We start from the raw sequence: 50494 nt of genomic DNA, 5'->3' as shown, positions 1-50494 counted from the left end.
CGGGCCGTTTTGATTTGATCGACGTTGAACAGCCCCTCCGGCTTCGAATGCTTTGCCAGGGCAACCTCCAGCGATGCATAGTCGGCCGTGCGGTGATGGTCCAGGTTGTTCGTTCCAACAATCTGCCGCATGAATTTCTGAAGCAGATAATTCTCTTCGTTGGTGAGTCGAGGAGAACCCAGGGCTTCGACGACCTCGACGGCCGTCGCGTAGCGGCCGAACGGCGCGGAGACTTGAACCCCTTGCACGTGCGGTGCCAGAGCCCGAACGGTCTCCTGCGCGATGGCGATTCCCTCCGCCCTGGCTTTCTCCTGAGTATCGGCCCCGCGCATTCGCTCCAGAACGGCCTCGGGTACCCGCACTCCCGGTACCTCGTTGTTCATGAACTCGGCATTCCGGTAGGACGCGAGCGGCCACACGCCGGCGATCAGCGGAATGCGGACGTGCCGAATCCGCTCGAGAAACGCGAGGAGCTCTCCGACCTCGAATACCGGCTGGGTGACGACGAAGTCGGCGCCCGCGTCCACCTTCCACTCGAATCGCGAGATCTCCCTCGGGATGTCCACCGCTCCAGGATTGAGCCCGACGCCGGTGAGGAACGACGTGGGTTCCCCGATCGGGTTCCCACCGACATCCATCCCCATGTTGAGTCGGTGGACCATGTTCACGAGTCCGATGCTGTCCACGTCGAACACGGCCGTCGCGTCGGGGTAATCGCCGAGCTTCGGCGGGTCCCCCGTGATCACCAGGAGATTCCTGAGGCCCAGGGCGTGGGCCCCGAGGAGGTCCGACTGCATTCCGAGGAGGTTCCTGTCGCGGCAGCAGTAGTGGATCAGCGTCTCGATCCCGATCTCCCGCTCGAGCCGGACGGCCATCGCCATTGGGCTCATTCGAGCGGTGGCCCGGGGACCGTCGGGGATGTTGATCGCGTCCGCGCCGTGGTCGCGAAGGAGGCGCGCCCCGTCGAGATTCTTCGCCAGTTCGTGGCCACGGGGCGGCAGCATCTCGACGCTCACCACGAAGCGCCCTTCCGCGAGCGCCGCTCCGAGGCGCGAGCGGCTCGCGATCGGCGGAGGAGCTGCGGCGACTTTCACGGCCGCGGCGGCGCGAGGGGCCGCCGCGATCCTCCGCGGCGCCAGCGCGCGCACCGCTCTCCGGATCTGCTTGAGGTGCTCCGGCGTGGTACCGCAGCATCCGCCGACGATCCGCGCGCCCGCCCCGATGAAGCGGCCCGCGTAGCTCCCCATGTACTCCGGACTGCAGAGGTAGAAGTTTCGGTCCTCGACGACCCGGGGCTTACCGGCGTTCGGCTGTGCGACGATCGGTAACGTCACCGCGGACGCGAGGCGCTCGACCGCGTCGAGCATCGCTCCCGGGCCGACGGAGCAATTGACGCCCACCGCGTCCACCGGCAGCGCCGCGAGGGCGGCGCCGAAAATCTCGGGGCTCACACCCTCGAGGCTGTTCCCGTCGTCCTGCAGCGTCATCTGAACGACGATCGGCAGGTCGGAGACGCTGCGCACCCCGCGCACCGCCGCCTCGGCTTCCGCGAGATCGTAAAAAGTCTCCAAGGAAAACAGGTCGACGCCACCCTCCGCTAGGGCAGCGGCTTGCTCGGCGAACAGCGCCGCCGCCTCCGCGGTGGACGTCGGTCCCCAGGGCTCGATCCTGAGCCCCAGCGGGCCGATCGCACCGGCGACGAAACCGTCGGCGCCGGCGACCTTCCTCGCGAGCTGGGCGCCGGCGGAGTTGATCTCCGCCACGCGGTCGGCGAGGCCGTGCTTCGTCAGCTTCACCCGATTGGCGCCGAACGTGTTGGTCTCGATGACGTCCACTCCGACCGCGAGATACTCCTGGTGGACCTCCTCGACGACGAACGGGGCGGAGAGGTTCAGCTCGTCGAAGCATCGGTTCAGCGTGATTCCGCGGTCGTAGAGGCGGGTTCCCATCGCGCCGTCGAAGACCACGACGCGCTCGGACAGGAGGCGCCTGAAGTCGCGGCTCGCCATGAGCTCCTCGATGTTCTTATAGTCGCTGGCGGCGGCGGGAGTCAAACCCGGGCGAGAAAACGACATGGGGCCGCCGAGGGTTCGGCGGCCCCTGCTCGATGCGAGAAGCGCGGGAACGGAGCGACAGGCTACTCGAGGACGCGGATCACCACCCTGCGGTTCTGCGCCCGCCCCTGTTTGGTCTTGTTGTCGGCCACCGGCTTCGACTTTCCGTACGAGATCACGCTCATCGCGTGGAGCGGCAGGCCGTCCTTCTCGTTCAGGTAGGTCATCACGGCCTTGGCCCGCTTCTCGCCGAGCTGCATGTTGTAATCGTCGCTGCCGATGTTGTCGGTGTGTCCCTCGATCTCGAGGTAGACCGTCTTGTCCATGGACTTGACCTTCGCGGAGAGGTCGTCGAGGTCCATCGCCGCCTCGGACGGGACCGCATCCTGGTCGAACGAGAACTTGACCCGGTCGTCGGACAGCGTCACCGTCCAGAGGACCTTGCCCCTCGCCAGCTTCTCGGCGTCCTGAGCCTTGTTCATCGCGGCGGAACCGATCTCCACCGCCTTTTCCGCCGTTCCCTTGACCTCGGAGATTCGGGTGTCGGTCTCCTTGCGGAGGTCGCCGACTCGCCGCTCGTTCTGCTCGACGCCGCTCTCCACGCCTTTCATGCGGGTGTCGGTCTGCTCCTGGTCCTTCCGGTAGACCTTCTTGGTCACGCAGCCCACCGAGACTGCGAGGACCCCGATGGCCAATAGGGCCACAACCGTCGTCGTTCGCTTGCGCATAGCCTGCTCTCCTTGAGTGCTCCCCGTCCTGCCTGCCGTTGGCGACGCCGGTCGGGGAGTCCGGGTGCCTTCTCGAAGCATCCTCGTCGAGCCCAGGGGGCTTCGACGTTCCGTAACTGTATTCCGGTCGTTACGAGACTGCAACAGCCCCCTCCGACCAGTAGCTTTCAATCGTCGTGCCACGCATGAGAGCCGAGAAGTGGCTGAAAATAGGGCTTTTTCTCAGCGGGAGCACGTGTAAGAATGACGCGACCGAGGAACGAATTGCCTGGCTTGAGCACCCGTGGACGCCATCGGACCCGGCTGGATCGTCCGGTTCAGGGCGTGGCGTAGTACCCGGTCCGAGTGTGAACCTGGTATCGGCTCTTCCGGGTCACCAGCTGGATCCGGCGATAGGAGCCGTTCCACAGCGTCCGGCTGGGAACGTAACCGATCAGGTACTGGTGGCGTAGCTCTTCGTCGATGCGGACGACCGCCTCTTTGAGCTCGTCGGGATCGTGGACCGCGAAGAGCGAGCCGCCGGTCTCGTCGGAGAAGCGGGTGAGGACGCTGAAGTTGGTGGCCAACTCCTCTTTCATCGGCAGGAGATCTCGCGGCAGCGAGGAGAACCCCACCGTATAGATCGGAACGCTGGCTCGCCGCGCCAATTCGATCGCCTGGTCGAGGCTCGTTCGACTGGCGTTGTCCACGCCGTCGGTGATCAGGAGGATCGCCTTGCGCCCGTCGGTTCCCGCCTGAACGAGCCCCGGCGCCGCGGCCACCGCGTCGTTGAGCGCGGTCTGGCCGTATCCAGTCTGCACCATGAGCCTCTGCAGGAAGCGCTCGCGGTCGTTGGTGAACTCGGTGATCCAGGCGACTTGCTCGTCGGCGAATGCGATCAGCGCGAACCGGTCCTGCGGCCTGAGTCCGTCCAGGAAGTAGCGTATCGCCTCCTTGGCCGCATCCAGCTTGCCGCTGATCCTCATGCTCCCCGAAACATCCAGCATGAACGCGATGGAAACCGGCGCGTCGGATTCCACCGAGACGAACTGGATCTTCTGGGGGATGTAGTCTTCCATCAACTGGAAGTCATTCGCGGTGAGCCCCTCGATGACCCGCCCTTTACGGTCCTCGACTTTGGTCGGCAGCAGCACGAGACGGATCTTCTCCACCTCGACGTAGCCGCTCAGCACGGGATCGGTGCTCGATGCGCCCGCGGTAGAGGCCGCAGCCGTCGCGAGGGCAACTTCCCCTCCTCCGGCGGAAGCGTCCGGTGCCTGGCCCGCAAGGGCCAAGCTCATTCCCCAGAGAAAAGTGAGCGCCGTCGTTGCGATCGTCCTGACGTTGCGTGTTCGAAACACAGAGTTCTTCCTCGGGCCCCCGCGATCCAATTTGCAATTCCGAGGCCAAGACGTCAAGTGACCCCAGACGCTCAGATCATGAACGACCCTGAAAGGTAACCATCGCCGTCGAATCGTCCTCGGAACGGGACACGCCGCCAACCGCCGCCCGGCACCGTCGGTCCCCGTAGCTCGAGCGCCCCGTCTTCGCCGGACCGCGCCTCGAGCCCGGAGACGAGCCGCCCCACGGTTCCCGCCCGGAGCCCGTCGGGCTGGCCCACGGCGACGAGCCCGCCGGCCTCTGGGAACGCGAGCCCCTCGAGAAACGGAACCCCCAGGTGGAGAAGGAATAGACATTCCGCGACCGGAAGCGGCTCGCCCAGAGACACGAGACCGGTCAGGCGGCCGCCGAGGGCCTCGCGGATCCGGCGTATCACCAGCAGATCGGCGACGCGCCAACCCCAGGTCGTCGCCGACGGGAGCCGTCCCGCCAGGAGTTCCGCCTCGGACCGCCTCTCCCCTTGCCGGAGCGCGAATCGCAAGAGCCGCTTGCCTAGCCAGCTCGTCGCCCCGGTGGCCAGCTCGAGGTGGGTCCGAAGCGCCCCGGCGAGCGAGCGTGGCAGGACGGCCAGCTGCGGTCGGACGCCAGCCAAAGCCGCCCCCATTCCATCCGCACGGGAAACGTGCGCGAGCTTGGCACCGCGCGCGAGGCACGCGAGAGACAGGGCGAGATGGGTGGCGCTCTGCGCCGAAATGGACGAGAGCACGGTTGCGCCTCGTTCGATGCGAAGAGCGGCGGCGACCGAATCGGCCGCCGCCAGGACGTTCGCGTGGGTAAGGGGGATCCCGGCGAGTCCGCCGTGGAGCAACATCGCGGGCGCTCCAGCTCCCTCCTCCGCCGGCCGAGTCAGGAGGTCCGGCGACCGTTCCAGCGCATTGGCGCCGACCGCCCGTGCTCCGGCGACCGTCAGGGCCGCCGCCCGATCTTCTCCGGCCTCGCGAAACAGCAGGACGAGGTCGAGCGCCGGTAAGTCCGGCCGGATCGAGAGGATCCGGTCGAGGAGCGTCTCGTCGGAAACCAGGATTTGGCGCGCCGACGTGTCCCTGAGGACATCGAGGAGCCCGTTCCCGGCGTCACCGGGCTCGAGCGGCACCAAGGTCGCCCCAGCGCGGATCACGGCGAGGAAGCCGAGGAGCAACTCCTCGCCCACGTCCGTGAGGACCGCCACGCGAGAGCCGGGCTCGAGCCCGTAGGTCACGAGCGCGGCCGCCAGCTCGAGCGACCCGCGGTCCAGGTCGGCGGCCGAGACGTCGCGCCGGCCCGGGTCGTCCCGGACGAGCGCTGGACCCGGGTGGTCGCGAAACGCGGCCGCAGCGAAGTCGACGAGCGATCGGGAAGACATGTCGGAACGAGGAGCACCGCCGTCTTCGGGCGCGCCGGCGAGGTCACCTGCGCGTCCCGCGAACGGCATCACGGAATCAGAATCGCCATGTGAAGCTCGCGCCGATGAGGTGGACGAAGGATTCGTACTTGCCGTCGATGACTCCATCCACCGTTTGATACGGGTTCTCGCTCGGCTTGTGGGCCGGGGCGCCCTTGGCGTCCCGGGTCTGGAAGAAGAGCGGCATGTAATAGACGTCGGCGTTCCAGTGCTTGCCGCAGTAACCGTAACCGAGCGTCACCGACTTGCGGTCGCCATCCGGGATCGAGGGACGCAGGGTCTCGTCGGGAATCGGGTTCTGGTCCCATACAGCACCGAATCGAAGCTCATGCGGGCCCGCGATCTTCCACGCCGCGCCGAACCTGGCGGCAACCGTGTTCTTCCAGCTCTCGGCCTGGTCGATATCCGCAACGACCGGGATCGGGCCGGCGGGCCCGGGAACGCTCGTGTTCTTTTCGAAGTTCACCGCCAGCTTGTCGAACGTCGACCACTGGGCCCAGCTCAGATCGAACTCGAATGCCCAATTCGGCACCCCGGTCCACGCGAAGCCGGCCGCGGCCTCCGCAGGGAGATCGAGCGTGGCCGTGCCGGGACCGTTCGGGAACAGCGCCGCCAGCAGGGGGTTGATTCCGGAGAATTTCACGTTTCCGTCGATCTTGGGGGATAGCGCCGCTCGGTACGTGAACCCAAAGGACCACTTGGGGTCCTTGGCGTGAACCGCCAGGTTCCATCCGAACGCGTTGCCATCGCCGCTGAGATTCGATCTTCCCACCACCGTCCCGGGTTCCTGGCTGAGCAGGGCGCTCTGATCCACGTCTCGCGAGAACTCTCTGATGTCCGCAAGCATGTAATCCGCGCCGATGGCTAGCGACCACCGATCATCGAAGGCGTAGGCGAAGTTCGGGTTGACGACGAACGTCATCAGGTCGGCCTTGCGGCTGGAGAAGACGACGGGGCGATCCTTCCACTCGGTAACGAGACCGAACGGGGTCGTCACGCCGACTCCCCACGCCATCTTGCCGTTGATCTTCTGAGTGAAATAGAAGCTCGCTGGAAAGGCGTTGTTCTGCTCGGAGTCGAACCGGGTCGGCGAAATCACCGCGTAAGGCGCGTTGTACGTGGGATCCGTAGAGGTGAACTTCGTGTCCTTTCCGATCGTGATCAGGCTCAGGCCGAACTGGACCTGCATCCCGTCGAAGCGGGTCAGGGCAGCGGGGTTGTACCAGTTGGCCGCCGCATCGTCCGCGCGGGCGACCCACGCCCCCGCCTGGCCGGAGGCCTTGGCGCTTTGCTCGTAGATGCTGAAGCCGGAGGCCATCGCGGGAAGCACGCCCGCGAGGATCAGCGCCGTCCCGAGGATCCACGGTGTCCCACGTCTCATGTTTGCCCCCTTGATATTGGGTCCGCATCCGGGCCCCACGGCACGCGCCGCAGCAATGGGCGCCGGAAACCGGGCACAAACGGCTGGCAGGATAACATGGCCCCGATCCACGCCCCGCCGCTTTCTGCATCGATGCAGCACGAAAGACGCCCCGACGGGCCCACTCCACGAGAGCACCTTGACTCTACCCCCGGTTCCCCATATAAAGACGTCTTTCTGGTACCGGGCCGTCGAGGAGGTCCCGCCGCGAGGCTTGTGCGACCGTCGGGGCCGAACGGAGGCGATCACTCATGTCGTGGAAGCGGTCGATTGCGATGTCGGGCCTGCTCGTGGCCCTCGCCGTGCTCGGATCCGTGGCGTTGGCGGACGAAACCCCGGGAACCGAGCCGAAGCCCGAGGGAGGCGAGAAGCCTGCCCAGGCAACTCCTCCGGCGGCGCCGGCCCCGGCGGCCCACTGGTGGGGCGACCGCTTCTCCCTCTACATCGAGGCGAACACCGGCGGGGCCTCGAGTTCGCGCAAGATCGATTCGTCGATCACGACGTCCGCGGCCATCCTCGCGACGAACAATCTGGATCTGGGGAGTCTGGATTACGGCCGCCTCGCCATCGGATGGAAGCTCCCCGCGGAGAAGGGGATGTTCCAGCTGGTCTGGAGCGGCTACCGCGAGACCCGCTACACGTTCAACGCCGTGGGATACGAGGCGGATGCACTGGCTCGGATCGGAGGGCAAATCAATCCGAGCAGTGTCCCCATCGGCTCGCCGGTGGCCTGGTGGCAGGTGCAGGTGAAGAACGGCCATCTCCTGGCGCACCAGGGCATCCCGATCCTGGAAGCGGACGGGACGATCTCCTACGAGAACGACAACCCCGACCTCAACACGTCCCTGTCGACGGAGGTCGCCGACGACCTGCAGAATCGAGTGCAGACCCTGGACTTTCTCTTCCAGCGGGAATTCGGCGGACGCGTGTTCCGGGGCCGCTGGTCATCCGGCTTGCGGTATTTCACGTACAAGGGTACGGTCCCGGCCACGGCCTGGCTCAACAACGCGGATTTCGGCGGGGTCGGGTACACCGACGGCACGTTCATCCGCCTCCTTCCGATCGCCGAGAGCGCGTCGGGCGTGGGCCCGACGGGATCGCTGGAGGCCCAGTACCGCCTCTTCCGCGCGCGCGTCGTGTTCTTCGCGCAGGCCCGCCTGGCGTTCGTCTACCAGAGTCTCGACGCGGACACCGGAGACTTCTTCACCCTCGCGCAGGACCCCACCGCCGGGAGGATGTATCCCGTCCCCTCCAGGCTCAAGCAGAGCCGCACCAAGACCTCGTGGCAGGTCGCGGGTGAGGCAGGCGTCCGGGTGCGGATCCTCGAAGGCGTGCAGTTCGAAGCCGCGGCCGGGCAGAACTCGTTCCAGGATTGCATCCTGCTGCCGACCCAGCTTCTGATCCCGACCACGTACACTGCGGCCCCCTTCGGGACGTCCGCGCTGTACAACACCCGGGATTTCCTCGTCAGCGTCTGGCGCGCCGGCTTCAGCTTCCAGTTCTAGCGGCCCGGGAGCGGTGTATCATGGCCGTCCCGCCGTCCGGCGGGTTTCGACGAGGGATGTGCCGTGCGCCGCCGGTTTCGTCCGACGCTCCTCCTCCTGCTCCTCGCGGCGTGCGTACCGGCTCGCGCGTTCGCGACCGAAGCGGACATCGGCGAGATCCTCCGGTTCGCAGCCGAGGTCGCGCAGAAGGGCGACTGGCGCGAGGCCCGCTACCGGTGGGAACAGGCGGCCAAGATCGAGCCCGACAACCCCCACGTCCTGAACAACCTCGCGGTCGCGCACGAGGTCCTCGGCGACGGGGACGAGGCGAAGCGGCTCTACGAACGGGCGATCACGCTCGGCGGCGGCGACTCGCGGATCGAAGACAACGCCACGCGCGCCGCGTTGTTCCGACGCACCGCCAAGGGCCCGGACGCCGGCAAAGATGGCGGGGCCCAGTCGCCCGTCCAGGACGCCCAGCCCCGTCGCAGCCGCCGCGGGGGGATTCGCGTGCCGGTGAAGCTGCCGCTCCCCGCCCGGCTCGATCTTTCCGGGGAGAAGAGCCTCTTGGTGGCGGGATTCCTCAGCAATGAAACGGACCTCCTGGACACGGGACGGGAGATCGTTCGTTTCCTGCGCGCCGAGTTCCACAAGCATACCGCGCTCAAGGTCCGCGACGTCACGCCGCCTCCGGCGGTGCCGGAGCAGACGGTCGAGGACCTGGTGGCGAACTCCGAGTTCTGGAAGCACCTCGGACGGGAATACGAGGCCGACCTGGTGCTCTCGGGCGTGGTGCGGTACGGGCGGCGCGACGCCTCGGGGTTCGGCGACGTCGACTCGGTCAGCCCGGTGACCGGCCAGAAGGTGCGCCAGACCCAGTTCATCGAGCAGGAGCAGTTCACCTTCGAGATCGAGGTCTTCTTCTTCGACGGCGCGACGGGCAGCCTCCTGTTCCGCGACCGTTTCCAGAGGAGCGCCATCTACAAGGGGCTGGCGAACGACCCGATCACGGCTTTCTACGAGCTCAGCGAGACGATCGCCGGCGATGTGCTCGCCGTGGTCTCGGCCAGGACGCGGGAAGACGTCCGGGTGATCTTCAAGAGCTAGGGGCCGAACCCGTTTGTCACGGGGGCACGGCGGCAGGATAATGGCCGCTCGCGGGAGATGTCCATGAACACCTCGCTCCGCTGCGCCGTCGTCCTCCTCGTCGCTTCCGGCCTGGCGCTCGTCCCCGCCGAGGCGCAGTTCGGACAGAACAAGATCGCCTACGACCGGTTCGACTGGAAGACCTATTCGTCGCCCCACTTCGACGTTTACTACTACGGGACCGAGGCGGAGCTCCTTCAGGACGTCGTCTCGTACGCCGAGAGCGCCTACCTCAAGATCAGCAAGGACTTGGACCATGAGCTGAAGGTGCGGATTCCCCTGGTGATCTACAAGACCCACGCCGAGTTCGAGCAGACCAACATCACCATGGAGGATCTGCCGGAGGCGGTGGGAGCGTTCGCCGAGCCGATGCAGAACCGGATGGTCGTTCCGATCGACGAGCCGCCCGACCGTCTCTACGCCGTCATTGCCCACGAGCTGACCCACATCTTCCAATACTCGATCTTCTTCGAGGGATACCTCGGGCGCGCCCTCCGCTCCAATCCGCCGGCCTGGATCATGGAAGGAATGGCCTCGTACCTGGGACAGGACGAGGACAACTTCGACCGGATGGTCATCCGCGACGCGGTGGTGAACAACATCCTTCCCCCGGTGCAGGACCTCGTCTACCCCTCGTTCCTGGCCTACCGGTACGGGCACGCCGTGTTCGACTTCATCGAGAAGGAATTCGGGAAGGAGGGGCTCCGGAGCTTCATCTACGAGTACCGCAAGGTTCTTCTCACCAACAACCTGGAGAAGGCGGTCAAGGAAGCGTTCGGCTGCGACATGCCCGAGTTCAATCGCAGGTTCAACCGGTACCTTCGCAAGAAGTACTTCCCGGTCCTCCTGGACAAGAAGGCGCCGGAGGATTACGGCAAGGAGATCGGCCTCAAGAAGGAAGGGGTGTTCACCTTCTCACCCACGCTCTCGCCATCCGGCGAGCTGGTCTCGGCGCTCGCGACGCCGAAGATGGACCTGGACCTCATCGTCCTCTCCGCGGAGGACGGATCCCTCATCAGGAACCTGACGAAGGGGTGGACCAATCGCTACCAGTACCTGGTCGCGGAGGCGTTCAGCGGCCGGCGCGACCTCTCCTGGTCGCCCGCGAGCGACCAGATCGCCGTGTTCGCGCGGAAGGAGAACGCCCGCCCGCTCCTCCTGTTCGACGGGCTCACCGGCAGGCTGACCCGGATGATCCGTCTCCCGGGGATCGCGCAGTGCAAGAGCCCCGTGTTTTCCCCGGACGGCAAGCGGGTCGCCTTCGAGGGGAACAAGGACGGGGTCGTGGACCTGTTCGAGATGGACATCGCCACCGGGTCGATCCGGAACCTCACGCAGGACGAGTTCTTCGACGCGAATCCCTGGTACGCCGCCGACGGAAAGACGCTCGTTTACAACCGACGGATCGGGAGCTACTGGAAGGTGTTCTCCGTCGACCTCGAGGACCCGTCGAGGAAGACCCAACTCACCTTCGGTCCGTCCAGCGACCTCCAGCCTGCCTACTCGCGGGACGGCAAGACCCTGTTCTATTCTTCGGACCGCGGTCCCGGCGGGATCTTCAATATCTACGCTCTCGACCTCTCGTCGGGTGAGATCCGCCAGTACACCGATGTGGTGGGCGGCTGCTTCTCGCCGGTGGAGATGGCGGAGAGGAACGGCGAGCCGTACCTCGTGTTCACCGCGTTCTTCGAGGGCACGTTCCGCCTGTTCCGGATGCCTCTCAAACAGCCCGAGGCCCGTTTGGCCCCCGCGGCCGCGGGAGAGGCCGCGCCGGAGATCCACCCCTTCGAGCCTCCGCTGGCCCTAACGCTCGACGCGGGAAAGATCGGCCCCTACCGGCACCACTGGGAGGTGGAGGCCCCCTACATCAGCGTCGGCGTCGCCGACAACGGGACGATCCTCTCGAACGCCGCGGTCCAGTTCTCCGACCTCCTCGGGGACCAACGGTTCAGCATCCAGGCGTCCAGCGTCTCCAGCTACTCGAACACCGAGGTGATGTACATGAACCTCCGGCACCGCCTGCGCTGGGGCGCTGCGATCTACGACTTCCGGGATTATTACGCGCAGGTGTCCTCGAGCGGTTTCACCTCCCGCCAGGATCAGGTCCAGAGGACGACGGGCGCGACGTTCTTCGTGCAGTATCCGATGAGCCGGCACTACCGGGTGGAGGGCTCCGTCGGGTACCTCGACCGCTCACAGGACTACATCCTCGGCATCAGCGGTGTCGACCCCAACACCGGGCTCGCGGTCCTGGATACCGTCAACATCAAGGACCGGTTCGCACTCTTCTCCACGTCGCTGACCGGCGACACCACGCGATACCAGGAGTGGGGGCCGTTCCAGGGGAAGCGGTTCGACGTCGGCGTCACGTACGGCGCCGACGCGGGTGGCACGATCCCCGGGAACCTCGTCGAGTACTCGCTGGATTTTCGCGCGTACAAGCAGCTGACACGCCGGTCGCTCCTGGCGTTGAGGATCGCGGGGGTCGACAGCGCGGGGGGCCGCCCCACCTACTATGCCCTCGGCGGGATCAACCAGCTCCGCGGGTACAACTTCCGGGACTTCTTCGGGACCCGGGTCGCGTGGAGCAATCTCGAGCTGCGCTTCCCACTCGTGGACCAGCTCCGGTTCCCGTTCGGCGCGATTCGCTCGATCCGCGGATTCCTGTTCATGGACGTCGGGGCGGCCTGGTTCAACGACGGTTCGTTCTACGACCCCGAGTTGGCGGGGGTCGGCGGAGTCCGGAGCGGGGTGGACATCAACGGTAAGCCGGTCCAGTTCAAGTTGTGGGACTCCGCCAACGGCCGCTTCCAGGACGGGCGTGGCTCGTACGGCTGGGGGATCCAATTCCTGTTCATCGGCGGGCTCCAGTTCAACTGGGCCTGGTCCCAGAGGATGGCGTACACGCGCTACGATTGCCAACTCGACCCTAACAACAACTGCCAGTTCGACGCGAATAACAACCTGGTCCTCGTCCCTCGCAAGGCCGACACCGGCGGGGTGAGGACGGAGTTCTACATCGTGTTCGATTTCTAGTCGCCGCGGGTCGCGGCCGGCCCGGCCTCGCGCCGCTCACGCCTCGAATCGGGAGCGGCCGCGAACGGCAAACCCAGCGCTGAGCAGACCGACCAGCACGCCCACGCCGGCGACCAGCGCGACGGCCCCTGCGGGCAGGGGGCGGCCCGCGAGAATGTCCAGGACGACTCCGGGCCGCGGTCCCGCCGACGCGACGGCGGCGCGCCGAGCGCTCTCGACGAGGAAGAGTGCCATGGAGGACGCGGCGAGCCCCTGGACGAAGCCGGACACGAGGAACGGCCCGCGCACCAGGCTCGGCGGCGCGCCGACCAGGAGCATGATCTCGATCTCTTCGCGGCGGGCGTAGACCGCGAGCCGCATCACGCTGGCGATCACGAGAATCACCGCGGCGAGAACCGCCACCGCCGCGCACGCTCCGGTGAAGCGCGCCATCCTGAGGATGCCATCGAGCCGGTCGAGCCAATCCAGGTCGAACCGAACCTCCTCGACTCCCGCGAGGCCCGATGTCGCTGCGACCGCCCGGCGCGCCGCGGCGGCCGCGCCCGGCCCGGGGGCGACGAACGCCTCGATCGAGGCGGGCAGAGGGTTCGTCCCGAGGGCCGAGGGCACGTCGGACAGCTCTCCGAACGACTCACGAAACCTGACGAGCGCCTCGTCCTTGGTGACGAGGCGCACCGCCGAGACGCCCGGCGTGGCGGAGAGTCGGCTCGCGATCGCCTTGCGCGCCTCGTCGCCGGCGTCGTCGCGGAGGTAGACCCGGACCTTTACGTCGGTCCGCCACCCGTCGAGCCGCGCGCCGACGTTGTGGACCACGAGCAGTGCGGCGCCCGCGAGGGACAGGACGGCCGCGAGGGTCACGATGGCGAGCAGGTTGACCCCCGGGCTGTGGCGCCATTCGTCCGCCGCGTCGGAGACGTAGTAGCGGAGCCGGGCGAAGGCGCGGCTCACGCGGAGGCTCCCGTACCCGCGACGCGCCCGTGGTCGAGGACGATCGTGCGCCGCTGCATCCTCCGGACCATGTCGCGATCGTGAGTGGCGACGACCACGGTGGTCCCCCGGGCGTTGATCTCGCGGAAGAGCCTCATGATCTCGACCGACAGGTCCGGGTCGAGGTTCCCCGTGGGCTCGTCCGCGAGGAGCAGTTCCGGCTCGTTGACCACCGCCCGCGCGATGGCGACCCGCTGCTGCTCGCCGCCGGACAGCGCCTCGGGATGCACGCCGATTCGATGCTGGAGACCGACCCCCTTGAGCGCGAGATAGGCGCGCCGGCGCTGCTCGGCGGCCGGGAGGCCCGCGACGTTGAGCACGTACGCCACGTTCTCGAGCGCGGTCTTCCGGCGGATCAGCTTGAAGTCCTGGAATACGACGCCGATGAAGCGCCGCAGCTCGGGGACCTTCGACGCCGGGAGCGCGCCGACGTTCCTCCCGGCCACGAGGATCTGCCCTTCGTCGGGCAGCTCCTGCCTCAGCAGCATCCTGAGAAGCGTCGTCTTCCCCGCCCCGGAGGGGCCGGTGACGAACACGAACTCACCCCGCCCCACCTCGAACGTGACGTCCTGGAGGGCGGTCACCCGGTGCGGGTAGCGCTTGACCAGGTGGTAAGCGCGGATCATCTCGACCCGGCAGCGAGGAAGCTCACCAGCTCTGGTTCACGAGCGTGTCGTGGGCGAGGATCTCGCCGTCCTTGTTGAAGTAAACCGCAATCGGCTTCTCGGGCAGCTTGACCTTGAACGGCGTTTCGGCACCGTCCACGATGAACATGCGCTCCGGCTCGCCGGCGCTCTTGGCCTTCGCGGGGTACTTGATCGCCTTGCCGCCGTCGAACTCGAACGTGAGCCAGCCGCGGGACTTGTAGTAGACGCCCGGCAGCTCCGTTTTTTCCTTGCCTTCGACCACGCGCTGCTTGATCTTCCCTTCGATGAGCCACTTCCCGTCTTCGGTCTGCCTCACGTCGTAGAAGAGCGCGTACTGCGGCAAGCCCGCAGAACGGAACCACTCGTCGAAGAACCAGGCCATGGTGCCGCCGAAGTCCTTCTCGGCCACTCGCTGGAGGTCCATGGTGACGATCTGCTTCTCCGCGAGCTCCGCTCCCAGGTCCTTGAGGTACTTGAAGAACTTCTCGTCACCGAACGTCTCGCGCAGCACGTGAAACGCGTAGGGCCCTTTGAAGTAGACGTTGAACTGGTAGGCCGCCCCAGGATTCTCTCCCCCCCAGAGCGCCGATGCGTCCTGCACGCTGGAGAGCATCTCGTACCTTAACACCCCCCGCCGCCATTCCGCGACCTTCTCGTCATACGCCTTCCGGCTATACACGTTCTCGACGTAGAGCGCCGCCGAGTACTCGGCGAGGCTCTCGATGAACCAGTAGTTGCGGTTGTTCGCGTTCCCGATCAACGAGCCCCACCACTGGTGGCCGGTCTCGTGCGCGACCACGTCCTTGTTGAACTTCGAAAGGCTGGAGCCGCCGCCCATGTTGGCCGCCACCTCCCCCTCGCCCCGGAACACGCCGAAGCCCAGATAGATCATCGAGGCCGGCGACTGGCCGTAGAACTCGCCCAAGGGGTCCGCGACGAGATCCAGCTTCGCGAACTTGTAGTCCTGCCCCCAGACCTCGCGGTAGAGGTTCAGCGCGTTGACGGCCTGGTCGGCGATGGCGGACAACTGCTTTCCGCGGATGCCGCGCGCCCCGCCCTCGAATTTCGCGACCCGGTCCTCGGCGTCGTCCTCGCTCTTGAGGGAGGTCTCGTCGAGAGTGTGCGTGCTGACCTTGTCCACGTAAACGTGAACCGGGATCTCCGTGCCGTCCTTCTTCGTCGCCTTGATCTTGGGCCCGTCGGTGATGTACTCGCCGAAGATCACCGTGGGGAACGAAACGGGCCGGTCGGAGGACCACCTCGTGACGTTGACGCCGTTTTCGGTCTTCTCCGACACCTTCTTGCCGACGCCCAGCACCCTGTACTTGTCCCTGACCTTCACGGTCAGGTCGAACTTCTCGATGGGGTCCGTGAAGCGCACGAAGGGCAGCCAACCCCCGCGGTCCATGGCGGAGTAGGACGGGTTCACCTGGTAGATGCTGTCCAAGTTCGTGAACTGCATCTTCAGCACCGCCTTCGTGCCCGCCGCTACCGGCTTCGGGAAGATGACCAGCGCCGAGTACGCTCCGGTCTTGACCCAGCTCAGCTCGTCCCCATCGCCGTCGGTGATGGACTTGATGATCATCTTCGGGTTCCGGGTCTCCTTCTGCTCGTCGCCGGGACGGCGCAGCCGCGAGATGTTGAACGGCAGCTCCCGCAGGGTCTCCTTGATCGTCATGCCGTAGGTCAGGTCTCCGCTCAAGGCCTGGCTGTCCTCGAGTCCGATCTCGACGGTCCCCTCCAGGCTGTCCAGGTCGAAGTCGCGCGCGTCCGCGTCCTCGCGCCGCTCGAGATCCGCGGCCGCAGGCGTGCTCTTCAGCACCGAGTCGGAGTAGTACCCGAAGATCGCATAGGGGAAGACCTGGCCGCCGAACCCCGGCGCGGAGGCGCCGTACTGAACGTCCCAAGGCTCGTAGTTGTCGTAATCGATCCAGATCCAGCGTTCCTCTCCGGACGCGCGCTTGATCGCCAGATCCAACGTCTGGCGGTCCGCCTCGTACGGCCTGCGAAATCCGAAGAAGCCGTTGTCCTTGAGGCTCTTGTCCCATTCGTTCCGAAGATCGTCGTAGTCCTTCTGCAGGGCGCTGCTCGTCTCCCCTTTCGCGACCTTCTTGAGCCCGGTGAAAGCGGACGCGAGGATCTGCTCGCAGGATGCCCCGTCGCCGCGGACCTCCGCCTTCTCCGGCTTGAAGACGTAGTTCTCCTTGTGCTCCTTCAACATGACGACGTTGTAGGTCTGGTAGTAGTTCAGGTTCTTCGGCGGCGAGTAATCGTACGCCAGGTCGTCCGCGACCAGCGTGAAGGTCGACGGCTTGCCCATGTAGGATGTCTTGAACAGGCTGCCGTTGGTCGCACTGACCTTCATCCCGTACCGGTCGAACGAGAATTTTTCGAACCGGTAGAACTCGTCGTTCTCCCTGAGGCTCCGGTGCAACCCGTCGTAAGTGTCCTGGACGTCCTCCTTGGCGATCGCCCACTTGCCGTTCGCACCCTTCTTGAAGGTCAGGAGGAGCCGCTCGACCTTCTCGGTGTCCTTGTCCGCGGTGTTCTTCAGGAAACTCGCGGTGATCGTCGTGTCGTCCACCTTCTTGAGGTTGGGCGAGAAGGAGCCGCGCGCGACGCCGACACCGTCCGCGTTCTTCTGATCCAGCAGGGAGCCGATCTTCTTCTGGAGGAGGTCGGTGATCTCGCCCCTCGTATCGTACGAGATGCTCTCGTCCGCGGCGTGGGCCAGAGAAGTGAACAGCCCGGCGGCGAGCGCCAGGGTGAAGCACGCCGCCCACGTCAGGGTCTTTCTCGTGGCACTGTGGGACATCTCAATCCTCCTCGAACGAGACCCGCCCCGCGGCGCGTCCGCTAAACCACGACCCGGCTCGGCGAGAGGTGGGGGATATTCTATCGCACGGGCCGCCCGGGCGGCCCGTGCCCCGCTCCTGGACCGTCCCGCCCCTGTTCGTTACGAAGCCGGCCTCTGAGGGTTGCAGGGAGACGTCGCGCGTCAGGCGACGTAGAAAGCCCTGTCCTCCCGGACCATCTCGCGGAGGAGGCCGGAGGGACGGAACCGCTCTCCCTGGCCGTCGGCCAGGCGCGAGAGGCGGTCGACGAGAACGGGGATGCCCACCGCGTCGGCGTACCGGAGGGGGCCGCCTCGGAAGGCCGGGAAGCCGGTCCCCAGCACCATCGCGACATCCACGTCGCGCGGCTCCCGGGCGACACCGTCCTCGAGGCAGAGCACCGCCTCGCTGACCATGGAGAGCACCATCCGCTCCTGGAGGGTCTCGCGGGGAAGCTCCTTCGGGGCCGGGGACCCCGCGAGCCTCGCGACCGCGGGGTCCGCGCCGGCGGGGACCCCTCCGCGGTAGCGGTGGAAGCCCTTGCCGTTCTTCGCGCCGAGCCGCCCCTCGGCGACCATCGCGTCGAGGAGCCCGACCGCACCGCCGATCCGCTTCCCGTAGGCCCCCTCAAGAACCGACGCGGCATGCTTCGCCGTATCGAGCCCGATCTGGTCCAGCAGTTCGAAGGGGCCCGCGGGCAGGCCGAACTCGTTCATCGCCCCGTCCACGGCACCGATCCCGAGCCCCTCGGCGAGAAGGCGCGATGCCTCGCTCAGGTAGGCCATCAGGATCCTGTTCACGAGAAACCCGGGCGAATCCCGGACGACCACCGGCGTCTTTCCCAGCTCGAGCGCGAAGGCGTGGACCGTAGCCACAGCTTCCGGGGACGTCCGGCTCCCGGCGATCACCTCCACGAGCGGCATCCGGTGGACCGGATTGAAGAAGTGCAACCCCACCACGCGCTCGGGGTGAACGGCCCGGGATGCGACCTCGGAGATCGGGAGGGTCGACGTGTTGGATGCGAACACCGCCCGCTCCCCGATCCGCTCCTCCACCTCGGCGAGGACCGCCTGCTTGACCGACAGGTCTTCGACCACCGCCTCGATCACGAGGTCGGCGCGCGCCAGCCCTTCGAGCCCCAGGGTCGGCGAGATGAACTCCACGGTCCGCTCCGCGACGCGGCTACCCGGCCTCTCGCGCTCGGCCATCTCTCGCGCGACGCGGAGGGCGCTCCTGAGCCCGCCGAGGAGCGCCTCCTCACTCACGTCGCGAAGCCGGACCGGGATCTCCCGCTCGGCCACCTGTTCGGCGATCCCCGCGCCCATGACCCCTGCGCCCAGCACCGCGACCTTGCGGATCCGCCGCGGGGTCGCCTGGTACCCCCCCACGTCTTTCTTGAGGGCGTTGCGGTTCGTGAACAGCCAGATCAGGTTCTTCGAGGTCCGCGTCGGAACCAGCTCGCCGACGATGCGCGCCTCGAGGTCGAGGCCTTGCGAGATCGGCAGGGCGAACGCCGCCTCGATCGCCTCGAGGGCGCGGAAGGGGGCGGGATAGTCGGCAGGGGCGACCCGACGCGCGGTCCTCCGGCGCGCCTGGGAGAGGAGCTTCCTCCTGAGCGGCCCGACGCTCTCCACGAGCCGCGCCGCGAGGGGGCGCCGGTGACGTTGCGCCCCACGCCGCCCCGCCTCGGCCGCTTCGTGGAGCATGGCGAGCGCCTCGCGACGGAGCCGAGGTCGCGGCACGACGCGGTCCACGAGCCCGATCCTCTCGGCGTACCTCGCGTCGATTTGACGGCCGGTCAGGATCAGGTCCAACGCGTGCACGAAACCGACGATGCGCGGGAGACGCTGGGTACCTCCGAACCCCGGCACGATCCCGAGCCGCACCTCGGGGAGGCCGATGCGGACCTCGGGGTCGTCGGTCGCCACGCGGATGGAGCAGGCCAGAGCCAGCTCGGTCCCGCCTCCGAGGCACGTCCCGCCGATGGCGCACGCGGTCGGCCACGGAGCGTCCGCGAGCCGCTGCAACACCGCCTGGCCGCGACGGGAGCCCTCGCCGGCCTCGTACGCATCCTTGATCGCGGCGATCGCCTCGATGTCCGTCCCCGCCATGAACATCCCCGGCTTGGCGCTTTCGAACAGCAGGCCCCGGACCTCCTCGCGCCGCGCGAGCTCCTCGAGAAGGCGGTCCAGCTCGTTCAGGACCTCGGGCGTCAGCAGGTTCACGTCGGACGACGGGCGGTCGAACGTCACCCGAACGATGCCGTCGGGACCGGCTTCTTGAGCGATGCCCGGGACGCTTCCTTCCTGCATTACGCCCGCTCCAGCACCATCGCCCCCCCCTGCCCTCCCCCCACGCTCTGCGTGGCGAGGCCGAGGGACGCGTTCCGGCGCACCATTTCCCTGACGAGGGTCAGGACCAGCCGGGCGCCGCTCGCCCCGAGGGGATGCCCGATCGCGATCGCTCCGCCGTTGACGTTGACCCGTCCTGGGTCCGGCGCGCCCACCCGGCCGGTTCCGAGGTAGCGCTCGCAGAACAGCCTCGATTCGAGCGCCCGATAGCAGGCGAGCACCTGGGCCGCGAACTCCTCGTCGAACTCCACGAGATCCATCCGCTCCAGGGCCAGCCCCCCGGCGCGCCGGAGCGCCTCGGGCACGGCGAACACCGGGCCGAGCCCGATCCTCGACCGGCCGCAGCCGGCGAACCCCCACGACCGCACCCTCGCGAGGGATCGAAGACCGAGCGCCCTCGCCCGCCCCGCGGACGCCAGCACCAGCGCCACGGCCCCGTCCGCGACCCGCGCGGCGTTCCCGGACGTCACCGTGCCGAACCGGCCGTCCAGCGCCGGCCGGAGCGCGGAGAGCGCCTCCGTCGACGTGTCCTCTCGGATGCCGTCGTCCCTCGTGGCCGCGTCCTCGTAGTCGGGCGGGATCGGGACGCTCGCCACCTCACCGGCCATCCTTCCCTCCGACCAGGCCGCGGCCGCGAGACGATGGCTCCTGTGAGCCAGCGCGTCCTGGTCCTCCCGCGGAACGTCGAACTCGCGCGCGAGACGCTCCGCGATCTCTCCCATGCGAAGGCCGGTCAGCGGATCCCTCCGCACGAGGACGGGCGGAGAAACGGGACGGAAGTGCCGCGGCCTGAGCGCGGAGAACGCGGCGAGGCGAGAAACCGGACCGCGCGCGCGGGCCGCCCGGGCCCAGATTTCCCGGGCCTCGTCGGTCCACTGCCACGGCAGGGTGGACATCGACTCGACGGCCGCGGCCACGACGAGATCGGCATCGCCCGATCGGATCCTGTATGCCGCCTCGACGATCGCCTCGAGGCCCGACGCGCCGTCTCGGCCGACGGTGAACGCCGGGACGTGGGAAGGGAGCTTCGCGAGGAGGGACGCGGTCCGGCCGAGGACGCCCCCGTCCGCGGGGCCCGCGGCGCTTCCCACGACGACCTCGTTGATCGTCTCCGGGTCGACCTCCGCACGCTCGACCGCTTCGCGCACCGCTACCCGCGCCAGCTCCGCGGCGCCGACGCTCCCGAAAAGGGTCCCGGCCTCCACGAACGGGGTCCGAACCCCGGCGACGATCACCGCATCGTGGTCGCTGACCAACGTCTCCTCCGGCTCAACCCTGGGACTCCCGGTCCCGCGCGATCCCGTAAGTCTCCAGCTTCTTGTACAGGTTGGAGCGCGGCGTATCGATGGCCTTCGCGGTCGCCGCGATGTTCCAGTCGTTCTCCTCGAGCTTCGCCACGAGAAACGCTCGCTCGGCGGCGTCCTTGAACGTCTGGAGCGTCGCCCCCTCCCGAGGGACGATCAGGGCGCCGCCGGCAACGCGAGGCTCATCGCTTCCGAGCGGCATCGAGAGCCCCGCGGGGATGTCGGACGCGCGGATCGAGTCGCCCGGTGTCATGATGATCAGCCGCTCCACCGCGTTCCTGAGCTCCCGCGCGTTCCCCCGCCACGGCAGCCCCCGCAGCACCTCGAGCGCGTCCTCCGCGAACCGCTTGGGGCGGTAGTTGTTGTCGCGGCAGAAGCTCTCGGCGAACCAGGCGAGGAGCGGCTCGATGTCCTCCGTCCTCTCCCGTAGCGGCGGAAGGTGGACCGGGACGACGTTGAGACGGAAGTACAGATCCTCCCGGAACTGTCCGGCACCGATCTCGGACGGCAGGTCCTTGTTGGTGGCGGCGATCACCCGGACGTCCACGGTGAACGAGCGCGCGGCCCCCACGGGCTCGACCTCGCCGTCCTGGAGGACGCGAAGCACCTTGGACTGGGTCTTGAGGCTCATGTCGCCGATCTCGTCCAGGAAGATCGTGCCGCCGTCGGCCTGGACGAACTTGCCTGACTGGTCGCGGGTGGCGCCGGTGAATGCGCCCTTCTCGTGCCCGAACAGCTCCGACTCGATCAGCTCCTCGGGAATCGCGGCGCAGTTCACCTTGACGAACGCCCGATCGGCGCGCGTGCTGTTCCGGTGGATCGCCCGCGCGACCAGCTCCTTCCCCGTCCCGGACTCGCCCGTGATCAAGACCGACGCCTTGGTCGGAGCGGCTCTGGCCACCTCGTCCTGCACGCGGCGAAGCAGCGGGGAGTCCCCGACCAGGCGGAATCGCTCTTCAAAGGAGAGCTTGAGATCGCGGTTCTCTTCCTGGAGGCGCCGGCGCTCGAGGGCGTTCCGGAGCACGAGGAGCACGCGCTCGCGCTCCAGCGGCTTCTCCATGAAATCGAACGCTCCGAGGCGCGTCGCCTCGACGGCCGTCGCGATGGTGCCGTGGCCGGACACCACGATGACCGGAGGATCGAGTCCGCGCTTCCTGAGCTCTCCCAGCACCTCGAGGCCGTCCATCCTCGGCATCTTGATGTCGAGGAGCACGGCGTCCGGCCGGGATTCCTCCACCTTGCGAAGCGCCTCGGGTCCGGACGCCGCCTCGAGGATTCCGATCCCCTCGTACTCGAGGATCATCCGGAGCGACGAGCGAATGTCCTCCTCGTCGTCCGCAACGAGAACGATCGGCTTGTGCGCGGGACTCATGGATCGCGCCGCCCTCGGAAACCACAAGGGACGGCGAGAATAGCACAGCGCGCCGGGTGCAAGTCCGCAGCCGGCACGCCCGTCCGCGGCGGGCTCAGTTCTTTCCGGCCGCGGGCACCCGCATGAACAGGGTCGAGACGTTCTTGCCGACGGTGATCTTGAGCTTGCCCACGGTTCCCGGCGTCAGGCGGCCGACCGCTTCCTTCCACGTGGAGATGCCGGTGACCGCGGCGTCGTTGACCGCCGTTACGACCATGCCTGCCCTCAGTCCGGCCGCGGAGGCTTCGGAGCCGACCTCGACGTCGGTGACGAGGACGCCCTTCACCGCCTCCGGGAGCTGGAGCTCCTCGCGAGCTCGCGCGTTCAGCGTTTCGACCTTGATGCCGAGCGCCTCGGACGACCGACTCCCTTCCGGCTCACCCTCGTCCCCCTGTCCGCGCTTCCTCCGCAGGTCGCCCTGCCCCAGCTCGGCAGCGTCGGGACGCTCCGCCAGCGTCAGGGTGAACTGCATCGGCTTGCGTCCCCGGAGCACCTCGAGGTCGATCCGGTCCCCCGGCTTGCGCGAGGCGACCCTGCCCAGGAGGTCGCGCCCGTTCTTGATCGTCTCGCCCGCCACCTTCCGGATCACGTCGTCCGGCTGGATGCCCGCTTTCTCCGCGGGCCCGTCGGAAGTCACGGTCTGGACGTAGACGCCGCCCTTGTCCGGCAGGCCGAGGTATTCGCGCATCGCGTCGTTGATGTCGGTCATCGAAACCCCGATGTACCCGCGCCGAACTTTGCCGGTAGCCCGGAGCTGATCCATGGCGCTTCGAGCTTGGTTGATCGGGAGCGCGAATCCGATCCCTTCGGCCATCCCGCCCCGATTGATCGCGGTGTTGATCCCCACGACCCGCCCCGACGCATCGAGGAGCGGCCCGCCGGAATTGCCGAAGTTGATCGCCGCGTCGGTCTGCAGGAAGCTGACGAGGCTCCGGTCGGTGTCCCCGATGGGAACCTGACGATCCTTGGCGGAGATCACCCCCGCCGTGACCGTCTCGGAGAGCTCGAACGGGTTTCCGATGGCGATCACCCACTGGCCGGGGCGGAGCTTGTCCGAATCGCCCAGCGCAAGCGTCGGCAGGGAGCGCCCCTTGGAATCCACTTTGAGCAGCGCGAGGTCGATGTTCGGGTCGGTCCCGACGATCTCCGCATTCAGGCGGGTGCCGTCGTTCAGGGCGACCTCGACCTTGGTGGCGTCCGCGACCACGTGGTTGTTGGTCAGGATGTAGCCGTCCGGAGAAACGAAGAATCCCGACCCGCCGGACTGCTCCCGCCGCTCCTCCCGAGGACGCTGCTGCTGCTGCCGTCGCTGCTGGTCGGGCCCGAAGAAGAACCGGAAGAAGGGATCGTCGCGGAACATCTCGTGGGGGTCGTCCTCCGTGTCCCCTCCTCCCTTCTTCACGCTCGTGCTCGTGATTCCCACCACGGCGGGGATGGACCTCTCGACGATGTCCGCGAAGTCGGTCGATCCGGCGGCGCCCATCGGAGGCTCCGCCGCGGATCCGAGCCCCGCGGTGGGCACGTCGCGCGCCGCGAGCGCGATCTGCGGTGCATTCAGGCGGCCGCCGAGGACCATGCCGAAAATGATGCTCACGCCGACGACGGCAAGAAGGAGCGGGAACGTCCACTTGCGGTTCATGTTCCTGACCTCCCCGGGCGGAGCCCGCCCGGATCCTCCGAATCCAACGCCGCGAGGAGAGTCCCTCCCCGCCGGCGGGCGATGATCGTTTCCTCGGGATCAGGCCGCGCCACCGACCCCGGCAGGACGGTTGCCTGAGATCGGGAGCAGGTCGTCGAGGGCCGCCCTCAACAGACCGACGTCCACGGGTTTCTCGAGCACCCGGTCCACCCCCAGCAGACGGGCCTGCTGTCGGACACCGTCGTTGAGGTAAGCGGAAACCAGGATACAACGGGCCCGGCATTCTCTCCGCCGGAGCTCCGCCAAGAGCGTGAGCCCATCCATCCCCGGCATCTTGTAGTCGAGGAGCAGCAGGTCCACCTCCGGGAGCCGCGCCCGTTGTTCGAGGACGTTCCACGGATTGTCCTCGGAGAGGGTCCGATAGCCCGCGCGGGCCAGGAGCCGGCGGTAGCACGCCAGGACCGAGAGGTCGTCGTCCACGACCAGGACGGTCTTGCGCGCTTTGGGAAATGGAGTCATCGCGGCGAAGATTGAGGCAAACGCCGTGCCGTCCCGGCGTCGGCCCTGCGTTCGCGAAAACAGCGCCCAGCCGTTGTTTCAGGCCGAGTAAGGGCGAACGTCGGTGCCATTCTGACGCACTCCGCAAGGCGTAGCCCGTCAGGGTTGCGGAGTCTCCTCGCCCTTCCCAGCCAGACGGTACTCCTTGAGCTTCCGCTGGAGCGTTCTGAGACCGATTCCGAGCACTTCGGCCGCCTGGGTTCGATTGCCACCGGTTCGCTCGAGGGCGCTCAGGATCGCACGGCGCTCGATCTCCTCCATGGTCAGTCTCTCGGCGCCCGCGGCCGCGGTCTCAGGCTCCGGCGGAACTCCGCCGGCCGGGAGGCTCAGGACGGTCGTCGGGATCGGCTCGTCCGCGTGGCGACGATACTCGTCGGGCAGATCGGCGAGCCCGATTTCGTCCGACGGGGCGAGCACCACGAGACTCTCCACCAGGTTGCGCAACTCGCGCACGTTCCCTTCCCACGGGGCCGCGAAGAGAGCCTTCATCGCCTCCGGCGCGAAGTGCATCCCTTCGCGGCGGTTCTCACGGGCGAACTGCCGTAGGAAGTGGTTCGCGAGGAGCGAAACGTCCTCTCGCCGCTCCCGGATCGGCGGGATCCTCAGGGTGACCACCTTCAGCCGGTAGTAGAGGTCGCTCCGGAACCGGCCTTGCTCCACCGCGGCCTCGAGGTCGGAGTTCGTGGCCGCGATCAATCTTATGTCGACCTTGATCGTCTCGGTTCCGCCGACCCGCATGAACTCCCGCTCCTCCAGCACGCGGAGCAGTTTCACCTGCATCTCGAGCGGAAGTTCCCCGATCTCGTCGAGGAACAGCGTCCCCCTGTCCGCCAATTCGAACTTCCCGACCTTGCGCCCCACGGCCCCCGTGAACGACCCTTTCTCGTGCCCGAACAGCTCGGACTCGAGAATCTCGGCGGGGATCGCCGCACAGTTGATCGGCAGAAATCTCGCTTCGCGGCGGGGCGAGTTCTCGTGAAGCGCGTTCGCGACCAGCTCCTTGCCGGTCCCCGATTCGCCGACGATCAGGACGTTGGAGCGCGTAGGCGCGACGAGGTCCATTTGACGGAAGAGGGCCTCCATCGCCTTGGAGCGGCCGACGAGGCGGCCGAACTTCTCACCGAGCCTGCTCTCGAGCTCGACGACGCGCCTCGAGAGCAGACGTTTCTCGACGATGGCCGTCGTTCGCTTCTTGAGCTCGAAGAGATCCACCGGCTTGGTCAGGTAGTCATCGGCGCCGAGCTTCATCGCCTCCACGGCCGACTCCACCGACGCATGGCCGGTGATCATCAGCACGGCGACGTCCGGGTTGACCTGTCGCGCCGTCCGCAGCACGCCGAACCCGTCGATCCCCGGGAGCATGAGGTCGGTGATCACCAGGACCACGTCGCGATGCTCGCGGAGGTAGTCGAACGCCGGCGGCGCCTCTGGGAACCCGACCACCTTATGGCCCAGGCGCGAGAGGTAGCGCGTGTACGCCGTCCGGTTCCCCTCGTCGTCCTCGATGATCACGATGTGCGCGGGCTCGCTCATTCCGAGCCCATTCTAGTGCACGGTCCGGCGGAATTCCCCCTCAACCCCGGATCATCCGCTCGAATTCGGCGGGGCCGACCACCCGCACGCCCAGCTCGCGCGCCCGGGAGAGCTTCGAGCCGGCGTCCTCTCCCGCGACGACGAGATCGGTCTTGCGGCTCACGCTTCCCGCGACCCTCGCGCCGAGGCGCTCGACGATCGCCTTCGCCTCCTCGCGCGTCCTCTCGGGGAGCGTCCCGGTGAGCACGACGGTCTTCCCCGCGAACGGCGACGCGGCCTCGGGCACCCTCCGCTCTTCGGGGGTCACCCGCATGTTCACGCCGGCTTCCGCGAGGCGGTGGACCAGTTCCCGGTTCGCCGGCTGCTCGAAGAACAGGCGGACCGATCCCGCGGTCTTGGGCCCGATCTCCTCCACCGACTCGAGCTGCTCTTCGGTCGCGGCGGCCAGCGCCTCCATCGACCCGAACGCGACGGACAGGTCCTTTGCCGCCCGCTCCCCCACCTGCCGGATCCCCAGCGCGAACACCACGCGGTGCAGCGGCCGCGACTTCGAGGCCGCGATTTGCCCGACGACGTTCGCCGCAGATTTCTCTCCCATCCGATCCAGCGCCGCGAGGGTCGCTGGCTCGAGCCCGTAAAGATCCGCCGCGTCGCGCACGAGGCCCCTCGCGAGGATCTGGTCCACCAGCGCGTCCCCCAGGCCCTGGATGTCCATCCCCGCGCGGGAGGCGAAGTGGAGGATCGCCTCGCGCCGCTGCGCCGGGCAGGTCGCGCCGGTGCAGCGGCTCGCGACCTCGCCCTCCTCGCGGACCACCGCGGAGCCGCACACCGGGCAGCGCTTCGGCATCACGAACGGCCGGGCGAAGGGCGGCCGCTTGGACCGCACCACGGATACGACCTGCGGGATGATCTCGCCCGCCTTCTCGATGAAGACCGTGTCGCCCACGCGGACGTCCTTCCGCGCAACCTCGTCCTCGTTGTGAAGCGTCGCGCGGGAGACGGTGGTTCCCGCGAGCTGCACGGGCTCGAGCTCCGCCACCGGCGTCAGAGCGCCGGTGCGCCCGACCTGGACGACGATGCCGCGAACACGCGTCGTCGCCTGCTCCGGTGGGTATTTGTAAGCGATCGCCCAGCGCGGGAACTTCGACGTGGAGCCGGCGCGCGCCTGGAGCGAGAGATCGTCGGCCTTCACCACGGCGCCGTCGATTTCGTAGTCGAGGGCGTGGCGACGCTCCTCGAGCCGCGCGATGCACCGGAGCACTTCGTCGAGATCGCCGCAGACCTCGTTGAGCGGGTTGGTGCGCAGCCCGAGATCCCGGAGCAGCGCGAGCCGTGCGAGGTGCGACGGAGGAGGCGGCCCTTCCCCGTCGATCTCGGCCAGGACGTAGAAGCAGCAGTCGAGGCGCCGCGACGCGGTGATCCGCGGGTCGAGGAGGCGCACCGAGCCGGAGGCGGCGTTGCGGGGGTTCGCGAACGCCGGCTCGCCGCCCTCGGTGCGCTGCCGGTTGAGCGACTCGAACGCGGCCCGCGGCATGTACACCTCACCGCGCGCCTCGAGGTAGGGCAGCTTTCGCGTCAGTCGGAGGGGGATCGAGCGGATTGTCTTGACGTTCGAAGTGACGTCCTCTCCCACCACTCCGTCGCCGCGAGTCACGCCGCGTTCGAGCACGCCGTCGCGCCAGGCGACCGCGATCGACAGCCCGTCGATCTTGGGCTCGACGGCGTAGCTCGACGGGAGCTGACCGTCGAGAGCACGCGCGAGCCGCTCCTCCCACGCCCGCACGTCCGCCTCGGAGTAGGCGTTGTCGAGGGAGAGGAGCGGCGTCCGATGACGGTACGTCGCGAACGCCTCGGCCGGCTCCCCGCCCACTCGCCGCGTCGGGGAGTCGGGCGTCACGAGGTCCGGATGCCCCGCCTCGATGGCGCCGAGCTCCCTCTCGAGGGCATCGTACTCGGCGTCGGAGATCTCCGGCGCGTCGTCCACGTAGTAGCGCTTCCGGTGATGCGCGATCAGGCCGCGCAGCTCCTCGGCCCTCGCCCCGGGCGTCTTCCGGTGCCCGGCTCCTCGCGTGGCGCTCACCGGGGGCCTCCTGCCGGTGACCGCGACGGAACGACCGGCGCCTCGGCGTGTCGCCTGGGGACACGGATGCGGAAGACGGTCCCGCGCTCCTCGCCGGCGGCCGCCTCGAGCGTCCCGCCGTGGCGCTCGACGATCTGGCGGGCGATGGGAAGGCCGAGTCCGGTGCCGCCTCCGCGATTCGAGTAGAAGACCTGGAAGATCTTCTCCCGGTCCTCGGGTGCGATCCCCGGCCCGTCATCCTCGACCTCGATCACCGCCTCACCCCCCGCCCCGGCGCGCGACCTCAGGACCACCGTTCCTCCGGATCGCAAGACCTGACGAGCGTTGACCAGGAGGTTCATCAGAGCCTGCTTGAGCTGGGTGACGTCGATCTCCACCGTGGGAAGAAGCGGCTCCAACTCGAGTGCGAGGTTCACGGCGCTCTGACGGAAATCCGCCTGGAGGAACTTCGCGACCTCTTGCAGGACCACGTTCAGGTCCCGCGGCTCGAATCGGGGATCGGCGGGCCTCGCGTAGGCCAGAAAGTTGTTCACGAGGCGCTCGAGCCGCTTGATCTCGCTCTTGGTCGACGTCAGGAGATCTGCCCAGTCCGCAGATTCGGTGGTCGCGCCACCCTGAAGCTCCTCCTCGAGCATCTGGAGGTTCATGTTCATCGCGTTCAGCGGGTTTCGGATCTCGTGGGCGAGACCCGAGGCGAGGAGGCCCACGTACGACCGCCTCTCGGCGGCCAGCCGCGACTGCTCGAGAAGGCGGTTCTTGCGGATCAGATTGAGGACGTAAAAGAAGCCGAGCACCAGGATGCCGATCCCGAAGGCGGCGGCCACCCCCACCTTGATCTGAAGCGACCTCCTCAAATCGTCCAGCTCGCGCTGCGACGTCTCCTGCGACACCGCCACGCGGACTTCTCCCTCCGGACGGGCACCGCGGCCGAGCTGAACCGCGAGGATCTTGTCGCCCGCGTCTATGGGGGCGGCTTCGCTCTCGCTCGCGGAGGGTGCGCCCGGAAGCTCGGGTCGGTCGTCCTGTCGGACGGAGAGGAGCGGCGCTCCGAAACGGTCACGGATCTCCACTTGCCGGAGGAACGGACGCCCAGCGAGCCGCTCCTGGATGATCGTTAGGAGCACCCCCTGTTTCTGGCGGATCCGGTGAAAATCGATGCCGTTCCGGTCGCGCCCCAGCGCAGCGACCGCTTCGGCGATCCGGACCGCCTCCTGGCGCGCGACGTCGGCTCGGCGCGCGAGCATCATCCGGCTCAGGTCTCGAAACGCCAATAGCCCGGCGATCGCCACGAGCGCCATCAGGCAGACACCGAACAGGAAGAACGCGCGGGCGGTCTCGCCTCCTTCCCACCCCCCGAACATTTCCCGCGGCCTCCGGTTGATCGTGATCACGATGTCGCTTCCCCGCCCGGTCCCGGGGGCTCCCGTGGGGCCGCGGACCGGCTTCCCTCGCCCGGCCGGCCCCAATTCCGTCCCTTCGGGAACCGCGGAACCGGCCCTTGACCGAGCCGCTTGCGGACTCCCGTGCTGCAAGATCACCGCGCCCGCCAGCCGCTCCCTTGCCTCGGGCTTGAACTTGGGCTCGAAGTGGCGTATTTGAGCGTTGGTGGCGGAATCATAAAGTACTATAGTAGAGGCAGTTGTAGAAGCTGGAAAGAGTAGGCTCCTGGCGGGAGAAGCGGCGGGGCCGGCGGCGCGCGGGAAGAGACGGACGGGAGGAGGACCGAACCTATGGAAGCGCAGGCTCAATCCAACCTCAAGGGTAGCGTGCGGCTCGGGAATTACCTCCGCAGGCTGCGCGCGGGTTACGGCTACTCGCTCCGCCGCGTGGAGGAATGGGCGCGCGCCGAGGGAGGGGAGATCGACAACTCCCAGCTGAGCCGGTACGAGAAGGGAATCTGTTACCCGTCGTTCGACAAGCTCCGGGTTCTCGCCAGCGTTTTCAACGTCTCAATCCAGGCGTTCTCGGACGTCGTGGACCTCGAGGAGTACGAGGATCTCAAGCCGGAGACCGGCGATCCGCGGGAGATGATGGAGACCGGGACTGCGGCGCTGCACGCGGGAGAGATGGGACGAGCTTTCGCGCACTTCGAGCGCGCCCTCGAGATCCTCGAGTCCGAGCCGGGCGACGAGGGCTGGGCAGAGCGCGTGGCGCAGGCGCGAATCAACCTCGCCGCGGCGCTGACCCGCCTCGGGAAGCTGTCGCTCGCGGAGCAGGAGCTCCGCCACGCGCTCCGCGCCACCGAGGGGCTGAGCGGCACGCTGCAAGCCCGCGCGCTCCTGAACCTCGCCAGCGTGCACTCCGATCAGGGGGATCTGTTCCTCGCGGAGATGGAGGCCGACCGCGCCTTCGACATCGCCGTGCGCGCCTCGCTCGACCTCACGGCCGCGCGGGCCCGCCACGTCCTCGCCGGCGTCCTCGCGCAGCGGAAGCGGGAGAACGAGGCGATCGAGCGCTACCGCGAGGCGGCGGAGTTGTACGCCCGCTGCGGCGAGGCGTACGAGGCCGTTCGGGTGAGGATTTGCATCGGCCTCGCGTACGTGAACCTCGGCAAGGCGCGCGAGGGGATCCGGCTGCTGCGGACGGCCCTCGACGAGGCCTGCTGCGGAGGGCACCGCTACCTGGAGGCGTACGCGCTCAGCTGTCTCGGCGAGGCGTACTTTCGGCAGAGGGACATCGACCGTGCCCAGGGTTGCCTGAGACAGTCCGACGCGCTCGCCGGCACCGGCGAGCAGAAGTACCCCGACCTCCTGTTCCTCAATGCGTTCTATGAATGGAGGATTGCGGGCGGGCAGGGGAACTCCACACGGGAGAAGATCGCATTCGGTCGGATGAAGGCCCTCCGGCCCTGCATCGAAAGGCGCTTCCCGGAGGTCGGGACCTTCGATGCGTACGTGGAAAGGGGGCGCAACGATGCTTGAACGCCGCGTGCTTCCGATCCTCTTCCTCGCATCGCTCCTCACGTCGATCGGCACCTCGGCGGCCGGGCCGTCGGCGGCCGACGTCCCCGCGCGGTTCAATTCCGGCCTCGACGGCCGTTTGGCCTATACCACCGACGCGACCTCGGGCGCGGTGTGGGCGGCTTGGGCTTACCAGTCCCGCGGCGAGTACGACGTCGCCGTGTCGGTCCGCGACCCGTCGGGGACCTGGAGCGAGCCGACATTCTTCGGGCGGCTCGACGGACTCGATCAAGTCGCTCCCGCGCTGGTCTCGGACCCGGATGGGAACCTGTACGTCGCGTTCGCCGTGCAGCAGACCTCCCAGATCCTCCTCTCGGTGCTCCCGCGCGGAAGCGCCGCCTGGACCGCACCTCTGGCCGTGACCTCCCCGGGCGAGCGCGGCTTCGCGCCGGCGCTGACGGTCGCAGGAGACCGCCTCGTGGTGGGCTACCGCACCATCGAGGGAAGGGTCGCCCTGCGAGTCTTGCCGCTGGCCGCGCAGATGAACGAAGTGCGCGGGATCTACGACGCTCCTGACGGGACCGACCCGATCGGCATGACTAACAATAACGGCTCGCCGCCGTCCACCAACGGTACCGGGTTCGGGACCCCGCTGAGCGGGAACAGCGGACCGAAGAAGTAGCGAGCGGCACGGGAGTCGGCGTTCCAGCGTTCGCGTCGACGACTTCGCTTCACGGGCGCGAGAGTTTTCGTATCCTCTCCTCGGCGAACTCGCGCGATCCGCGGATGTCGTTGTATCCAGGTAGGGTCAGGTAGAATTCGTAGTCCGCAAGCGCCTCCTTCACCCTGCCCAGCTTCTCGTATGCCAGGCCCCGGTTCACTCGGGCCGAACGGCTCATGGGATCGTACTGGAGCGCCCGAGAATAGTACCGAAGCGCCCCTGCGTAATCCTGCTTGACCATTCGTATGTACCCGAGCGGAGCGTAGGCCGATTGGAGGGTGGGATCCAGCGCCAGCGCCGTCAGGTATTCCCTTTCGGCCAGCTCGAGATCGTACTCGCCGCGATCGTCAAGATACGCGTTCCCGAGGCTGTAATGGCCATGGGGATTCTCGGGGTACTGGCTCACCAGGCGACCGAAGAGCGTGACGTCGTTCTTCCAGTCGAGATTCCGCCTCATGGTGAGCGCCGCGAGCAGACACAATGCCACGGCGACGGCCGTGAGGGCGTATCTTCGCCGCGAGCCTCCGGACGGAAGGAAGCGTGCGGCCTGGTCGGCGACGACGATCCACAGGCCGATGGCGGGAACGTACAGGAATCGATCGGCCATCGTGATCCGGGAAATGTACACGATCCCGCTCACCGGAAGCCAGAAGGCGACGAGCCAAGCGACGCCGAACGCCGTGACCCGGCTGCGGCCGCGCCACAGAAGCCACCCGGCGATGAGGAGGATGCACAGCCATGCAGCGACGATCGACGGCGTCACGAGACGACGGGCCGCGTGCACGTCGTATCGCGGGCTCAGATGGAGGGGCCAGACGACCGTCTGGAAGTACTTCGGAATGATGTGGAGATCGTTCAGGAGACGCTCCCTTAGGCCGGGGATGATCTCGGACCTCCGGAGCTCCTCCCCGGTGATCCCAGGCAGCAGAGTCGCCTGAATGCCGAGCCTGGAGAGCGTCATCCAACGCATGACCAGGTAGCCCACCGTTCCGACGGCATACGGAACGACCCTGGCGAAGGCTCGTGGTCCGAAGCGGGTGCCGCTCGTTCGGAACGGGCCGATCTCCTGGCCCACGACGAACGGCAGGACCATCAGGCCGGTCTCCTTTGAAAACACTCCGGCGAGATAGAGGACCGCGCCACCATAGGCTGCGACGATCCCCCCCTTGATGACGCTGCTGCGATGGAGCAGGAATGCCGAGAGGACGAAACAACAGGAGAGCATCGTGTTCCGGCCGCCGGCATTGAAATCCACGCCTTCCGCGTGAAGCGGGTGGACCGCGAACAGGAGTCCGGCGAGCAACCGCGCGAGCCGGTCCTCAAGGAGCGAACGCGCCAGATAGTAGACGAGGAGCGAGCTCAGCGCATGAAGAGCGACATTCGCGAGCCGGACGGGAAAGGGCGTCAGCTCGTTCAGCCGGTCCTCGATCAGGAACGTGAGATAGGTGAGCGGACGGTAGAATGGAAGGAGCTGCGTGCTGCTGGTGGTATCGAAGTCGCTGAACAGTGAGAGGGGAGTCCCTCGGAGCGCCGGGTTGTGAACGATCACGCGGTAATCGTCCGCGACGAAGCCATTGCCCAGGGAGTCCGCATAGACGAGGAACGCTGCCAGGACGATGGCCAAGCCGGCGAGTAGCTCTTGTCTCGGTCTCGGTGACATAGCGGTCGTGTCTCGGATCGAAGGACCTGGGCTCCGGGGCGTCGCTACTGCGGGAGTCAGCCTCCGAGGGCCTCGAGCAAGTCGGCGACGAGGTCCTCGGGAGACTCGAGCCCCACGGAGAGCCGGAGCATGCCGGGAGTCACTCCGGCGCGCTCTAGTTCCTCCGGGGGGAGCCCGCGGTGCGACATCCTCGCCGGGATCGAGACCAGCGACTCGACGCCGCCGAGGCTCGCCGCCTTCGCGAACAGCCGGAGGCGGTCGTGGACCCGCTCCGCCCCGGCAGCGCCTCCCTCGACCTCGAACGTGACCATGCCCCCGAAGCCAGCCATCTGCCGCCCGGCCAGTGCGTGGTCCGGGTGATCCGCGAGTCCCGGCCAGAGCACCCGGCGAACCCGGGGGTGACCGGACAGCGCCCGCGCGACCGCCGATGCTCCGCGTTCGTGGGATTCCATTCGAACCGCGAGGGTCCGCATCCCTCGCTGCAGCAGGAACGCGGCGAAAGGGTCCAGCGTGCCGCCGAGGGACCGGCGCGTCGCCATGATCGCCGACATGAGGTCGCGACTTCCGGCGACTGCGCCCGCCGTGACGTCGCCATGCCCGCCGAGGTACTTGGTCCCGCTGTGGACCACGACATCGCAGCCCAGAGCGAGCGGCCGCTGGAGCGCGGGCGTCGCGAAGGTCCCGTCCACCACCGCCAGCGCTCCCGCGGCGTGGGCGGCCCGCGCGGCCGCATCGAGGTCGACGATCCTGAGCGCTGGATTCGTCGGCGACTCGACCCAAAGCAGGCGGCAGCCCTCGAGTCCCTCCGGTGTCAAGCCGGCGATCTCATCGAGCGCAAACCACGTCGTCTCGATCCCCAACCTCGGGAGGACGTCGCGGAACAGTCCGGCCGTTCCGCCGTAGAGCTCCCGCTGCGCCGCGATGCGCTCGCCGGAGCGCACGAGCGACAGCACGGTGGTCGACGTCGCCGCCATGCCTGAAGAGAACAGCGCCGCCTCTTGAGCACCCTCGAGCTCGGCCAGCAGGCGCTCCGCGGCCCTGACCGTGGGGTTACCGTACCTCGAGTACAACCACCCGCGCCCGCCCGTGTAATACGACTCGACCTCCTGCTGGCTCGAGAACGCGAAGGTGGAGGCGGTCACGATCGGAGGCGCGAGCGGGTGTCCGACATCGTCGACGACGCCCGTTCCGCGGGCGCAACGGGTCCTGAAATCCATGGGGTCCTCCTTGGCCGAGAGCGACATACGCAAAAGGCGGATAGATACGCTACATTTATCGTGTTAGTTTCGCTTAAGGGTGAACTCATCAAGTAATGAAACGTCTTGACAGCCAAGAGCTCCCGCCCTACTATCTCGCGGTGGTCAAGAGTGGAGTAAAGTGGTCTTCGGACCCTCTGTTCCGCCCTTCTCAATAGACGACCAGGAGGCAAGGCAGGTCCCGACGTGTCGGCCACGGAGCGAGGGAATCGCATCCCGAAGCCTAGCACGTCGCCTCATGGAGTCGAGCGATGCTGCGCGGGAACTCGATCGCAAAGGTGGACCAGAAGGGCCGGCTCAAAATGCCTGCGCAATTCCGCGCGGCGATCGAGCCGAAGTACGGGGTCGAGTTCTTCGTGACGAGCCTCCGCGGCGAGAACGTCCGCATCTACCCGATGGAGGTCTGGTCGCGGATCGAGGAGAAGCTCTCGCGGGTTTCGTCGCTCGAGCCCGCGGTGACCCGTTTCAAGAATTCCGTGAACTACTTTGGGCAATGCGCGGTCATGGACGGCCAGGGACGACTCCTGATCCACCCGCTCCTGCGCGAGAGGGCGGGCATACACGGCGAGGTCGCCGTGTTGGGGCAGCAGGATTTCCTCGAGGTCTGGAACCGCTCCTCGTTCGAGGAGCGGCTTGCGGGCGACCCGCTCACGGACACCGACCTCGCGACGCTCGCGGGCTTGGGGATTTGAGCGGGGGGCGGGGTCTGACCCATGCTGTCGAGCGCGCGCCTCGGGGAGAACGTGGGACCGTTGCAGGTGCCGCACCGTCCCGTGCTCGTCGCTGAGACGCTTTCCCTACTCGCCCCCCCCCGCGGTGCGACGGTAGTGGACCTCACCCTCGGGTCGGGAGGTCACGCGGAGCGCCTGATCGAGGCCGTCGGGCCCGAGGGACGGGTCCTCGGCATCGACAGGGATCCCGAGGCGATCGTTCACGCCAGCGCGCGGCTCCGCAGGTTCGGCGACCGGTTCGCCGCGCTCCGAGGGGACTATCGGGATCTCGTCGCGCTGCTGCATGGTGCGGGGGTCTACGCCGTGGAAGCTATCCTCGCCGACCTCGGCATCTCATCGCTCCAGCTCGATGACCCGCGCCGCGGCTTCTCGTTCAGGGTCGACGGGCCCCTGGATATGCGGATGGACCCGTCCTCGGGCCCTTCGGCCGCCGACCTCTTGGCCTCGCTCACCGAGGGAGAGATCAAGGAGATCTTGAAGACCTTCGGTGAGGAGAGGTTCGCGGGGCCGATTGCCCGCGCGGTCGTCCGCGAGCGGTCGCGGCGGCCTTTCCTCAGAACGCGCCAGCTCTCCGAGGTGGTGGAGCGCGCCGCCGGCGGCGCCGCGCGGCGCTACCGGATCCATCCGGCGACCCGGACATTCCAGGCGCTTCGGATCGCCGTGAACCGGGAGGTCGAGGGGCTCGAGAAGCTCGCGGGCGATGCCGTCTCGCTCCTGAGACGCGGTGGGCGTCTCGCGATCATCTCGTTCCATTCGCTCGAGGACCGGGCGATCAAGACCGCGTTTCGCGCCATGGCGGAGCGGTGCATCTGTCCCCCCGGTATGCCGGTATGCGGCTGCGGCCGGGAGAACCTGGTGCGGATCCTCACCACGCGCCCCGTCACCCCGTCGCCCGAGGAGATCGAGTCGAATCCCCGCTCGCGCAGCGCGCGGCTCCGCGCCGCGGAGAGGCTCTGATGCCGACTTCGGCACAGGCCGAACGCCGACACTGGCGGAACGTCATGGTGGTCCGCGAGCGCGACCCGCGACGGTTGCGATGGGTGATGCTGCTGCTCCTCGGCGTCGCGGCGGCCGCGACCCCCGTCGCGGCGTACCTGATCCAGCAGATGCAGTTCGTCGAGACGCGTTACCGGATCGAGGAGCTGCGAGGACGGCGCGAACGCCTTGAGGAGACGGAGCGTCGCCTCAGGATCGAGAGGGCGACCCTCGAGGCGCTTCCCCGTGTCGAGGGGCGTGCGCTGGACGAGCTCGGGCTCGTGCATCCCACGCCTCATCAGATCGTGGTCGTCCGGTCGTCGGCCCCTGGCCGTGGGAGCGCGGCGCCCCGCGCCCCAGGCGAATTCCCGGCCGCGCGCTGAGCGGCGTTCGGCGCGCGCGGCGGATCGAGAGTCTCGATGGAGCCTTTGGCCCGATTCCGCGTTGCATCGTTCGCCGTGGCCGTGGGGATTCTCGCTCTCGCCATCGCCTCGCGCCTCGTCGAGCTGCAGGTGGTCCGCTCCGACGAGATGAAGGCGCAGGCGCGGCGCCAGCACGAGCAGACCGTGGAGATCGGCGGTGAGCGCGGGGCGGTGCTGGATCGCGCCGGCCGAGAGATCGCGGTGAGCGTGGCGACCTCGTCGCTGTTCGCGCATCCCTCGCGCGTCCCGGACCCGGCCCGAGCCGCCCGGCTCCTCGCGGGAGCCATCGACGTTCCCGAGGCGCGCATCCTCGAGCGCCTCCGGTCGGACCAGCCGTTCGTCTGGCTCAGGCGCCGCATGGACCCGAGTATGGCCAGGGCGGTGCAGTCGCTCGGCCTGCCGCTCGGGAAAGGGCAGCCGTTCGGGTTCGAGACCGAGGGGAAGCGGTTCTACCCGCAGGGCCAGCTCGCCGTGCACGCGGTGGGCAACGCCAACATCGACCAGCACGGGGTCGAGGGGATCGAGCGGCGGTTCGACGACGACCTTCAGGGGGATTCTTCCCACTACCTCGCCGTGCGGGATGGCCGCGGCGGGACGGTGCTCCAGCTCGTTCAGCCCGCGTCGAAGCCACCGCGCGACGTGGTGCTCACCCTGGATCTCGACCTCCAGCACGTGGTCGAGCGGGAGCTCGAGCGCGCATGGGTCGAGAGCGGCTCGCGCGCAGCCGCCGCGATTCTCTTGGATCCCGCGACGGGGCAGGTGCTCGCGATGGCGAACCGCCCCACCGCAGACGCCAACCGCTACGGCGAAGCGACCCCCGAAGGACGCCGCAACCGCGCGGTGGTCGACCAGTACGAACCCGGTTCGACGTTCAAGGTCATCACCGCGGCCACGGCGCTGGAGCTCGGGACGGTCGCTCCGGAGCAGCTCTTCGACTGCCAGAACGGGAGCATCTCCATCGCGGGGTTCAGGATCCGCGACCACCATCCCTACGGCGTCCTCTCCGTGCGGCAGATCCTCGAGAAATCCAGCAACGTGGGAATCATCAAGGTCGGCAGGACGATCCCTCGTGAGCGCTTCGACGAGTCGATCCGGAAGTTCGGGTTCGGTCGCCGCACCGGGATCGAGCTCCCCGGCGAGCGGTCGGGACAGATCACGCCGCTCTCGCGCTGGTCCGTGCTGTCCCCCGCCTCGATTTCCATGGGCCAGGAAATCGCGGTGACCGCGCTGCAAGTCGCATCGGCGATGGCCACGGTGGCGAACGGCGGTGTCCGGGTCCCTCCCCGCGTCGTCCTGGGCACCCGCGACGCATCCGGACGCTTCGATCCCGCCCCCGCCCCCGAGCCCGTGCGCGCGGTCTCCGAGCGCACGGCTCGCACGATGACCGGAATCCTCGAGGGGGTCGTCGCGCGCGGCACCGGCACGAAGGCGGCGGTGCCGGGATATCGCCTCGCGGGCAAGACCGGGACCGCCCAGAAGGTCGTGCCCGGCCAGGGATACTCCCACTCCCAGTTCGTCGCGTCGTTCGCTGGATTCGGGCCGGTGGACTCGCCGCGCCTCGCGGGCGTCCTCGTGCTCGACTCGCCGAGCGGCGGGGCCTACTACGGCGGACAGGTCGCCGCGCCGGCCTTCGGCCGGATCATGGCGGATGCCCTCGCGTACCTTCGCGTCCCGCCGGACGAGGACCCGCTGCCTCCCGCCCGCGAGACGGCCCCCGCGCCGGACGCGTGGGCCGCTCGCAGGAAGCCGGCCCCCTCGGGAGATGGCGGCGAGGTCATGATGGAAGGGCCGGTCGTCACGGGGCCCGGCCAAGTGCCGGACCTCCGGGGGCTGAGCCTCCGCGAAGCGGTGGTCGCGCTCACCGACAGGGGCTACAGCGCGAGCGTAGCGGGGAGCGGCGCGGTCGTGGATCAGACTCCGGCGCCGGGCTCCCCACTCCCCGGGGGCGGAGCCTGCGCGATCCGGCTCGGCGCGCCCGAGGACCCATCGGCGGTGCCGGCGGCGGCCGTCTCGCCCGCTCACCCCCGGAAGCCTCTCGCCGCCGTGGCCCGCGTCGCGGCGCGGAGGAGGACACGATGAGCGCCGCGCCGCGGCCGCTGTCGGACCTCCTCCGGCGGGCCGGTGTGCGGCCGATCGATCCCGTCGCCGCCGACCCCACGATCACCGGCGTGAGCCTCGACTCCCGCCGCGTGCTTCCCGGAAACCTGTTTTTCGCGCTGCGCGGCTTCCGGATCGACGGCGTCGTCTTCGTACCGGACGCTGTAGGGCGAGGCGCGTCGTCGATCGTGTCGTCGTCACCACGCCCCAGCGCGCTCGACGAGGGGATCGCGTGGGTCCGCGTCGAGGACGCGAGGCGGGCGGCCGGGCTCCTGGCGCGCGACTGGTTCGGGCGGCCGGACGAGGCGCTGTCACTCGTCGGGATCACCGGGACCAACGGCAAGACCACGGTGTCGTACCTCGTGGAGTCCATCGCATTGGCGGCGGGGCTGAAGCCCGGCAGGATCGGTACCGTCGGCTTCGCGTTCGGCGGCTCGGAGATCCCCGCTTCCCGCACCACCCCCGAGGCACCCGACCTCTTCGCGCTCCTGGCGGAGATGCGCGATGCGGGAGTCGCCCTGGTCGCACTCGAGGTGTCCTCCCACGCGCTGGCCCTCGGGCGGGTCGAGGGAGCCCGGTTCGCGGTCGCCGCGTTCCTGAACCTGGGACAGGACCACCTGGACTTCCACGGCGACAGGGAGGCCTACTTCGAGGCGAAGGCCAGGTTGTTCGAGGGCCTCGCCCCTGACCAGGCGGCCGTGCTCCCCGCCGACGACCCACGCGGCGCAGTGCTCGCCGCGCGGACCTGTGCGGCCGTGAGCACGTTCGGGCGCTCGGAGAAGTCCACGGTCCGGCTCCGCGACGAGTCTTGCGTCCTCGCAGGATCCGAGGCGGTGCTCGAGTTCGGCGGCGCGCGCCTCCCTGTCCGGACGAAGCTCCTCGGACGCTTCAACTTGGACAACGTCGCGGCGGCCGCGGCGTGTGCCCTCGCCGCAGGTCTTCCGTCCGCCGCGATCGGAGATGGGATCCGCGCGCTCGAGAGCATCCCCGGCCGAATGGAGCGCGTGAACGCAGGGCAGCCGTTCACCGTGATCGTCGACTTCGCCCACACGGAGCAGGCTCTCGAGAGCCTCATGGACGCCCTGAGGAATCTCGTCGAAGGGCGAACGCTTCTCGTGTTCGGGTGCGGCGGCGAGCGCGACCGCGGAAAGCGCCCCGCGATGGGACGCGTGGCCGCCGAGCGCGCGGACCTCGTCTTCCTGACCTCCGACAACCCTCGAAGCGAGGATCCGTTGGCGATCCTCCGGGAAGTCGAGGCGGGAGTCTCGTCGGTAGCGGGCGGCGCGGCGCGGTGCCGCACGATTCCGAGCCGGCCCGAGGCGGTCGCGGTGGCGGTGTCGTCGGCGCGTCCCGGGGACGCGGTGGTGATCGCCGGGAAGGGTCACGAGTCGACGCAGACCTTCGGCGACCATGTGGTGCACCTGGACGACCGCGAGGTGGCCCGTCAGGCACTTGCGGCGTGCGGCTGGGGGGGAGACCTCCGTGCCGGAGCTTAGGCTCGGAGAGCTCGCGGCCGCCGCCGGCGCGGTCCTGGTCCGCGGCAACGCCGAGACGCGGGCCGACTCGTACTCCATCGACACGAGAACGCTCAAGGCGGGAGCCGTGTTCTTCGCGCTGCGCGGAGCACGTGCGGACGGGCACGCGTTCCTTCCCGCCGCCGCGAGGGCCGGCGCCGTGGCGGCGGTGGTGCGGGAGGAGCCTCCGGCCGACGAGCCCGCGCCCCCCGCGCTGCTCCGCGTGGACGATCCCGTCCTTGCCCTGGCGCGTTGCGGCGCCGCCGCCCGGCGGCGCCCCGGGCTTCGCGTGGCCGCCGTCACCGGCAGCGCCGGGAAGACCACGACCAAGGACCTGTTGGCGGCGGGGCTCGGCGCGTCACGGCGGGTCTACCGAACGCGGGGGAACCTCAATAACCACCTGGGAGTCCCGCTGAGCCTGCTCGAGTGCCCCGGAGATGCGGAATGGGCGGTGATCGAGATGGGCATGAGCGCGCCGGGGGAAATTGCCGCGCTGACCCGGATCGCCGACCCCGACGTGGCCCTCGTGACCAACGTCCGCCCGGCGCACCTCGAATTCTTCGAGTCGGTGGACGGGATCGCCGCCGCGAAGGGAGAACTGTACGCCCTTCTCCGGCCCGAGTCGGTGGCGGTGGTGAATCTCGACGACGAGAGGTGTCGCGTCCAGGCCGCGCGGCACGCCGGGGCGCGGTTGACGTACGGCCGCGATCCGGGCGCGGACGTCGCGCTCCAAGCGGTCGAGGACCGGTTCGTCCCGGGGGCCGCGCTCACCTTCCGGCACGGAGATCGGAGCCGCTCGCTCGTCCTCCGCCTCGGCGGCGCCCACGCCGCGCTCGACGCGCTCGCTGCGCTGGCGGGCGTCGTGGCCGCCGGCCAGGATCTGGACGAGGCGTCGGCCGCGATGTCCGAGATGGAGCCGGCGCCCGGACGCGGGAAGGTCCACCGGCTCGCCGGCGGCGCGTTCCTGGTGGACGAGTCGTACAACAGCAACCCCGCGGCGCTCGAGTCCGTGATCGGAACGATGCGGAGCACCGCCGTCGCGGGCCGGAAGATCCTCGTGATGGGCGACATGCTGGAGCTCGGGCCGGACGAGGCCGCGTTCCACCGAGAGGCCGGCGAGTGGGCGGTCGAGGCCGGCGTGCGCCTGCTCGTCGGCGTCGGCCCACGGTCGAAGGGGGCCGTCGAAGCGGCCCGCCGCGCACGGATCCCGGAGGCGTGGGGCGAGCCGGACGCGGCCGCCGCCGCCCGCTCGGTGCCACCCCGGCTTGCCCCGGGGGACCTGGTCGTGGTCAAGGGTTCGCGGGGCGTCCGCCTCGAGCAGGTCGTCGAGGCGATCCTGCGAATCCGGGGGGAGGCGCGCTGATGCTCTTCCACCTCCTCTATCCGCTCCACGGCCACTTCGGAGCGTTCAACGTCTTCCGCTACATCACCTTCAGGAGCGCCATGGCGGTGCTCACCGCGCTCCTTCTCTCGTTCGTGCTCGGGCCGGGACTGATCCGCCGGCTGCGCCAGTTCCAGATCGGGCAGGAGATCCGCGACGAGGGACCGACCTCTCACCGGACGAAGCGCGGGACCCCGACGATGGGCGGGCTCCTGATCATCACCGCCGTGGTGCTCCCCACGCTCCTCTGGGCGGACCTCCGGAACGGATTCGTCTGGATCGCGGTGACCTCGATGCTTCTCTTCGGCAGCATCGGCTTCGCCGACGACTACCTGAAGGTCGCGCGAAAGCGGAACCTGGGGCTGACCGCCCGCCGGAAGTTCTCGCTGCAGGTCCTGGTCGGACTCCTCCTCGGCGCGCTGCTCCTCTGGCTCGCGTGGCGGGGGACCTTCACGACCCGCCTCTCGTTCCCGTTCTTCAAGCTGATCCTGCCGGATCTGTCGTGGGGCTACGTGTTGTTCGCCGTCTTGGTGCTCGCAGGCTCCGCCAACGCGGTGAATCTCACCGACGGGCTCGACGGGCTCGCGATCGGGTCGGTGCTCGTGGTCTCCTCGGCGTTCACCGTGCTCGCCTACGCGGCGGGCAACGCCATCGTCGCCGACTACCTCGGCATTCCCAACGTCAAGGGGACCGGAGAGCTCACGGTGTTTTGCGGCTCGCTGGTGGGAGCGAGCCTGGGGTTCCTCTGGTTCAACTGCCACCCCGCCGAGGTCTTCATGGGCGACGTGGGTTCCATGGCCCTGGGCGGAGCGATCGGGACCACCGCGCTCCTGATCAAGCAAGAGTTCCTCCTGGTGCTCGCCGGCGGGCTCTTCGTCGTCGAGGCGCTGTCGGTCATCCTCCAGGTGGCGTCGTTCAAGCTCCGCGGGGTGCGGATTTTCCGGATGTCGCCGCTGCACCACCATTTCGAGCTGGCGGGCTGGAGCGAATCGAAGGTGGTGATCCGCTTCTGGATCATCGCGATCATGTTCGCCCTCCTGGCCCTGGCCACGCTGAAGCTGAGGTGAGCACCGCCGTGGCCGCGCCGAACCTCTCGCGGACGGAGCCGAGGCTCGCGGGGCTCCGCGCCCTCGTGGTCGGTCTCGGCCGGAGCGGTCTCGCCGCGACGCGGATCCTCGCGTCGAGGGGCGCGAAGGTGACCGCCGCCGACCGGCGGACGGAGGCGGAGCTCGGACAGGCCGCCGCGGGAGCGATCGCCCTCGGAGCGGCCGTCGTCGCCGGAGGGCACCCCCCCGCTCTCGCTCGCGACGCGGACCTGATCGTGGTCAGCCCCGGCGTCCCCACGGGCGATCCTCTCCTCGCCGCGGCCCGCGAGGCGGGTGTCCCGGTCTGGGGAGAGGTGGAGCTCGCCTACCGGTTCTGCCGCGGGCGGATCGTGGCCGTCACCGGCTCCAACGGGAAGAGCACGACGACCTCGATGATCGGAGCCATCCTCCGGCAGTCCGGGATTCCCGGCGGGACTGGCGGGAATCTGGGAACGCCGTTCGCGGATCTGCTCTCCCTCGACTCCCCGCAAGCGGTCCATGCCCTCGAGCTGTCGTCGTTCCAGCTCGAGACGATCGACGCCTTCCGCCCCGATGTCGCGGTGGTGCTCAATCTCAGCCCGGACCACCTCGACCGCTACCCGAGCTACGACGCCTACGTGGCAGCGAAGGCCCGCCTTCTCGAGGCTCAGAACGCCGCGGGATGCGCCGTCCTGAACGGGGACGACCCGGAGACGGTCCGGCTCCTGCCGTCGGTGCGAGGTCGGCTCCTCCGTTTCACGACGCGGGAGGATCTCGCGGACGGCGCGTTCCTGCGGCACGGGACGCTGGTCCTCCGGCTGGAGGGGCGGGAGCAGGAGATCCTCCCGGCGTCCGCGCTGCGCGTGCCAGGCGAGCACAACACGGCCAATGCCCTCGCCGCGGCGCTCGCGTGCGGTCTCGAAGGATGCCGGCCGGAGGCGATCGCCCGGGCGCTCCGCGCGTTCGTCGCGCTCCCGCACCGCCTCCAGCACGTCGGCACCCTGGACGGCGTGCAGTTCTACGACGACTCCAAGGCGACCAACCTCGACGCGGCGGGACGGGCGCTCCTGGCGTTCCCGGCGGGGACCGTGCTGTTGATCCTGGGCGGCAAGGACAAGGGCGGCGACTGGCCCGCCTTGGCGCCCGCCGTCCGCGAGCGCGCCCGCTGCGTTCTCCTGGTCGGGCAGGCGGCGCGGGCGATCCGCGCGGGCCTCGCGGGCACGGTCCCTCTGGTGGACTGCCGCACCGTCATGACGGCGGTGCGCGCCGCCTACGAGCGTGCGCGGCCGGGGGACGTGGTCCTCCTGGCGCCGGGGTGCGCCTCGTTCGACCAGTACCGGAACTTCGAGGAGCGCGGGGACGATTTCCGCCGTTCCGTGGAAGGGCTTCTCCCCGGAGGAGGCCGGTATGCCTAAGCGCACGGCGCCGGACCGATGGTTCCTCCTCACCACGGGTCTCTTGGTGTTCTGGGGGCTTCTCATGGTGGGGAGCGCCTCCCACTACCTGGCGATGAGCCTCGGCCAGAGCCCGTACCATTACCTGCTGCGGCACTCGATCTACGTGGTGCTGGGGGTGCTCGCCCTGTTCGGGACGATGCGCCTGTCGTACCGCAAGCTCGACGACCGGCGGATCGTGCTCGGCCTGGTCGCGATGACCCTGGCCGCGCTGATCGCGGTTCTCGCCATGCCGGCCGCCGGAGGGGCCCGCCGCTGGTTCCCCCTGGGGATCGCCAGCGTGCAGCCGTCCGAGATCGCCAAGCTGGTCATCATCGTGTTCATGGCCTACCTGCTCTCCCGCAAGGAAGGACAGGTCAACGACCTCCCCAAGGTCCTCGGGCCGTGCGTGGCGATCACCGGGGCGATGGCGGCGCTGATCGCCGTCGAGCCCGACTTGGGCTCCGCGCTGATGGTCGCCGCCCTCATGGGCGTGATGCTGTTCGTCGCCGGCCTGCGCTGGTCCTACATCGGCGCTGTCGCCGGGGCCGGGACCGTGGGGATGGCGGTCGCGGTCGTGGCGGAGCCGTACCGGGTCGAGCGCATCAAGACGTTTCTCCACCCCGAGGCGAACCTCCAGGGCTCCGGCTTCCAGCTCTGGCAGTCGCTCATCGCGCTGGGCAACGGCGGGACCCTCGGCGCCGGCCTCGGCCAAGGCCAGCAGAAGGCGTTCTATCTGCCGGCGGCGCACACGGATTTCATCTTCAGCGTGGTCGGCGAGGAGCTGGGCCTCGTCGGGACGTCGCTCCTGCTGGTCGGATTCTCTGTGCTTTTCTGGCGCGGAATGCGGGCGGCGGTACGGGCGCCGGACCGATTCGGGTTCTACCTGGCCCTGGGGGCGACGAGCCTCCTGACGATCCAGGCGCTGATCCACATGGCGGTTTGCCTCGGACTGTTCCCGACGAAAGGGCTGCCGTGCCCGTTCATCAGCTACGGGGGATCGTCCCTCGTCGCGAGCATGGCCGCGGCCGGACTCGTGCTGAACGTCTCCCAGCACTCGAGCTGATCGGGATGCGGGTGAAGGAGGGCGGGAGGAGGATCGTCGTCGCGGGCGGAGGGACCGGCGGGCACCTGTTCCCCGCGCTCGCGGTGGCGGACGAGCTGAGGCGGCGGCACCCGGACGCGATCATCGCGTTCATCGGAGGGAAGCGGGGCCTCGAGACGAGGCTCGTGCCCGCCGCCGGGTTCCGGCTACGGACGATGCCGCTCGCGGGGCTCAAGGGCGCGAGCCTCCCGGGGCGCGTGGCGGCCGCGGCGGCCGCGGCGGTGGGAACGATCCGGTGCTTGGCGTGGATGGTCGCCTGGAGGCCGGACCTGGTGATCGGAGTGGGAGGGTACGCGTCGGGGCCCGCGGTTCTGGCCGCGCGGCTCCTCCGCGTGAGAGCGATGGTGATGGAGCAGAACCACTTCCCGGGGGCGGTCAACCGCTGGCTCGCGCCGCGGGTGGACGCCGTCTGCGTCCCCTCCGACGCCGCGCGCTCGAGGCTCGGCGGCCGCGGGATCGTCACCGGAAATCCGGTCCGCCGCGAATTCACATCGATCGGACCGCCCCCGTCGGGCGAAGCGCTCTCGCTCCTCGTCTTCGGCGGGAGCCGGGGCGCGCGATCCATCAACCGCGCGGCCGTCGGGGCGATCCCCTCGCTCGGACGGATCTCCCCGCCGCCGCGGATCGTCCACCAGACCGGCGACGAGGACGAGGCCTCGGTCGCGGCGGCCTACCGGGACTACCCCGGTTCCCACGAGGTGAGGGCGTTCCTCGACGACATGGCCGCGCGTCTCGCCGGGGCGGACCTCGCCGTCTGCCGCGCCGGGGCGACGACCCTCGCGGAGTTGGCCGCCGCCGGCCGCCCGGCGGTCCTCGTCCCCTACCCGTTCGCAGCCGACGATCACCAGCGGCTCAACGCCGAGGCCGTGGAGGATGCCGGCGCCGCGGTGGTCGTGCTGGACCGGGATCTCGACGGGAGCCGCCTCGCCGCCACCGTCGCGGCCCTCGCGGCGGATCCGGCCCGGCGGCGGGCGATGGGCGAGGCGGCGAGAAAGCTCGCGCGGCCGGACGCGGCGGAGCGGATCGCCGACGTCGCCGACGCGCTGCTCGAAGGGGGCGCACCCGGGGCCGGGGGACCTTCCGCCGGGGAGGAGGCGCCCGATGTTCCGTAAGGCGAGGCGTCTCCATTTCGTCGGCGTCGGCGGGGCCGGTATGAGCGGCATCGCCGAGGTCCTGGTGAACATGGGGTACCCCGTGTCCGGCTCGGACCTCGTGACGAGTCCAGCGACGCGGCGCCTCGCGAAGCTCGGAGCCACGGTGCACCGCGGCCACCGCGCGTCGTACGTCCAGGACGCGGACGTGCTCGTGATCTCGTCCGCGGTCCGTCCGGACAACCCGGAGGTGGTCGAGGCACGCCGGCGCAGGATCCCGGTGATCCCGCGTGCGGAGATGCTCGCGGAGCTCATGCGGATGAAGTACGGGGTCGCGGTGGCGGGCTCCCATGGGAAGACCACCACGACCGCGATGATCGCCGACGTCCTGGGGAACGGCGGCCTGGATCCCACCGTGGTGATCGGCGGCCGCATCGCCGCGCTCAGGTCCGGGGCCAAGCTCGGCAAAGGCGAGATGATGGTCGCCGAGGCGGACGAGTCGGACGGCTCGTTCCTCAAGATGAAGCCCACCATCGCCGTCGTGACCAACGTCGACCGGGAGCACCTCGACCACTACGCCGACCTGTTGGCGATCCAGGACGCGTTCCTGCAGTTCGTCTCCCGCGTCCCTTTCTACGGCGCCGTGGTGGCCTACCTCGACGATCCGAACGTGCGCTCCATCCTCCCCCGCGTCGACCGCCGGCTGATCACCTACGGGCTCTCCAGCGATGCGGAAGTCTCCGCCGCGGACGTGACCGTCGCCGGCTTCGGCTCGACGTTCACCGCCTCGCGACGCGGAGTGCGTCTGGGCGAGGTGAGGCTTCGGGTCCCCGGGCGCCACTCGGTCTACAACGCGCTGGCCGCGATCGCGGTCGGGCTCGAGCTCGACGTCCCCTTCGCGTCGGCGGCGCGGGCGCTCGCGCGATTCAGGGGTGTCGACCGCCGCTTCGAGCTCCTGGGAACGGCGTTCGGCGCCATGGTCGTGGACGACTACGGGCACCATCCCACCGAGATCGCCGCGACGCTCGCCGCGGCGCGTGAGGGGTTCGGGGTACGTACGATCGTGGTCTTCCAGCCGCACCGATTCACGCGGACACGAGCCCTGCTCGAGGAGTTCGGCCGCGCGTTCTTCCTCGCGGACCGCGTGATCGTGACGGAGATCTACCCGGCCGGCGAAACGCCGATCCCCGGTGTCAACGGCGCGTCGGTGGCGGACGCGCTCGTTCGCCACGGACACCCGTCGGTGACCTTCGAGCCGGACCTTAGGAAGATCCCGGCGCTCCTCAAGGGCGTCGTGCGCGAGGGGGACCTCGTGCTCACGCTGGGTGCAGGCAACGTCCGGAGGACCGGGGAGGAGCTGATCAAGCTCGAGTCGGGGCCAAGGCGGCGACGGAGGACGCGATGATACTGGAACGAGGCGGCCCCACGGCGGAGCCCGACCGCCGCTACTGGCGGCGGCGCGCGAACCGCGAGGTCCGCAAGACGCGGCGGACCCGGACGCTCCTCCACTGGACCGGGATCGTCGGTGCGAATCTCCTATTCGCGGCGGTCCTCGTGTACTCGGGATGGCAGGCGGCGGACCATCTCACCACGACGCCGGGGCTCGCCGTGACCCACGTCGAGGTCGACGGCGCCTCCCGGACCTCCCCCGATGCGATCCGGGCGCTGCTCTCCCCGTTCGTCGGCCGGAACCTCCTCGCGCTGGACCTCGGTGAGGTCGCGGCGAGGGCCGCGTCCCACCCTTGGATCCGCCTGGCGGCGGTGAAGCGCATCGTCCCCCATACCCTTCGTGTCTCGGTGGTGGAGCGCGCGCCGGCGGCGCTCGCGGTGATCCGCGGCCTCGTCCACGTGGTGGACGACGGCGGATTCGTCATGGGGCCGGCCGGACCCGGCTTCTCGCTGGACCAGCCGGTGCTCACGGGGCTCGACCGGCTGGACGGATCCGCGCTCGCCAACGCCCTCGCCGTCGGCGCGAGGGCGATCGCGCGGCTCCGGAGCGCGAGCCCGTCGTGGGAGCGGGAGGTGTCGGAGCTCGACCTCTCCCGGCCGGACCGGATCGAGGTGGTCACCCGGAAGGCGGGTCCACGGATCCTCCTCGACTCGGATCGCGTCGAACGGAACCTGAACGATTTCCTCGCCTTGCGACCGGAGATCGAGAGGCGGCTGGGACCGGCGACGGTCGTCGACCTTCGCTGGAGCCGCCGGATCTCCGTTCTTCCGGCCGCAGCGCTTTCCGAGGCGGAGGCCCATTAGCCATGGCCAGGAACGAGCGGTACGTCGTGGGGCTCGACATCGGGACGACCCGGATCTCGTGCGTCGTCGGCGAGATCAAGGAGCAAGGCGCGATCGAGGTGGTCGGCGTCGGCGAGGCCCCCTCCCGCGGGCTGCGCAAGGGGGTCGTCGTCCACCTGGACACCACCGTGGAGGCGATCAAGGCGGCCGTGGAGCAGGCGGAGGTCATGGCCGGGGTCAACGTCGAGTCCGCCACCGTCGGGATCGCCGGCGCCCACATTCGCAGCTTCAACAGCCGTGGCGTGGTCGCGGTGTCCGGGAAGGACCGAACGGTCTCCAAGGAGGACATGAAGCGGGTGCTCGACGCCGCGAGGGCGGTGAGCATCCCTCAGGACCGCGAGATCCTGCACGTGCTTCCGCAGGAGTTCGTGCTGGACAACCAGGGCGGGATCGCCTCCCCGGTGGGGCTCACCGGCTCGAGGCTCGAGGCGAACGTTCACGTCGTGACCGGCTCGACCACGTCGATCCAAAACCTGGTCACCTGCGTCAACCGGGCCGGGGTCGAGGTACGGGACACGGTTCTGGAGTCGCTGGCGGCCGCCGAGTCGATGCTGAGCCAGGACGAGAAGGAGCTGGGCGTCGCGCTGATCGACGTCGGCGGCGGGACCACCGATCTGGCGCTGTTCGAGCGAGGATCGATCTGGCACACCTCCGTGCTGCCCGTCGGCGGGAGCCACTTCACCAACGATCTGGCGGTGGGCCTACGCACGCCGATCCCCGACGCGGAGCGCCTCAAGATCAAGCACGGCTGCGCGATGGCGACGATGGTCGAGGACAACGACGCCATCGAGGTCGCGTCCATCGGCGAGCGCAAGCCGCGGCTCCTTCAGCGCCAGGTCATGGCCGCGATCCTCCAACCGCGAGCCGAGGAGATCTTCGCCCTGATCCGCGAGGAGATCGGCCGGGCGGGGTTCGAGCGGCAGCTGAACGCCGGCCTCGTTCTCGCCGGAGGAGGGAGCCTGCTCTCGGGGATGACCGAGGTCGCCGAGCAGATGTTCGACCTGCCGGTGCGCCGCGGGCAGGCGGGCGGCGTCGCGGGGCTCACCGAGCCCGCCTGCGGACCGCAGCACGGCACGGCGATCGGGCTGGCGCTCTACGGGGCGCGGCACCGCGCAGCGCGACAGCGATTCCCCCTGCCGGCGACCGGCGGGCTGCTGGGAAAGGTCAGGGGCCGCGTGAGGGCCTGGGTGCGGGAGATGTTCTTGTGAATGGCCGGGGGGCGCGCAACGCACGATTCATAACGGGGGAGAGATAAGACGATGATCACGATGGACGATGACACGCGGCGGAACCGGCCGCTCCAGCTCGCGTTCGACGACGCCCAGGCGACGCCGGCGAACATCAAGGTGATCGGCATCGGCGGCGGCGGCGGGAACGCGGTCAACCGCATGATCGCCACGAGCGTCGCCGGGGTCGAGTTCCTGACGGCGAACACCGACTGTCAAGCGCTCCGGACGAACCGGGCGTCGGTCAAGCTCCAGCTCGGGTCGAAGCTGACCAAGGGGCTCGGGGCCGGCTCGAACCCGGAGGTGGGCCGCAGCGCCGCTCTCGAGGACACCGACAAGCTGCTCGAGCACCTGAGCGGGGCGGACATGGTCTTCGTGACCGCTGGACTCGGCGGCGGCACCGGCACCGGAGCCTCGCCGATCATCGCGAACCTGGCGCGGGAGCTGGGCGCCCTCGTGGTCGCCGTGGTGACCAAGCCGTTCGACTTCGAGGGGAGGCGGCGTAAGTCGCAGGCCGAGGAGGGTCTCGCCGCGCTCCGGCAGGTCGTCGACACGGTGATCACCATCCCGAACGACAAGCTCCTCCACACCGTCGAAAAGGGGACCCCGCTTGCCGAGGCCTTTCTCATGGCGGACGATATCCTCCGGCAGGC

Annotated in this window: 37 protein-coding genes; 19 read left to right on the top strand and 18 right to left on the bottom strand. The window is 68.8% G+C overall.

Annotated features, from left to right (window positions below; all coding sequences use genetic code 11):
* The 5 genes from LAO51_06720 to LAO51_06700 all read right to left on the bottom strand — a co-directional run.
* On the bottom strand, nt 1-2009 hold a 2009-nt coding region (locus LAO51_06720), incomplete at its 3' end, for a bifunctional homocysteine S-methyltransferase/methylenetetrahydrofolate reductase (protein MBZ5638439.1).
* Between the two features lie 128 nt (nt 2010-2137).
* A complete protein-coding gene (locus LAO51_06715) occupies nt 2138-2782 on the bottom strand; it encodes an OmpA family protein (GenBank protein MBZ5638438.1) in 645 nt (214 codons plus the stop codon).
* Between the two features lie 317 nt (nt 2783-3099).
* A complete protein-coding gene (locus LAO51_06710) occupies nt 3100-4122 on the bottom strand; it encodes a VWA domain-containing protein (protein ID MBZ5638437.1) in 1023 nt (340 codons plus the stop codon).
* 71 nt (nt 4123-4193) lie between these two features.
* Complete coding sequence (locus LAO51_06705) at nt 4194-5504, bottom strand: AMP-binding protein (GenBank protein MBZ5638436.1); 1311 nt, start codon at nt 5502-5504, stop codon at nt 4194-4196.
* Nucleotides 5505-5580: 76 nt separating this feature from the next.
* Entirely contained in the window at nt 5581-6924 is a 1344-nt protein-coding gene (locus tag LAO51_06700; GenBank protein MBZ5638435.1) for an outer membrane protein transport protein, read from the bottom strand.
* 290 nt (nt 6925-7214) lie between these two features.
* Here LAO51_06700 and LAO51_06695 point away from each other — a divergent pair, with 290 nt between their 5' ends.
* The 3 genes from LAO51_06695 (at nt 7215) to LAO51_06685 (ending at nt 12629) form a co-directional block, all read left to right on the top strand.
* A complete protein-coding gene (locus LAO51_06695; GenBank protein MBZ5638434.1) occupies nt 7215-8468 on the top strand; it encodes a hypothetical protein in 1254 nt (417 codons plus the stop codon).
* 63 nt (nt 8469-8531) lie between these two features.
* Nucleotides 8532-9554: a tetratricopeptide repeat protein gene (locus LAO51_06690; protein ID MBZ5638433.1), complete on the top strand. Its 1023-nt coding sequence runs from the start codon at nt 8532-8534 to the stop codon at nt 9552-9554.
* A 63-nt stretch (nt 9555-9617) separates the two neighbouring features.
* Nucleotides 9618-12629 (top strand): hypothetical protein, encoded by a 3012-nt coding sequence (locus LAO51_06685; protein ID MBZ5638432.1) that lies wholly within the window; start codon nt 9618-9620, stop codon nt 12627-12629.
* Nucleotides 12630-12665: 36 nt separating this feature from the next.
* Here LAO51_06685 and LAO51_06680 read toward each other — a convergent pair whose 3' ends face one another.
* The 11 genes from LAO51_06680 to LAO51_06630 all read right to left on the bottom strand — a co-directional run bounded on the left by LAO51_06680 (nt 12666) and on the right by LAO51_06630 (nt 29364).
* Complete coding sequence (locus LAO51_06680; GenBank protein MBZ5638431.1) at nt 12666-13577, bottom strand: permease-like cell division protein FtsX; 912 nt, start codon at nt 13575-13577, stop codon at nt 12666-12668.
* Nucleotides 13574-14242, bottom strand: coding sequence for a cell division ATP-binding protein FtsE (ftsE, locus tag LAO51_06675; protein MBZ5638430.1), 669 nt, complete (start codon nt 14240-14242; stop codon nt 13574-13576). The genes LAO51_06680 and ftsE overlap by 4 nt, the downstream gene beginning before the upstream one ends.
* Nucleotides 14243-14264: 22 nt before the next feature.
* The gene (locus LAO51_06670) at nt 14265-17078 is read right to left on the bottom strand and encodes a hypothetical protein (protein MBZ5638429.1); all 2814 of its coding nucleotides are present in this window, start codon (nt 17076-17078) and stop codon (nt 14265-14267) included.
* Between the two features lie 183 nt (nt 17079-17261).
* On the bottom strand, nt 17262-19409 hold the full coding sequence (locus tag LAO51_06665; GenBank protein MBZ5638428.1) for an enoyl-CoA hydratase/isomerase family protein: 2148 nt from the start codon (nt 19407-19409) through the stop codon (nt 17262-17264).
* Nucleotides 19409-20704 carry a thiolase family protein gene (locus LAO51_06660; protein ID MBZ5638427.1) on the bottom strand — a complete coding sequence of 432 codons (1296 nt, stop codon included), beginning with the start codon at nt 20702-20704 and terminating at the stop codon, nt 19409-19411. Before LAO51_06660 ends, LAO51_06665 begins: the two co-directional genes overlap by 1 nt.
* Nucleotides 20705-20717: 13 nt before the next feature.
* Entirely contained in the window at nt 20718-22124 is a 1407-nt protein-coding gene (locus LAO51_06655) for a sigma-54 dependent transcriptional regulator (GenBank protein ID MBZ5638426.1), read from the bottom strand.
* Nucleotides 22125-22218: 94 nt separating this feature from the next.
* Nucleotides 22219-23802, bottom strand: coding sequence for a Do family serine endopeptidase (locus tag LAO51_06650; protein MBZ5638425.1), 1584 nt, complete (start codon nt 23800-23802; stop codon nt 22219-22221).
* Nucleotides 23803-23901: 99 nt separating this feature from the next.
* Nucleotides 23902-24321, bottom strand: a complete 420-nt coding sequence (locus LAO51_06645; protein MBZ5638424.1) for a response regulator — start codon at nt 24319-24321, stop codon at nt 23902-23904.
* A 138-nt stretch (nt 24322-24459) separates the two neighbouring features.
* A complete protein-coding gene (locus LAO51_06640) occupies nt 24460-25893 on the bottom strand; it encodes a sigma-54 dependent transcriptional regulator (GenBank protein ID MBZ5638423.1) in 1434 nt (477 codons plus the stop codon).
* Between the two features lie 40 nt (nt 25894-25933).
* Nucleotides 25934-27973 (bottom strand): NAD-dependent DNA ligase LigA, encoded by a 2040-nt coding sequence (ligA, locus tag LAO51_06635; GenBank protein MBZ5638422.1) that lies wholly within the window; start codon nt 27971-27973, stop codon nt 25934-25936.
* Nucleotides 27970-29364 (bottom strand): hypothetical protein, encoded by a 1395-nt coding sequence (locus LAO51_06630; GenBank protein ID MBZ5638421.1) that lies wholly within the window; start codon nt 29362-29364, stop codon nt 27970-27972. The genes ligA and LAO51_06630 overlap by 4 nt, the downstream gene beginning before the upstream one ends.
* A gap of 339 nt (nt 29365-29703) precedes the next feature.
* Here LAO51_06630 and LAO51_06625 point away from each other — a divergent pair, with 339 nt between their 5' ends.
* Nucleotides 29704-30894 carry a helix-turn-helix transcriptional regulator gene (locus LAO51_06625; protein ID MBZ5638420.1) on the top strand — a complete coding sequence of 397 codons (1191 nt, stop codon included), beginning with the start codon at nt 29704-29706 and terminating at the stop codon, nt 30892-30894.
* Entirely contained in the window at nt 30887-31555 is a 669-nt protein-coding gene (locus LAO51_06620; GenBank protein ID MBZ5638419.1) for a hypothetical protein, read from the top strand. The genes LAO51_06625 and LAO51_06620 overlap by 8 nt, the downstream gene beginning before the upstream one ends.
* Nucleotides 31556-31604: 49 nt before the next feature.
* On the opposite strand, the gene LAO51_06615 is transcribed toward LAO51_06620, so the two are convergent.
* Both LAO51_06615 and LAO51_06610 read right to left on the bottom strand, forming a co-directional pair.
* A complete protein-coding gene (locus LAO51_06615; GenBank protein ID MBZ5638418.1) occupies nt 31605-33218 on the bottom strand; it encodes a tetratricopeptide repeat protein in 1614 nt (537 codons plus the stop codon).
* 92 nt (nt 33219-33310) lie between these two features.
* Entirely contained in the window at nt 33311-34471 is a 1161-nt protein-coding gene (locus tag LAO51_06610; GenBank protein MBZ5638417.1) for an aminotransferase class I/II-fold pyridoxal phosphate-dependent enzyme, read from the bottom strand.
* Between the two features lie 290 nt (nt 34472-34761).
* On the opposite strand from LAO51_06610, the gene LAO51_06605 reads away from it, so the two are divergent.
* From LAO51_06605 to LAO51_06540, 14 genes are all read left to right on the top strand, one after another.
* Nucleotides 34762-35202: a division/cell wall cluster transcriptional repressor MraZ gene (locus LAO51_06605; GenBank protein MBZ5638416.1), complete on the top strand. Its 441-nt coding sequence runs from the start codon at nt 34762-34764 to the stop codon at nt 35200-35202.
* Nucleotides 35203-35223: 21 nt separating this feature from the next.
* Nucleotides 35224-36198, top strand: coding sequence for a 16S rRNA (cytosine(1402)-N(4))-methyltransferase RsmH (gene rsmH, locus LAO51_06600; GenBank protein MBZ5638415.1), 975 nt, complete (start codon nt 35224-35226; stop codon nt 36196-36198).
* On the top strand, nt 36198-36599 hold the full coding sequence (locus tag LAO51_06595) for a cell division protein FtsL (GenBank protein MBZ5638414.1): 402 nt from the start codon (nt 36198-36200) through the stop codon (nt 36597-36599). The genes rsmH and LAO51_06595 overlap by 1 nt, the downstream gene beginning before the upstream one ends.
* Before the next feature lie 36 nt (nt 36600-36635).
* Nucleotides 36636-38717, top strand: a complete 2082-nt coding sequence (locus tag LAO51_06590) for a transpeptidase family protein (GenBank protein MBZ5638413.1) — start codon at nt 36636-36638, stop codon at nt 38715-38717.
* Nucleotides 38714-40231, top strand: a complete 1518-nt coding sequence (locus tag LAO51_06585) for a UDP-N-acetylmuramoyl-L-alanyl-D-glutamate--2,6-diaminopimelate ligase (protein ID MBZ5638412.1) — start codon at nt 38714-38716, stop codon at nt 40229-40231. Before LAO51_06590 ends, LAO51_06585 begins: the two co-directional genes overlap by 4 nt.
* On the top strand, nt 40218-41612 hold the full coding sequence (murF, locus tag LAO51_06580; protein ID MBZ5638411.1) for a UDP-N-acetylmuramoyl-tripeptide--D-alanyl-D-alanine ligase: 1395 nt from the start codon (nt 40218-40220) through the stop codon (nt 41610-41612). Before LAO51_06585 ends, murF begins: the two co-directional genes overlap by 14 nt.
* Nucleotides 41612-42697, top strand: coding sequence for a phospho-N-acetylmuramoyl-pentapeptide-transferase (gene mraY / locus LAO51_06575; GenBank protein MBZ5638410.1), 1086 nt, complete (start codon nt 41612-41614; stop codon nt 42695-42697). Before murF ends, mraY begins: the two co-directional genes overlap by 1 nt.
* Nucleotides 42694-44109 carry a UDP-N-acetylmuramoyl-L-alanine--D-glutamate ligase gene (gene murD / locus LAO51_06570; protein ID MBZ5638409.1) on the top strand — a complete coding sequence of 472 codons (1416 nt, stop codon included), beginning with the start codon at nt 42694-42696 and terminating at the stop codon, nt 44107-44109. Before mraY ends, murD begins: the two co-directional genes overlap by 4 nt.
* The gene (gene ftsW / locus LAO51_06565; GenBank protein ID MBZ5638408.1) at nt 44102-45193 is read left to right on the top strand and encodes a putative lipid II flippase FtsW; all 1092 of its coding nucleotides are present in this window, start codon (nt 44102-44104) and stop codon (nt 45191-45193) included. The genes murD and ftsW overlap by 8 nt, the downstream gene beginning before the upstream one ends.
* Nucleotides 45194-45198: 5 nt before the next feature.
* Nucleotides 45199-46344, top strand: coding sequence for an undecaprenyldiphospho-muramoylpentapeptide beta-N-acetylglucosaminyltransferase (gene murG / locus LAO51_06560; GenBank protein ID MBZ5638407.1), 1146 nt, complete (start codon nt 45199-45201; stop codon nt 46342-46344).
* Nucleotides 46334-47728 (top strand): UDP-N-acetylmuramate--L-alanine ligase, encoded by a 1395-nt coding sequence (gene murC / locus LAO51_06555; GenBank protein MBZ5638406.1) that lies wholly within the window; start codon nt 46334-46336, stop codon nt 47726-47728. Before murG ends, murC begins: the two co-directional genes overlap by 11 nt.
* Nucleotides 47725-48576 carry an FtsQ-type POTRA domain-containing protein gene (locus tag LAO51_06550; GenBank protein MBZ5638405.1) on the top strand — a complete coding sequence of 284 codons (852 nt, stop codon included), beginning with the start codon at nt 47725-47727 and terminating at the stop codon, nt 48574-48576. Before murC ends, LAO51_06550 begins: the two co-directional genes overlap by 4 nt.
* Nucleotides 48577-48578: 2 nt before the next feature.
* Complete coding sequence (gene ftsA, locus LAO51_06545; GenBank protein MBZ5638404.1) at nt 48579-49823, top strand: cell division protein FtsA; 1245 nt, start codon at nt 48579-48581, stop codon at nt 49821-49823.
* 60 nt (nt 49824-49883) lie between these two features.
* The coding region (locus LAO51_06540) for a cell division protein FtsZ (protein ID MBZ5638403.1) at nt 49884-50494 on the top strand (611 nt) is incomplete at its 3' end.

The organism is Terriglobia bacterium (assembly GCA_020073205.1).
In the GTDB taxonomy this organism is placed as follows: domain Bacteria; phylum Acidobacteriota; class Polarisedimenticolia; order Polarisedimenticolales; family JAIQFR01; genus JAIQFR01.
This window is presented reverse-complemented; position numbering and strand designations above follow the sequence as displayed.

What these genes read in the sequence shown, in the direction of transcription:
- LAO51_06700 (MBZ5638435.1), bottom strand. Translation starts at nt 6,924, where the DNA reads ATGAGACGTGGGACACCGTGGATCCTCGGGACGGCGCTGATCCTCGCG.
- LAO51_06705 (MBZ5638436.1), bottom strand. Translation starts at nt 5,504, where the DNA reads ATGTCTTCCCGATCGCTCGTCGACTTCGCTGCGGCCGCGTTTCGCGAC.
- LAO51_06655 (MBZ5638426.1), bottom strand. Translation starts at nt 22,124, where the DNA reads ATGAGTCCCGCGCACAAGCCGATCGTTCTCGTTGCGGACGACGAGGAG.
- mraY (MBZ5638410.1), top strand. Translation starts at nt 41,612, where the DNA reads ATGCTCTTCCACCTCCTCTATCCGCTCCACGGCCACTTCGGAGCGTTC.
- LAO51_06550 (MBZ5638405.1), top strand. Translation starts at nt 47,725, where the DNA reads ATGATACTGGAACGAGGCGGCCCCACGGCGGAGCCCGACCGCCGCTAC.
- LAO51_06640 (MBZ5638423.1), bottom strand. Translation starts at nt 25,893, where the DNA reads ATGAGCGAGCCCGCGCACATCGTGATCATCGAGGACGACGAGGGGAAC.
- LAO51_06715 (MBZ5638438.1), bottom strand. Translation starts at nt 2,782, where the DNA reads ATGCGCAAGCGAACGACGACGGTTGTGGCCCTATTGGCCATCGGGGTC.
- rsmH (MBZ5638415.1), top strand. Translation starts at nt 35,224, where the DNA reads ATGCTGTCGAGCGCGCGCCTCGGGGAGAACGTGGGACCGTTGCAGGTG.
- LAO51_06610 (MBZ5638417.1), bottom strand. Translation starts at nt 34,471, where the DNA reads ATGGATTTCAGGACCCGTTGCGCCCGCGGAACGGGCGTCGTCGACGAT.
- LAO51_06645 (MBZ5638424.1), bottom strand. Translation starts at nt 24,321, where the DNA reads ATGACTCCATTTCCCAAAGCGCGCAAGACCGTCCTGGTCGTGGACGAC.
- LAO51_06670 (MBZ5638429.1), bottom strand. Translation starts at nt 17,078, where the DNA reads ATGTCCCACAGTGCCACGAGAAAGACCCTGACGTGGGCGGCGTGCTTC.
- ftsA (MBZ5638404.1), top strand. Translation starts at nt 48,579, where the DNA reads ATGGCCAGGAACGAGCGGTACGTCGTGGGGCTCGACATCGGGACGACC.
- LAO51_06595 (MBZ5638414.1), top strand. Translation starts at nt 36,198, where the DNA reads ATGCCGACTTCGGCACAGGCCGAACGCCGACACTGGCGGAACGTCATG.
- murC (MBZ5638406.1), top strand. Translation starts at nt 46,334, where the DNA reads ATGTTCCGTAAGGCGAGGCGTCTCCATTTCGTCGGCGTCGGCGGGGCC.
- LAO51_06585 (MBZ5638412.1), top strand. Translation starts at nt 38,714, where the DNA reads ATGAGCGCCGCGCCGCGGCCGCTGTCGGACCTCCTCCGGCGGGCCGGT.
- murG (MBZ5638407.1), top strand. Translation starts at nt 45,199, where the DNA reads ATGCGGGTGAAGGAGGGCGGGAGGAGGATCGTCGTCGCGGGCGGAGGG.
- ftsE (MBZ5638430.1), bottom strand. Translation starts at nt 14,242, where the DNA reads ATGATCCGCGCTTACCACCTGGTCAAGCGCTACCCGCACCGGGTGACC.
- LAO51_06625 (MBZ5638420.1), top strand. Translation starts at nt 29,704, where the DNA reads ATGGAAGCGCAGGCTCAATCCAACCTCAAGGGTAGCGTGCGGCTCGGG.
- LAO51_06605 (MBZ5638416.1), top strand. Translation starts at nt 34,762, where the DNA reads ATGCTGCGCGGGAACTCGATCGCAAAGGTGGACCAGAAGGGCCGGCTC.
- LAO51_06695 (MBZ5638434.1), top strand. Translation starts at nt 7,215, where the DNA reads ATGTCGTGGAAGCGGTCGATTGCGATGTCGGGCCTGCTCGTGGCCCTC.
- LAO51_06665 (MBZ5638428.1), bottom strand. Translation starts at nt 19,409, where the DNA reads ATGCAGGAAGGAAGCGTCCCGGGCATCGCTCAAGAAGCCGGTCCCGAC.
- LAO51_06620 (MBZ5638419.1), top strand. Translation starts at nt 30,887, where the DNA reads ATGCTTGAACGCCGCGTGCTTCCGATCCTCTTCCTCGCATCGCTCCTC.
- LAO51_06590 (MBZ5638413.1), top strand. Translation starts at nt 36,636, where the DNA reads ATGGAGCCTTTGGCCCGATTCCGCGTTGCATCGTTCGCCGTGGCCGTG.
- LAO51_06685 (MBZ5638432.1), top strand. Translation starts at nt 9,618, where the DNA reads ATGAACACCTCGCTCCGCTGCGCCGTCGTCCTCCTCGTCGCTTCCGGC.
- LAO51_06650 (MBZ5638425.1), bottom strand. Translation starts at nt 23,802, where the DNA reads ATGAACCGCAAGTGGACGTTCCCGCTCCTTCTTGCCGTCGTCGGCGTG.
- ftsW (MBZ5638408.1), top strand. Translation starts at nt 44,102, where the DNA reads ATGCCTAAGCGCACGGCGCCGGACCGATGGTTCCTCCTCACCACGGGT.